This window comes from Streptomyces sp. NPDC000878, from assembly GCF_053599695.1.
Genome location: NZ_JBSFMT010000007.1, coordinates 1 through 56,011, shown reverse-complemented (window position 1 = coordinate 56,011; position 56,011 = coordinate 1). Strand labels below are relative to the sequence as shown.

The window sequence follows — 56,011 nt, the reverse complement described above, 5'->3', positions numbered from 1 at the left end:
CTGCGGACGCAGTTCCCGGAGACACTCGTCGGCGGTCGGCAGCAGAGCCGACCACGCCGCTCCGGATGCCTGGCCGGTGTTGTCCCACCGGGGCGAGCAAGCTGCCCGCCGCAACCCGGTCAAGCCGCGGGTCACCACACCGCGTCGCGTGTCAGAGCGACGGGCCGTGGGTCCAGGTGCCGGCGAGCAGGGTGGCGTGCACCGGCATCTCGCGCAGTGTCCGGGCGTCGACGGTGAGCGGGTCGGCGTCGGTCACCACCAGGTCCGCCCGGTCGCCGACCCGGATCAGCCGCTGCCCCTGGGACGAACCGGCGAGGGCGTCCGCCACCGGTATCCGCTGCTCCGGGTGCCATGGCGGGCGCTCGTCGCCGGTCCGGGTCACGGCGGACGTCATGGTCAGCCAGGGGTCGAGCGGCGCGACCGGAGCGTCGGAGCCCAGCTTCAGGACGGCCCCGGCGGCGAGCAGGTCGGCGAAGGCGTACGCCCGGTCGGTCCGGCCCGCCCAGTGCCGGTCGGCGACATCCCGGTCGTCCACCGCGTGGGTGGGCTGGACGCTCACGGTGACGCCCAGTTCGGCGAAGCGCGGGATGTCCTTGCGGGCGAGCAACTGGCCGTGCTCGATCCGGCCGTGGCAGCGCACCGCCTCGAAGGCGTCGAGGGCCATCTCGTTGGCGCGGTCCCCGATCGCGTGGACGGCCGGTTCGATCCCGTGCGAGGAGGCGCGGCGCAGCAGGGACACCAGCTCCGACGGGGGCAGGTTCTCCAGTCCGTGGGAGCCGGGGGCACCGGGGGCAGCGCCCGGGTACGCCTCGTGGCACAGCGCGGTACGGGTGTTGAGCGAGCCGTCGGTGAACAGCTTGAACGGCCCGACTTCCAGCAGCCCGCCGGGGCTCTCCAGGGTCTGGCCGGTGCGGAGCCCTCGGCTGATCGCCGCCTCCAGATGTGGGGGCCAGACGGCGGCTGCCACCCGGAGTGGCACTGACACGCCGTTCATGCGGCGGGTCCAGTCCGCGATGTTGTCGGCGAACTCGAAGTCGACGATGCCGGTGATTCCGCGCGCGGCGGCGGCGACGCAGGCTTCCTGTACCCATTGGTCCGTCAACTCCACCGAGGCGGTGGGGAGTTCGGCCATGGCCCGCATGCACTCGTCCTCGCGCAGCAGGCCGGTGGGGTGGTCGCCGAGCTCCACCAGGGCGAGTCCGGCCGAGTTGAGCCAGGCGGAGTGCAGATCCGTGCTGATCAACAGGGCGGGACGGTCCGGGACAAGGGCGTCAAGGAGGTCCTTGTGGGGCACGTCCGGCCACAGTCCGTCGCGGAAGCCATGGCCGATCACCGGCTCACCGGGTGGCAGCGCGGCTGCCCGCCTGCCGACCGCGTCCGCGGTCTCCCGCGCCGAACCGGCGCCGGACACATCGAGCCGGCGGCGCAGCCCCGCCCACTGGACCATGTGGACGTGCGAGTCCCACAGCCCGGGCAGCAGGGTGCGGCCGTCGAGGTCGAGGCTTTGCCCGTCGGCGCGCGGTGCTTCGCCCGCCGGGAAGACGGTCGAGACGAGACCGCTTTCGATATGAACATCGCTCAGCGGTCCGCCCGCGCCGAGGTGGACCCGGCGCAGGGTGAGCGGCTCGGCGGTGGCGGTGTTCGTGTGGGTCACGGCTTCCTCCGGATGTCGCGCATGGCGCGGGCGAGTTCGGGACCGGCGTACGGCCGGCCGGATTCGAGGGCCCTGGCAAGGCGGAGGACGACCTCCTCGCGCTCGTCCTGGCTGAGTTTCGCCTTGGCCGTCACTCGCGTGGCGGGCAACCGGAATCCGGTGACCCCGGCGGCGATCCGCTGGGCGTAGGTCTCCACCAGGGCCAGCCGCCACGGTTCGGGAAACCGGTCCTCGAAGTGGTCGACGGTGGAGGACAGCACGTCGTAGGTGTCCGCCGGGTCGAGAACCTCGGGACGCCCATGGATGTGCAGGACCATGAAGTTCCAGGTCGGGACGTGGGGTGTCTCCTCATACCAGCTCGGCGAGATATAGCCGTGCGGCCCCTGGAGCACGACAACGACCTCGTGGGAGCCGAGTTCGTGCTTCTCCGCGTCGGTCCTGGCGAGGTGGCTCAGCAGCGTGGGGTCCTGCCGTGAGGCGTCCACCAGCACCGGCAGATGGGAGACGACCAGTCCGCGGTCGGGAGTGTGACTGATCAGGGTTGCCCAGGGGTGGGCCCTCGCGAGATCACGGATCCACCCAGGGTCGTTCACCCGGAAGATCTCCTGTTCCAACATGTGCGCCAATCCGTCCTGTCAGTTCTCGGGGAAGTGGCAGGCGACCTGCCGTCGTCCGACGGTCAACGGCTCGGCCGGCACCGGCCGTTGACCTTCGCAGATCTCCTGGCTCTTCCAGCAGCGGGTGTGGAAGGCGCACCCGGCGGGCGGCCGGGTCGGGCTGGGAGGGTCGCCCTGCAGCACGATCCGGCCGGTGGCGCCCCGACGGCGCGGGTCCGGATCGGGTACGGCCGAGAGCAGGGCCCGGGTGTACGGATGCGCGGGGCGGGAGTAGACGGTCTCGCGGTCGCCGTGCTCGACGATCCGCCCCAGGTACATGACGGCGACCTCGTCGGCGACGTGCCGGACCACGGCCAGGTCGTGCGCGATGAAGACGTACGACAGCCCGAACTCCCGTTGCAGCTCCTTGAGCAGGTTGATGACCTGCGCCTGCACGGACACGTCGAGTGCCGACACCGGCTCGTCGCAGACCAGGATCTTCGGGTGCAGCGCGAGTGCCCGGGCGATGCCGAGGCGCTGGCGCTGCCCACCGGAGAACTGGTGGGGGTGCCGGTTCGCGTGCCCCGGGTCGAGCCCGACCATCTCCAGCAGCTCGCGGGCCCGGGACGCCCGGTCCTGCCTCGGTATCAGGTCGCGGTGGATGTCCAGCGGTTCACGGACGATCTCCAGCGCCGTCATCCGGGGATTGAGCGAGGTGTACGGGTCCTGCATGACCAGCTGGATGTCGCGCCTGCGGCGGCGCAGCTCGGCCGACGGCAGCGCGAGCAGGTTCCGGCCCTCGACGCGCACGGTGCCGGAGGTCGGGCGGTCCAGGGCCATCAGGAGGCGGGCCAGGGTCGACTTGCCGCATCCGGACTCCCCCACGAGGCCGAGGGTCGAGCCCCTGCGCAGGGTCAGGTCGACGCCGTCGACAGCCTTGACCGGGGCCCGGTGCCTGCGGCCGGCCAACAGCCCGCCGGCCGGGTAGTGCTTGACGAGGCCGCGGACCTCCAGCAGCGGGACGTCATCGTGCACCGGAGACCTCCAGCGGATAGTGGCAGGCCGCGAGCCGTGCGGGCGAGGCCGGAAGCAGGGTGGGCGATTCCGTCGCGCAGCGCTCCCGGGCGCCGGGGCAGCGGACGTGGAAGGGGCAGCCGGAGGGCAGCGGGCCGGGTCCTGGCGGGCTCCCCGGGATCGGGGTGAGGTCGTCGGTGTCCCCGTCGAGGCGGGGCACGGCGGCGAGCAGCCCTCGGGTGTAGGGGTGGGCGGGGCGGTCGTAGAGGTCCTCGACCGGTGCCTGCTCCACGATGCGCCCGGCGTACATGATGGCGACCCTGTCGGCGGTGCCCGCGGCGAGTCCCAGGTCGTGGGTGATCAGCAGCAGTGCGGAGCCGGTCTCCTCGCGGAGTTCGGCGAGGAGTTCCATGATCTGCGCCTGCACGGTGACGTCCAGGGCGGTCGTGGGTTCGTCGGCGATGAGGACGTCGGGGCTGAGCGCCACCGCCATCGCGATCATGATCCGCTGACGCATACCGCCGGAGAACTGGTGCGGGTAGTCGCGGTAGCGGCGGGCCGGGTCGGGGATGCGGACCCGGGCCATCAGGTCGACGGCCCGGGCGCGGGCCTCGCGGCGGCCGACCCTCTCGTGGGCCCGTATGGTCTCGGCGATCTGGAAGCCCACGGAGAAGGTGGGGTTGAGGGCGGACAGGGCGTCCTGGAAGACCATCGCGATGTGCTTGCCACGCCGGGCACGGAGCTGGTCGGGGGGCAGCGTCAGCAGGTCCGTGCCCCGGTGGCGGGCGCTGCCGCCGACGCGGGCGGTGGTGGCCGGGAGCAGGCCCATCACGGCCATCGCGGAGATGCTCTTGCCGGACCCGGACTCGCCGATGAGCGCGACGGTCTCCTCCTTGCGGAGGGTGAACGAGACTCCGTGGACGATGCGTTGGGCGGCCCGCCCGGCGCCGCCCCGGGACAGCAGGTCGACGGTCAGGTCCTCGACTTCCAGGAGTGGCACGGCGTCCAACGGCGGTGCCGGATCAAGGGTGTTCGCGTCCATGGTGGTCACCGGCCTCTCGGATCCAGGGCGTCGCGGACGGTGTCGCCGAAGGTGATGAGTACGAAGACGGTGAAGCACAGGAACAGCCCGGGGAAGATGAGCAGGTGTGGGTGGGTCTGGAAGGAGTTCTGGGCCCCGGCCAGCTGAAGTCCCCAGGAAATGGAGGGAGGTTGCAGTCCGACTCCCAGGAAGGTCAACGCGGACTCGGCGACGATCACACCGCCGACGGTGATCGTGGCGAGGACGAGGACCGGCGTGAGCGCGTTGGGCAGGACGTGCCTGACGACGATGTGCCACTGGCCGGCGCCGAGGCTGCGGGCCATCACCACGTAGTCGGCCTCGCGCACCGAGCGGACAGACGCCCGGACCACCCGGGTCATGGTCGGCCAGCCGAACAGCGCCAGTACCCCGGCCACCGTCGGTACGTCGCGGGTGGTGACGCTGTTGAGTACGACGATCGCCCCGAGCAGGAACGGGAAGCCGAGGAAGACATCGGTGACCCGGGCGATCACGCTGTCCACGACGCGCCCGGCCATCCCGGCCAGGCAGCCCAGGACCAGCGCGACGGCCAGACCGCAACCAGTGGCGAGCAGGCCGACGCCGAGCGAGGCACCGGCTCCGTGGATGACGTTGGCGTACAGGTCGCAGCCCTGGACGTCGTACCCGAAGGGGTGGCCCGCGGCCGGTCCTTCGGCGCTGTGGCCGAGGTCGCAGACGGTCGGGTCGCCGTGGCCGAACCAGCCCGCGAAGAGCCCCGGCGCGGCGGCGAGCAGGAGGAGCAGCAGTGCGCAGCCGCCGGTGAGGAGGAACACCGGCCTGCGGCGCAGCTCGTGCCACGCGCCCTGTGGGGCATGGTGCGAAGCCTGGGGCGAAGTCCCGTGCTTCACAGGGGAGAGAGCGGTGTCAGTCATGGCGGATCCTCGGGTCGAGGAGGCTGTTGAGGAGGTCGACCAGGACGCTCGCAGCCAGGAAGATCAGGATCAGGGCGGTCGACACCCCGACCACCGTCGGCCCGGCGTGGGTGCGGATGGCCTGGAAGAGCAGCTGGCCGATGCCGGGGAGGTTGAAGACGCCCTCGATGATCACGGTGCCGCCGAGCAGGTAGCCGAGGTCGATGGCGAGGTAAGTGACGGCCGGGACAAGGGAGTTGCGCAGGACATGGATCCCGACCACCCGGCGCCGGCTGAGTCCCTTGGCGACGGCGGTGCGGGCGTAGTCGGCCCGTAGGTTCTCGATCACCTCGGCCCGGACCAGCCGGGACACCGACGCAAGACCGAAGGCCGCGACGCACAGCGCCGGCAGCAGATAACTGGTCGGCCAGCCCTCTGAGTTCCCGGCGACCGGGAACAGCCCCAGCTTCACACCGAGGACGACCTGTGCGGTGTACGCGAGCACGAACACAGGCACCGAGGTGGCACCGATGGTGAAGGCGAGGACCGTGCGGTCCGTCCAGGTGCCCCGGCGCAGCCCGGCGAGCACGCCGAGCCCGATGCCGACGACCGCCTCGATCCCCCAGGCGGTGAGCGCCAGTTGCAGGGTGACCGGCCATCGGTCGGCCATCTGCTCGGCGACGGGACGCCCGTTGAAGTCGGTGCCGAGGTCGCCGTGGAACAGCCCGGCCAGGTAGTGGCCGTACTGGGTCAGCAACGGCTCGTCGAGGTGGTGCTGTTCGCGCAGCGCCCGCACCACGCTGGGCGCCAGTGGCCGGTCGCCCGCGAGCGCGGCGACGGGGTCGCCGGGCAGCACGTACGTCATCGCGTAGACGACCAGGCTGATGCCGAAGAAGACAACCAGCGCCTCCAGCAGACGGCGTATCAGATACGTCATCCGGGGTCCCCCGCGATGTCACGGGCGCGGGCGTGGTCCGCGGCGGCCAGCAGTGCCCCGTACTGGATCCCGGCCAGCGTCGAGATCGCGATCGGCTCGCCCGTGGCCGGGCCGGCCTCGCGCTCCCACGTCTCGTACGTCTCCAGCAGCTCCCGGTGGCACCTGCGCACTTCGGGGGTGGCGGTGCCCGCGACCACTTCCGCGTTCAGGGCGCGCAGCAGCATGCCCCCGAAGCGGACACGGAGGATGTGCACTCCGGCTTCGCAGTCGAAGCGTTCGGACACCGTGGCGGCCCGGTCGGGCAGTCCGTCGGCTCGGGCCGACTCCATGGTGGCGAGTTCGGCCAGCGACGGTACGAAGTCGCGGACCGCCCGCAGGAAAGGGGACGCGATGGTCAGGTGCGGGTTCGCCGCGTGGAGGATGCCGCCGAGGAACGTCCCGGCCTCTCCCAGTGCCCGCGCCCGGCTGCGGACCACGTCGGCGTGACGCTCCTCGGTGGGCGTGTTGTCGTCGGCGTCCGGATGGCTCCAGTGCGGGACCTCGGTGACGAAGTAGAAGGTGCCGTAGCGCTCGGCGTACGCGGCGCTCGACGAGCCCGCGATCTTGGCGGCGGCGTCGACGCCGAGCCCTTCGAGATAGTCGTACGCGTCCTTCATGTCGATGCAGCCGTAGACGGCAGGGGAGTAGACCGGGGCGTGAGCGGCCTCGGGTTCGCCGGTCGCCAGCGGCATGCCGAGGGAGGTCGGGATCTCGGCCAGGACTCCGTACAGCTCGGGAGCCGGACGGTTCATGTAGTAATAGACACCGCCCGCCTCGCAGTTGTGCAGGGTGGTCAGAAAGCGCGGCCGGGTGGCGTCCAACAGCCGCATCAGCGCCAGGGTTTCGGGCAGTACGCGATCGAACCACGCCTTCTTGTAGGCGAACGGAAAGGTCCACTCGACCTGTTGGTCGCCGGCCGGCCGGTAGAAGTGGCGTCCGTAGTTCCGCTTGTCGGCGGGGGTGGCGAACCAGCCCTCGTTGAGCCGGGCCCCGTCCGGGTCGATGCAGGGCACGATGTGCCAGGCTCCGCCGAAGTGCGCCCGCAGTGCCGGGTCCTCGCACAGCGCGGTGGCGAGGTGCAGGGCGGTCACCGCGCCGACCGGCTCGTTGGGGTGCACCCCGCCGACGACGACGTATCCGCCCCCGCCGTCGTCGGCCGCGGCGGCGGGGCCGTCGCGCACGGTGAAGCAGTACAGGGGTTCACCGAGGGTGGAGGTGCCGATCCGCCGTTCGGTCACCAGGCCGGGATGGGTGTCGGCCAACTCCCTGAAGGAGGACAGCAGTTCGTCCACGGCCGGGTAGGCGTGGGTCTCGGGGACGGTCCCGGCGTGCCCTACCCAGCTGTCGGAGAGGGCGGAGGAGGCGGAGGAGGCGGTCTGCTCGGACGTCGCGGCTGTCATACGGGTGCGCATCTCCGGAGTGTGCGGACAGAGGGGTACGGGCGTACAGTGCGGCCTCAGCCGACGACGGATATCCCGCTGAGATCGACGTCGGCCGGGCCCACGCTCACCCCGGTCACCCGGTCGGTGGAGGCGTAGATGTAGCTGCCGTAGAAGAGCGGGATCACCGGGGAGTCCTGGAGGATCCGCTTCTGGGCGTCGTTGTAGAGCCGCTGGGCCGAGGCGGCTCCGGTCGCGCTGTCGGCCTGCTGGAGCAGCTGGTCGACGTCACCGTCGCTGTAGTTGCTGCACACACAGCCGCCCGCCTCGGTGAAGATGCCGCGCAGGGTGTTCTGCATGCTCGGGTACAGGGCGCCCCAGTGGGCGTGCGACAGCCCGGTGATCTTCTTGCCGATCACCTTCTCGCTGAACTCCGCCCAGTCGGCGGTGGGTTCGGCCCTGACGTCGCTGATGCCCAGGTTCTGCCTGATCTGGTTGGCGACGGCCTTGTAGAGCTCGTCGAGGCCGAGCCCTCCGGGGTACGTGATCGTCAGCTCTCCGGACCAGCCGCCCGCCTCCGCGAGCAGCTTCTTCGCGGCGGCCGGGTCGTATGCGCAGGCATCGCAGACCTCGGTCTCCGCGCCGACCTCCGAGGGCGGGGTGAGGGAGGTGGCCGGGGTGTAAAGGCCGCCGTAGATGGCCTTGTTGACGGCGGACCGGTCGATGGCCATGGACAGCGCCCTGCGCAGCCGGACGTCCTCGAACCGTTTGTCGTACAGGGGCAGGCCCATGAACTCCAGCGACGGCGCCTCGTAGGTGTACAGCCGGTCTCCGAAGTCGGCTTCGGCCTGGCCGTACTTGCTGACCGGTACGTAGGCCAGGTCGGTGTTGCCTGCCTGCACGTCGGTGTACGCGGTGTTGAGATCGGTGTAGCTCTTGAAGGTGATCGCGGACGCCTTCGGCTTGGTGCCCTGGTACGCGGCGTAGCCGCTGACGGTGGTGCCCTTGTCGGTCGTCCAGGCGGAGGTCATCTTGAAGGGGCCGTTGCCGATCGGCTTCTTGTCGTAGGCGCCGGGGTCCGTGAACGCCGCCTTCGGCATCGGGTAGAAGCCGGTCTGGTTGGGGGTGAGCTGGAGCGGGAACTGGCTGTCCGGACTGGAGAGGGTGACTTTCAGCGTCGTGGCGTCCACGACCTTCACACCGGAGAGGGTCTTGGTCTTCGGTGTGCCCTTGGCCGGGTTCAGCGCCGCGTAGCCGTCGATGCCCGCCAGCTGGCCGTTGGCGGCCCAGCCATTGGGGCCGTAGGCGGTCGTGTTCCAGGCGTCGGCGTAGCTCTGGGCTGTCACCGCCTCCCCGTTGTGGAACTTCCAGCCCGAACGGAGCTTGATGGTCCAGTGCCGGGCGTCGGTCGAGGTCACCGACTCCGCCTGGACGTAACTGACCTTGCCCTGCTGATCGACTGTGACCAGGGGGGCGAAGAGCACGCGCAGTTCGTCCCAGCCGACGGTGCTGCGGCCCGGAGTGAGATGGTCGGGCTCACCGACGGCGACCGAGAATCCGCCGGCCTTCGCCGAACCGCTGCCGCTTTGGGTGCCGCCGGAGCAGCCCGCGAGGGCGAGAGCGAGGGTCAGCGATAGGCTCGCCGTGGCTGTGAACATGGGTGATCTGGGCAAGACGACTCCATGGGAGAGCAGGGCGCGCCACGGTCCGGCCCGGGATGGGGGCTGGGCGGCCAGGTGCTCACCCGGGGCGCGTAACCGGGATACTGGTCGTCGCTGAGATGCCATGTCAATGCAAAGCCGCGAAACGTTTAGCATGAGATGAATGTTTACCTGGAGGAATCAATGTCCGGCGACGCTCCAGCCAGCACCGCACGCGGCACACACGGCACCGCCGGGCCTCACGAGAGTGGCGGCGGTTGGAGCCGGGAGTCGTTCGTCGAGGAGATCGGGCTGGTTTGGGAAGCGGCCGGGAGCAGCCGGATGGACGGCCGCATCATCGCCTACCTGCTCATCACGGATGTCCCGTACGTCTCCTCGGCGGAACTGGCCCGTGCCCTGCAGGTCAGTGCCGGCTCCGTCTCGCTGGCGACCCGCCGCCTGGTCGAGGCGGGGTTCATCAGGCGGCACGCCGTACCGGGCGAGCGCAGCCACTACTTCCGCGTCGACGATGACGTGTGGGGCAGCTTCCTGGCCGGTGAACGCCGCTATCTGGACCGGCAGGAGCAACTCGCCGCGCAGGCCATCGCACTGCTCGGCCCGGAGGAGGAAGCACCGCGCCGCCGCCTGGCCAACATGCGTGACTACATGCGCTGGGTCCGCGACAGCCACCACGACCTGCTGACGCAGTGGCGGAACTACCGGTCCCAGGGTGTCGGCCGGACGACGGACCAGGCGGCAGGGCCCGAGGCAGCGGAAGGGGAAGGGGAGGAGGACGGCACGGCAGCCGGGGAGTCGGCGGTGCCGACGCCGGCGGGTGACGAGGAACTGCGCAACCGCCTCTCCGCCACGCTGAGTCCGGTACTGGCACGCCATCTCGTACCGGACGCGCTGTGGGCCGCCGCCGAACCGCTACTGCCCTCGGGTTCCGCGAACGAACGAGCGGCATTCACCGCCGTCGTCTACGTCCTTGCCTCTGGCTGCGGCTGGCAGCAGCTCCCCACGCAGTTCGGGATCTCGCACTCCACCGCGCACCGGCGCTTCACGGCATGGAGCAAGGCGGACCTCTGGCAGCGCTGGCTCGACGCCGTGACCGAGGCGCCCGGCGACGGCGCGGACCTCGCGTGGTGCTCGGCCATCGCCGAGACGGCCGCAAGCCGTCAGCCCGGCAGCGCGGGCTGACCGGCAGCGGCCGGTGTCCTCGTCCGACAGACCTGCGCCTTCAGGCCGCCAGGTCCGTCACATGCGCGTCATCAAGGTGGGGCGGGGCCGTTCCCGGACTACTGGCCTTCGCCCTGCGCCGTCAGGGCGAAGGCCAGCAGTGCCGTCGTCGTGAAGTCCAGTGCGGGTTCCACGGTCTGCCAGGCGCCCACGTCGTCGACGTACCGCGCGCCCTTGCCGTCGAAGTCGGTCCAGGCACCTGTCGGCGGGGCGGCCGTGCACTTCTTCATGGTCGGGAAGCCGTTCAACTCCTCCAGTTTCTCAGCGGCGTTGGGGCCGTTGACCACGGCGCCCCGCAGGATGGTGCCCTTGCCGTCGAGGCTGCCTCTGAGATTGGCCAGCTGGTGTTCCGGGCAGTGCGGGTAGACCTCGCCCGCACCGATCACGAAGCTGGTTCCCCAGGGGTTGGCGCCCAGCGCCCAGCCCCGCTGCCGGCCGGCGAAGGCCGCGTAGTCGGTGTCCCCGGTGGCCCTGGCGTAGAGGCGGGCGGTGGCCACCAGGCCGAAGGTGTGCGGTACGGCGTCGAAGTCGTCGTAGACGGCGCCCGCCCGGAAAGGGTCGTGCCCGGCGCGGGCCACACCGTCGTCCAACTGGCGGCGCAGGTCCTCGTACAACTCCTCGGCCCCGACGCCGTTCGTGCGGGTGCCGTCCAGGACGGTGGCCAGGTCGACGTGGGCCAGGGCGCTGACATCGGCGACATTGAGGGTGCCCTGGACGTCCGAGTCCAGATAGGCCCGGGCCCATCCGGCCGCGTCGTCGGCCCAGTCGCCCTCCCGGTCGTCCCCCAACTCCCGTGAGGCCAGGGCCAGTTCGGCACCGGCGAACTCCATGTCGTCCTGCCACGAGTCCTCGGGGTAGAAGGCTTCCGGGAACGCGGTGAGGAGCGGCTCGTCGGGGTCGGTGTCGGCCGACTCGTAGACAGTGGCGGCCTTGTCCAGCCAGGCCCGGGCCGCCTCCGGGTCCGTGTCGGCGGCGCGCTGTGCGGCGAGGGCGAACACCGCGGCCACCCGGCCCGCCAGATTGGGGCTGACCGGCTCGCCCGGGTCGGCGGCGCGGAAGACCGGCCGGTGCTTGATCGTGTAGTCCGGGTCACCGGGGGACACGTCGAGGCGGTCGTCGGCCTCGGGCAGCCGCCACACGTCGTGATCCGTCCGTACGGCGTCGTTGCCCGCGCCGATGCCGACCTGGACGTAGAGGGTCTCGCTGTCCTCGTCCCACATCCTGTCCAGCCAGGCCAGCCCGTGCGAGGCCTCGTCGGACAGTTCCGCCATGCCCGGCAAGTCCCGCTGGGCGAGCAGGAGTTCGGCGACCGAGTAGGAGGTGGTGCCGGTGAACTTGAGGAAGTCACCGGCGTCGAACCAGCCGCCCGAGACGTCGACCCGGTCACCGGTCGGGGTCAGCTCGCCGAGGAGTTCGGTGCCCTCCTCGTCGTACTCCGGGTGGGCGTAGACGGTCGCGTCCTCGTCGGCCAGATGCGAAGGCCCGTGCCGCAGGGCGCCGGGAAGCACGTCGGCTCCGTCGCGCTGCGCCTGGAGGAAGCGGACGTTGTCCCGGACGAGCGGGGTCATCAACTCGTCGGCCTCGGCTACCCGGAAGGCGGGGGAGCGGCCGGACGCGGTCCCCGTCAGGACGAGGCGATAGGTACCCGGGGTCTTCAGCGCGGAGAGGTCGACGGTGCGCACCGAGGGGTACTCGGCGTTCCAGCGACCGGTGACGGCTCCGAGGCGCCCCGCCGCGACCACCTTGTTCTCGGCGTCGACGACCTTGAAGCGCGCTCCCGCGAGGGCCGACGTGGGCCCCATGACATAGGCCTGCTTGGCCTCGCCGAGTAGATAGCCGACCTGGTCGACCCGGATGGCGACCTCGGTCGGGGCAAGCGTGGCGCCGCCGCCGTAGGGCAGGCCGTGGAGGCCCACGGCGAGGAGCAGGGTGCCGAGTCCCGCGGCGGTGCCGACCAGCAGCCGGGGAGTGAGCGATGAGTTCATGCGCCCACGGTGCCGGGGCCTTCATGAGATGAGGATGAGGATGCGGGGGCCGCAATGTCGTTGTTTTGCCGCAGCGCCGTCGTGGCTGGTCGCGCAGTTCCCCGCGCCCCTTAGGGCGCTGCCGAACCGCACGCCCTAAGCAGGACCGGTGAAGTCCGGTGCGGTGCAACGCGCCGTAAGGGGCGCGGGGAACTGCGCGACCAGCTCCCACCGGGCCCGCGGGTTCGTCATCGCAATTCCAGCAGTCGCAGCTCGGCGATCAGGCCGCCGCCGGGCGCGTCCGTGAGCTGAGCCGTGCCGTGATGCAGTTCGGCGACCCAGCGGACGATAGCGAGCCCGGCCCCGGTTCCCGACGCGGTGGCTCCTGACCCCCCGGTGACACCCCGGTCGAAGACCCGCTCCCGGTCCGCGAGCGGCACGCCCGCCCCATGGTCGCGGACCGTGACAAGCCCGGGCGCGACGGTGACCTCCACCGGCGACCCGGCCGGGCCACCGTGCCGCTGAGCGTTCTCCACCAGGTTCCGCACCGCCTGCGCCAGCAGATCCGGGTCCCCGAGCACCACCACCGGCTCGGCGCTCACCGTGACGCTCTCGTGGTCCGGCAGCTCCTCGACCGTGGTCTCCACCAGCTGGTCGAGGCGCAGGGGCACCAGCTCGACCCGCTGCACACCGGCCTCCAGACGGGCCCTGGCGAGCAGCCCGGTGACCAGCCGGCTCAGCCGATCCACCAGCCGTAGCGCCTCGTCGGAGGAGGACGCGGAGTCACCCCGTTCCACCACGAGCCGCAACGTCGCCAGCGGCGTACGCAGTTCATGTGCCGCTTCGGCCAGGAACTGCTCCTGCTGCGCCAGCCCGCGCAGTGCGGGACGCATGGCCCGGCCGGACAGCAGGTGGCCGACGGCCGCCGCGCAGCAGACCAGAGCCGTGCAGCCGAGCGCCAGCCAGCGCACGAGGACGTCGTGGTCGCGTTCGCTGCGCGCCAGCTCCGTGCCGACCAGCACGGCCGCACCGATCCGGTCGCCGTCCCAGACCGGAGCCGCCGCCCACCTCAGCCGCCCGCCGCCCGCGGAGGGGGCGCTGACGACGACGGTCTCCTGTTCCTCCAGGACGCTCCGCCAGACCTGATCGATCCCCTCCTGACCGGGCAGCGCCGAACGCGAGGGAACGACGTTCCGAACCGACGGCGACCCTCCCGATGACGGCTCGGCCTGGAGGACGGCCAACACCTGTGCGCCCTGCGCGAGTTCGTCCTCACGCAGCGGTTCCAGATGCAGCACCCCCGCCTCGAACCAGACCGCCCGCGACAGACCGGCGGCGCGGCTGCCGACCTCGTGATCGAGGCCGGAGCGGCGGGATTCGGCGTCGATCCGGATGGCGACGGTGGCGAGTACGACGAGACAGGCGCCGGTCGTCGACGCGAACAGGAGGGTCATCCACCGGCGGGTACGCCGCAGCCGGGCCACGGCGGGTGAGAGAGGGGGCGCTGTGCCCCGGCGGATCACGACTGCGCCCCGTCACCCAGCCGGTAACCGACACCGCGCACCGTCCCGATCGGGTCGGGCGGCCCGAGCCGCCGCCGCAGCTGCCCGATCAGGACGTCCACCACGTTGGACATCGGTTCGCTCGCCTCGTCCCAGCAGCTCTCGATCAGCTCGGTGCGTGTCACCACCTCGCCCGCGCGCAGCATCAGCAGCTCAAGCACCGCGAACTCCTTGGCCGACAGGCTGAGCAGGACCCCGGCCCTGGACACGCGGCGCCGTGGCAGATCGACCTCCAGGTCACCCGCCCGCAGCACCGGCAGCCGCGCGGGCTGCTCCCTGCGGCACAACGCCCTTACCCGTACGACCAGTTCGGCGAAGGCGAAGGGCTTGACCAGATAGTCGTCCGCCCCGTGTTCGAAGCCGGCGACCCGGTCGCTCACCGCGTCCAGCGCCGTCAGCAGCAGGAAGGGCAGCGCCGATCCCCGCCGCCGGTGTGCGGCGACAAGCGTGAGCGAGTCGCCGTCCGGGACGGAGCGGTCGGCCACGACACAGTCGTAGCCGTTGACGGAGAGCTTGAGGTCCGCTTCGGCGAGGGTCGACGCCAGGTCCACCGCGAATCCCGCACCCCGCAGCTGAGCTGCGACGACGGGACCCAGCTCAAGATCGTCCTCCAGGACCAGTACACGCATGGCCCGGAGCTTAGACGGTGCGCGCCGGGCCCCGGTGGTCCACCGGGCCCCGGCGCCGAGCACGGGGATCAGCTGCTGGGGACGGTGTCCTGGAACGTGGTGCCCGCGCCGCGGTACGCCGTCACCTTGGCGGCGACCTGTGCCGGCGTGAGGACCTGGTCCTTGACGTGCAGGACGTAGTCGACCTGCTGGTCGTACGCGCGTGCGGTGGTGCTGGTCTGGCCGTCCAGGTCGATCAGCCACTGGTTGAAGTTGATCGACATCGGCCGCTCCGGCAGGTACGCGGAGCTGTGGGAGGCGAAGAGCTGACCGTCGATGTAGTAGTTGATGCCGCTGCTGTCCAGGGTCAGCACCAGGTCGTGCCAGCCGGCGTAGCTCTGCCGGACCTCGGTGTGCTGGGTGACCGCCACCCACGGGTCGGGCTGGTACGTCTCCCAGGATGTCGTGTAGAGGATGTTCGAGGGCTCGCCCCAGCCGCCGTTGGGCAGGTACTCGAAGTCGTGCTCGCCGTAGTCGTCCGCCAGCGGGGCGGTGAGGTCGTTGATGGTGAAGAACGTCTGGACGATACGGTCGCCGTCCGGGCCGTACTTGGGCGCGTCGCTGAACTTCACCCGGGCCGCGTAGGTGCCGTACTGGAACTTCCTCGCGTTGGTGAAGACCTCGGTCTGCTCGGTGCTCGCCGCGGTGCCGGCGCTGGAGGTCTCCATGGTCATGATGGAGTTGCCGCTCGTGCTGGCGAACGTGACGTTCTCGGGTGCCCAGGTGGCGCCGGACACGCCGGGGCCGCCGGCGTAGGAGCGCACGTTCCAGCCGTGCGCCGAGATGGTCGGGTCGGTGTGGCTGCCGTAGTTGAAGTCGTCGAACAGGGCGGCTTCGGCGGCGGCGCTCACCTCTTGGGGGGCCGCGCTCGCCGTGGCCGGGAGTGCGGTGAGTGCCGCCGCGCTCATGGCCACGGCCACGGCGGAGGTCAGTGCGGTGTGCAGCCGGTTCTTCGCGAGTCTCATCGTTGTTCCTTTCGTGGAAGGGTGCGGAGGTTTCTCCGTGGTTCTTGCGGGAGTTCGTGCGGGGGCTCGTGCGGGGTTCCTGCGGGACAGGGTCAGGGGTGGTACTGGACGCCGAGCGCGTCGAGTCGGGCCGTGTGCCCGTCGAGGCGGGAGCGGAAGTCCGCCCAGTCGGCCGCGCCGCTCCAGCCGCGGTCGGCGAGGGCGCACAGCCGCGGATAGGTGAGGTAGTCGATGTGGGCGGGCGTGGTGACGAACTCGGTCCACAGCTGGGCCTGGGTGCCCAACACCCGCCCGGACACGTCCGGTTCCGCGTCCTCGGGCACGGGGTCGTGGGCATGGACCGCGCGCAGATCGACGACGGTCCCGGGCTGGGCCGGCGGCTCGTGCGGGTCGTCGGACTGGGCGTAGTCGAGGTAGGTGGCCCGGTGGTACGCGCTGACCACGGGGTGGCCTCGGCGGGCCGCCGTCAGGGTGTGGGCGGGGTCGCGCCAGGTCATCACCGTGAAATCCAGGGGCAGTTCGGCGCCGGTCTCGGCCCAGCCGACCGGACGGCGTCCGTTCCGGACGAGGTGATCGCCGATCTGTCCGAGGAACCAGCCGTGCAGGGCCTCGGGGTTCGGCAGACCCTCTGCCACCGCTCGTTCGCGTGCGGCGGCGCTCCACGTCCACTCGGCGGTGGGGCACTCCTCGCCGCCGACGTGGATGTACGGCGAGGGGAAGACGTCCATGACCTCGTCGAGGACGGTTCGGCAGAAGTCGAGGACCTCGTCGTGGACGCCGAGGACGGTGTCGCACACGCCCCAGCGCGTCCAGACGTCGAGGGTGCGTTCCGGGTGGTTGCCCAGCCCGGGGTAGGCGGCGAGGGCGGCCCGTACGTGCCCGGGCATCTCGATCTCCGGTACGACGGTGACGCCGCGAGCCGCCGCGTACCGGACCAGGCCGGCGAGTTCGGCCCGCGTGTACGACCCACCGTGCGGGATACCGTCGTACAAGTCGCTTCCGGCCGGGCCCAGTTGGGACTCGGCGCGGTGGCCGCCGATCTCGGTGAGCTTGGGGAAGGCGGCGACCGGCATGCGCCAGCCCTGGTCGTCGGTGAGATGCAGATGGAACACGCTGATCTTGTGCAGGGCCAGCAGGTCGACGTACCGGCGTAGGTAGGAGACGGGTTGGAAGTGGCGGGCCACGTCCAACATCGCGCCGCGCCAGGGGTGTTGTGGGACGTCGGTGATGTCGGCGCACGGCAGAAGCCACGGCGTACCGGGCTGCGGGACCGCCGACAGGGCTTGCGGGGGCAGGAGTTGACGGATCGTCTGGATACCGCGCAGCAGGCCGGTGGGGTGCGCGGCGCGCAGCAGTACGGCGTGCGGGTCGATGGCGAGGGTGTAGCCCTCCTCGCCCAGGTCGCCGAGGCCGGGGTCGAGCGCCAGGGTGAACCGGCCGTCCGGGGACGGTCGTAGGGGCAGTCCGGTGGCGGGGGAGAGGAGGGTGCGCAGCAACTCCGCGGCCGGTTCGGAGCCTTCGCCGATGTGCAGCGCGGTGTCGTCGTCGAGGGTGAAGTGGCCGGGCCGGAACGCGGTTTCGGTGGGACGGGGTACGAGTGCGGGCATGCGTCGCCTCCGGAACGGGGCCGCGGGGTGGGTGGGGTCAGCCTTTGACCGCTCCGGCCGCGAAGCCGGAGGTGACGTGGCGCTGGAGCAGCAGGAACACCACGAGTGCCGGGGCGGCGAAGAGCGTCGAGGCGGCCATGGTGGCGCCCCAGTCGGTGCCGAAGACGTTCTGGAACGAGGACAGCCACACGGGCAGGGTGCGGTTGTCCTGCTGCTTGATGATCAGGAAGTTGGCGTAGGTGAACTCGTTCCAGGCGGTGATGTAGCCGAACAGCGAGGTGGCCATCAGACCCGGTGCGAGGAGCGGGAACGCGATGCGCCGGAACGCGCCGAGCCGGGTGCAGCCGTCGACCTGGGCGGACTCCTCCAGCTCCGGCGGGATCGTACCGATGAAGCCGCGCAGGACGATGACGGTGAACGGCAGCGTCATCATGAAGTAGACGAGGGTCAGGGTCGGCAGCCGGTCGAGCATGTCGGTGTCCCGGGAGATGATGTAGACCGGGATGATCAGCGACTCCCAGGGCGCCATCTGGGCGACGAAGACCATGAGCATGAACTGCCGGCGCCCCCTCCACCTCATCCGGGCCACCGCGTAGGCGGCGCCGAGCGCGATGACGAGGGCGAGCAGGACGGCGCTCAGCGTGACGAGGACGCTGTTGCGCCAGAACAGGCCGAAGCCGTCGGCACCGACGGCGGTACGGAAGTGGTCGAGCGTCCAACTCCCTGGAATGAACCGGGGGTTGTCGGACTGGATGTCGCGGGTCGGGGTGAACGCGGTGGCCACCATCCAGTAGACCGGGAACAGACAGACGACGACCGTGACGACGGCGGCGACGTTGAGGGGCAGACGGCGGACACGGTGGATGCGGGGCCGGGCGGTGACCGGGCGAGTCGTACTCATGCGAGCTCGTCCTCCTGGCGGAACATCTGGCGGAAGTAGAAGACCAGCACGCCCGACATCAGCACGACGGTGACCATCGAGGCCGCCGAGCCGAGGTCGTAGCGCTGGCTCGACAGGGCGGTCTGCACCGCGTACACGGGCAGGATCGTGGTCGCGTCGCCGGGCCCGCCGTTGGTCATCACCCAGATCTGGACGAACGCCTTGAACGTCCAGATCACTTCGAGCGAGAAGACGAGCATGAAGATCGGCCGGACCATCGGGAAGGTGATGGAGCGGAAGATCCGCGGCCCCGACGCCCCGTCGAGCCGCGCCGACTCGTACAGCTCGGTGGGGACGGTGGTGAGGGCCGAGTACAGGGTGATCGCCGCGAAGGGCACGGACTGCCACACCACGAGGGCGACCACGATGGCGAAGGCGGCCGGGCCGTGCGCGAACCAGGGGTAGCGCTCGAAGGACTCGAAGCCCATCCCCGTCAGTGCCGCGTTGACGATGCCGAACTCCGAGTGGAACAGCCACTGGAAGACGGTGGTCGCCGAGACGACGGGCATCGCCCAGGTCAGCACGAGCGCGCTGAGGACCGCGATCCGCCCGAACCGGCCGAGCCGCTCGACCATGAGCGCGACCAGCGTGGACAGCGCCATGATCAGTACGACGTTGATCCCCATGAAGAGGAAGGTGCGGCGCACGACCTCCCAGAAGTGGCCGTCGCCCAGCAGCGTCGCGTAGTTCTCGAACCCGACGAACCGTGCGCCGCCCACGATGAGTTGGCGCAGTCCGAAGTCCTGGAGCGAGATCACCACGGCGCGGACCAGGGGATACACGAGCAGGTAGAGCGTCCCGAGGACAGCGGGAGCGATCAGCGCGTACGGCCAGATCCCACCGCCGGCGGTCTTCGACGGGCTGCGCGGGCTTGGGCGCGCGGAGCGCCGGGGCGGTCCGGTGTCGATCGGTGGACGGGAGGCGGTCTGTTCTCGTAAGGCGGCCGACACGGCGCTCCTCCTTCCGGTGCGTGGACGGTTCGTTCGTGGCGGGTCAGGAGCCGGAGTTCAGCGCCGTGGTGATGGCGTCGGACGCGGTGGCGGCTGCCTTCCGGGGGTCGCCTCCGGTGAGTACGGCCGTCATGTAGTCCTTGATCGGGTTCTTGGCCTCCACGGCGGCCCAGCCCGGGGTGTTGGGCGTGGCGTGGCCCTCGGCGGCGCCGACCGCCATGGCCGCGGCACCCGGGTCGGAGGCGACCGCGGAGGCCAGGGTGGTCTTGTTCGGGACGTAGCTCATGGCGAGGGCGAGCTTCTTCTGCCAGGTGTCGCCGGTGAGTTCCCTGATGAAGGTGTAGGCCGCGTCCGGTTTGGCGGAGGCCGTGGGGATGACGAGGTCGGAGCCGCCGGTGAAGACCGCGCCGGGGGTGTCTGCGGTCTTTCCCGGGATCGGGAAGAAGGCGAGCTTGCCCTTCAGTTCGGGGTTGTTCTCGATGACGACGTTGGCGCGGCCGGGTGTCGCGACGGTCTGGGCGATCCTTCCCTTGGCCATGACGTCCGCCTGCGGAGGGTTGGCCTCGTCGGCGTCCTTGGGGCCCTTGCCGAGGGCCTGGAGCCTCTCGTAGAAGTCCATGCCGCGGATCGCCTCGGGCGTGTCCAGCGCGCCCTTCCACTCGCCGCCGGACTCGGTGGCGAGGTCGCCGCCCTCGTCCCAGACGAAGCCCGCGAGGATGTACCAGCTCTGGCCGGGCAGGTAAATGCCCTGCGTGTCACCGGAGTTGAGCTTCTCGGTGGCGGCGATCCACTGGTCGCGGGTCTTGATGGCGGCCGGGTCGATGCCCGCCTCCTCGAAGAGGTCGGTGCGGTAGATGACGACCCGGTTGGCGGCGTAGTACGGGATGCCGTACTGCTTGCCCTCGTAGGCGCCCGGCTCGGCGAGACCCTTGAGCCAGTCCTTCCCGCCGAGTTCGTCGACCTTGTCGCTGAGGTCGAGCAGGCCCCCGCTCTGCGCGAACTGGGCGACCTGGGTGTTGCCGGTCTCGATGACGTCCGGAGCGTCGTTGCTGGCGAGGGCGGCCGTGACCTTCTCGCCGATCCCGTCCCACTCCTGGATCTGCACCTTGACCTCGATGTCCGGGTGGGCGGCCTCGAAGCCCTTGACGAAGTCCTTCTGGAACGCGGCCGAGACGCTGTCGCGCATCAGCCAGACGTCGATGACGGTCCTCCCGCCGGAGCTTTCGCCCGAGGCGTCGGAGGAGCTGTTGCAGGCACTCAGCCCGGCGGTCACCACGAGCACGGACACACCGGCGAACAAGCGGAGCTTCACGGTTCACCTCTGGAGGACATGACCTGACCACCTGACCAGTGAAGTCCACTGGACAGCTCACCTGTTGATGTGAGGACGAAGGTGGCATAGACCATTCGAAGGCGTCAACCCCCTGTGTGGTGCGGGGAAGTTGGCGGTTACACTTCCCTGGTCAAGAGAGCAGCTGCGGGTGACCACTGGTCAACTGGTCAAGTGGTTAACTGGGGATTCCGCACATGAGGGAGTGCAACATGAAGGCCGACGAACCGGGTGCGGTGCTCAAACGGGAGCGAGTCCGCGACTTCATCCTCGACCTCGTCGAGTCACACCACCCGGGGGACGCGATCCCCTCCGAGCGCGCCCTGTGCGCCCAACTCGGCGTGTCCCGCCCGACCCTGCGCGCGGCGGTCGACGAACTGGTCGCCGCCGGTCTGCTGGTACGGGAACACGGCCGCGGCATGTTCGTGGCACCCGAGAAGATCACCCAGGAACTCGTCTCCGGCCAGCAGGCCATGACGGTGCCCCAGTCCTCCGGGGCCTGGTCGAGCCGTCTGCTGGAGTTCACCACCATCCCGGCGGGCGCCCGCGTGGGCCGCAAGCTGCGCCTCTCGCCCGCCGCCGAGATCGTGTACGTGGCACGGCTGCGCCTGGTCGACGGCTCCCCGATGGCCATCGAGCATCTGCACATCAGGGCCGACCTCGTACCGACCCTGTCCGCCCAGGAGTTGGAGGCCGGCGACCTGTACGAGCACCTGCGCGAACAGCACGGCGTACAGGTCCAGGAGGCCGTCCAGGCGATCGAGCCGACCGTCGTCACCCGGGCCGAGGCCGAACTGCTCGATGTGCCCGAGCTGTCCCCGGCGCTGCTCTTCGAGCGGCTCACCTCGGACACCACGGGCCGGCCCGTCGAGTACGTCCACTCGATCTACCGAGGCGACCGCTACCGCATCGTCTCCAGGCTCACCCTCGGCCCCTCGGCCGCGGCACCGCCGGCCACGCCCGGACACCACCCTGGCATCCCCCCGGGCGACTTCGCGGACCGCGACACCACCGCGTCCTCCACCCGCGGGGACATCCAGTCGACGCCGTGAGCCACCGCGGTCCGTCCGGGTCCGCCGACGCGACAGGGCGGGGGAGGAACAGCTCCTGGCTGTTCCTCCCCCGCCCTGACGGGACGGGCCTCAGATGGCCTGGGCGGTGGGCAGGACGGTGATCTCGGTGAGGTTGACATGGCGCGGGACGGCGGCCATGAAGGCGACGGTCTCCGCGATGTCGGCGGACTGCAGACAGTCGATGTCGTGGATGAGGTCGGCCATCAGCTTGGAGGCGTCCGGGTCGGTGACGTGGTCGGGGAGTTCGGTCTCGACCATGCCGGGCTCGATGGTGGCCACGCGGACCATCTTGGGGCCGAGTTCGACGCGGAGCAGCCGGGTGAGATGGCTGATGTACGCCTTGGTGCCGGAGTAGATGGAGAACTTCGCCAGGATGCGGGTGGCCGCGATGGACGAGGTGTTGATCAGGTCGGCGGGCCTGCCCTGGGCGGCGGCGTCCGTCAGATGGGGGAGGAACGCGGCGATGACGTTCATCAGGCCGCCGATGTTGAGGTCGATCTGGCGCTGCCAGTCGTCGACCTTCAACTCCTCTATCCCGGAGATGAGTTGGACTCCGGCGTTGTTGAACACCAGGTCGGCCTTGCCGAAGCGCGCGGCTACCTGGTCGGCGGCGCTCTGGACGGCGGCACGGTCGGTGACGTCGACGGCCAGGGCGAGCGCGGTGCCCCCGGCGGCCTCGATCTCCTTGACCAGACTGTCGAGACGCTCCTTGCGCCGGGCCAGTACGACCACGGTGGCGCCGAGTTCGGCGAGGCGCCGGGCGGTCACGGCACCCATACCGCTGGAGGCACCGGAGACGACGGCGACACGGCCGGCCAGGGGGGTACCGGTGAGCAGGGCAGCAGACATCACAAAACCTCAGTCTCTTGGACGGGAAGATCCGGGAAATCCGGAGGGTGGGTGAGCCGGTGGGGCGCGGGCGCCCGGCGGTGTGTGTCAGGCGACGTCGTCGTGGGCGGTGGCGGCGGACTTCTCGCGCCACGCGGCGAGATCGTCCTGCACCTGCTGGTACTTGACGTCCAGCCGCTCCAAGGTGTCCCGCCCGAGGTAGAGATGCGTGGGCGGCTTCTCGGCGGAGGCGGCCTCGACGATGAGCGCGGCACCCTTGACGGGGTCGCCGAGCTGGGCGTGGTTGGCCCGGTCGATCCAGTCCAGCGTCACGTGCGCCGGGGTGTCGTCGTAGTCGGCGATACGGTCCGCGGCCACCGACAGGGAACTGGCGTCGAGGAAGTCCGTACGGAACACGCCCGGTTCGACGACCATCGACTGGATCCCGAACGGGGCCATCTCGACGGAGAGCGCCTCGCTGATGCCGGCGACGGCGAACTTCGACGCGCAGTACAGGCTGACACCGGGCTCGCCCTCGAAACCGGAGCGGGAACCGATGTGCACCAGCCGGCCCGAGTCCTGCTTGCGCATCACGGGCAGCACGGCGCGGGTGACGTTGATCAGGCCGAAGACATTGAGGTCGAACAGCGACCGGGCCTCCGCGTCGGTGATCTCCTCCAGCGCGCCGAGCAGACCGCGACCGGCGTTGTTGACCAGGACGTCGATGCCGCCGAACCGCTCCACGGCGGCCTCGACCGCCTGCGGGATGCTGTCGTTGTCCGTGACGTCCAGGGCGACCGCGAAGACCTTGTCGGAGTTCTTCAGATCGTCCGGCACGCGCTCCGGGTTCCGTACGGCGACCACGACATCGTTACCTGCCGCAAGAGCGGCACGGGCGATTTCCGCACCGATTCCACGGGAGGCGCCGGTGACGAACCACGTAGCCATGGGAAAACCTCTTTCGTCTTTTCTCGGATCCCCTTTTCGGGGATTTCCTGTTGACGAATTCGAGTCTGCCCGTCGGCCGCGGTGCCATGAAGGCCGCGCTTTTCCTGGGAGTCCCACACCTAGGAAAGGCGCGGCATTTCGGGTGCGCTGAGGGAACCCAGCAGGGCCAGTCCGTCGGCGGAGGGGGACCCCGGCTCGGCCTGGAGGACGACGAGCTGCTGTCCCGGGACGCTGCGGATGGTGAGGGCCTCGTGCCGCAGCTCCAGGTCGCCCACGACGGAGTGGCGCACATGCTTGACGTCGTAGGGCGGGACCCGGGTGTACTCGCGGGCCCACAGGGCGCGGAACTCGCCGCTGCGCACCGACAGCTCGCCGACCAGCTCCAGGATGCGGGGATCCTCGGGAGTGCTCGCGGCGGTCCGCTGGAGGTCGGCGACCGCACGGTGCCTGGCCCGCTCCGGGTTCCGGTAGAAGGTCTTCGCCGTGGGGTCCAGGAAGAGCATGCGCAGGACGTTGTCGTGCTGGGCGAAGTCGCCGTAGAGGGCGTCGGCCAGCGCGTTCGTGGCCAGCAGGTCCTGGGCGTGGCCGATGATGAAGGCAGGCGTCCCGGTCCAGCTCCCGATCAGCTGCCGCAGGTGCGGGCGGACCCGCTCGACCCGGACCGGGGACTTCGTACGGCGGCCCGCCGGCCGGGCCAGCCGGAAGAGTTCCGCCTTGTCCTCGTCCCCGAGTCGCAGTGCGCGGGCGAGGGCCTCCAGCACCCGGAGCGAGGGGCTGAGTTCACGGCCCTGCTCAAGTCGGCCGTAGTAGCTCGGGCTGACACCGGCGAGCGTCGCGACCTCGTCACGCCGCAGACCGGGCACCCTTCGCCGGCCCGCACCGGACAGTCCCGCCGCGTCAGGGCCGATGCGTTCTCTGCGGGAGCGGAGGAACCGACCCAGCCCTCCCACCGGGTCAGGGTGAATGTCGTTGTCCATGCCGTCAAGGCTAGGCGGCGAAGGGCGGGCGGAGTTCTGCCGACGGTGGGTGTATTACACCCAGGATCGCCGGGTCCCCACCGGGACGAAGGTTTGTAGTCTGGCCCCATGAGCAACGGGACACCCCTGGGTGATTTCCTCAGAGCCCGCCGAGAAGCCCTGAAGCCGCACGAGGTGGGTCTGCCCGAACACGGGCGGCGCCGGGTGCCGGGCCTGCGCAGGGAGGAGGTCGCGCTGCTCGCCGGAGTCAGCTCCGACTACTACATCAGGCTCGAACAGGGGCGCGAGAACAGCCCGTCCCCGCAGGTCCTCGACGCCGTGGCGCAGGCGCTGAAACTGGACGCGGAGGCCACCGACCATCTCAACCGGCTCTGCCTCACCGCCTCGCAGCGCCCGCGCGACCGGGGCGAGACGGCCGTCAGCCGGCAGTTGCTGCAGCTGATGGACGGATGGGAGCACACCCCGGCCTTCGTCGTCGGCCCCGCCCTCGACATCATGGCGGGCAACTCCCTCGCCACGGCCCTCCACAGCGGGTTCGACGCGTTCGACAACCTCGCCCGCATGGTGTTCGTCGATCCGGCGGGGCGCGAGTTCTACCAGGAATGGGAGCGAGCCGCGCATTCCTGCGCCGCCGAAATCCGGGCCGCCTATGGCCACGACCCCGAATCGGCCCGTATCGCCGAAGTCGTGGCGGAACTGTCCGCCCAGAGCGAGGAATTCGCCGCGCTCTGGCAGCTGCACGACGTGAAAGGCAAGTCCCAAGAGGGAAAGCACCTCAAACACCCCCAGGTCGGGGACCTGCACATCGCATTCGCGGCTTTCACGGTCAACGGCGCCCCGCACCAGCAACTGGTGGTCTACCAGGCCGAACCGGCCAGCCCGACGGCGACCGCCTTCGAGACACTGAGGGCCATGGCCACCCGGCCGAAGCAGGCCGAGGCAGTCCAGAGGTAGCGCCACGGAGGCAGGCCCACACACCCGCAAGAGGGGTGCAGGGGACACAGTTCCCGCCGGGGTGCAGGGGCTGTGCCCCGCCGGGGGGCCGGGGGTGTGCTCCGCCGGGGTGCAGGGGCAGCGCCCCGCTGGGGGTCCGGGGGCTGTGCCCCTGGTGGGGTCGAAGGGGCGGAGCCCCTGGGGACGGGACGGGTAGGGACGGCGGGGGCGAGGAAAACAGCCCTGCGCTGATCCCGCGCGGGCTTTCGGCTCCACCCATACCGACGGCCCGCACCCGGCCGATGGGATCGGATACGGCGACTTCTACCCGGTGACCCTGTGGGGCCGGATCGTCGGCGCCGTGGTGATGGTCGTCGGCATCACCACGTACGGCATGGTCACCGCGGCCCTGGCCACCTGGTTCGTCGGCAGGGAGGAGAGGCGCCGGCACCGTCTCAGGCGTTGGGGTCGCCGGCAGCCGTCGGCTCCTGCTGGAGGAAGGCCGTGAGCCACTTCTCGGTGTGGGCCACGTGGGCCGAGGCCGCGCCCGCGGCGGCGACGGGGTCGCGGTTGGCGAGCGCGGTGGCGATCGCGCGGTGGTCCTCGTCGCTGGCGCGCTTGATGTGCGGGCCGTCGGGCAGCGTGAACACCTGGTAGGCGCGGGACCGGGCCCGGAACACCCCGAGCAGGGAGCCGAGCGTGGGGTTGCCGCCGACGCGGGCGATCTCCGCGTGGAAGCTCTGGTCGAGGGCGGAGACCCGCTCCGGGTCCTCGGTCGCCTCCATCGCCTCGATGTGCTCGAAGACCGACTTCAGCGTCTCGGGGGTCATCCGGGCCGCCGCCTGCGCCGCGGCATGGGACTCCAGGATCCGCCGGATCTCGTACATCTCCAGCAGCCCGGCGAGCGGCAGCAGGTCGACCGTGAGCGACAGGCTGCCCACGATGTCCTCCGGCCGCAGTTGCGAGACATACGTGCCCGAGCCGTGCCGGGGCTCTATGACCCGCAGGGCCGCGAGCATCCGTACGGCCTCGCGCAAAGAGCCCCGGGAGACGCCCAGTTCCTCGCACAGTTCGCCCTCGGGCGGAATGCGCTGCCCGGCCACCAGGCGGCCGGTGGAGATCATGTGCCGTAGCCCGTGGAACGCCTGGTCAACTGCGGACATTCTTCCCCTCCTGAGGACTTGGCCGCTTCGCTCGGCCTTCGGCAGCCTACAGAGTCATCTGATGAGTTACGGCATCTCCCCTCAAGTCATCCAATGACTTATTTCGCGGACGTAATCGGTCGGTCACGACGCCGTCAAGTCGCATGCCGCCTCGCCGGGGTGCGCCCTCGAATCCACCTCATCGGCATATTCGCAGGTAGAGTGGCATGTGTCAGGTGTTCAAGGGTGCCATGCGGCGGTGGATCGCCCCTCCCGGTCGCGTGACCGTCTGATGTCGACGACCCCGAACCCTTGCCTGCCCCAGGGTGTCAATGCCACGATGCGCCGCAAGTCATCAGACCTATTTTGGCAACCGTCCGATGTGTGGGCCCGCCGTCGTGGGGCCGGGGAGATCGTGAGTCATACGTGAGCGAGCTGGACGTCAGCACTGTCACCACCGCGCCGAGCCCCCTGCTGCTCGCCGATGGAAGACCGGCGGCCGAGGCCTGGTCGCTGGACCCCGCGCACAGGCACCTCAACCACGGGTCGTTCGGGGCGGTTCCGGTCGTCGCGCAGCAGGAGCAGAACCGGCTGCGCGCGGACATGGACCGCTCGCCCGGCGTGTGGTTCCCGGGCCTTCCGGCCCGGGTCGCGGCAGCCCGGGCCGAGGTCGCCGCGTTCCTGCGGGTCGCCGTGGACGACCTCGCCCTGGTGCCGAACGCCAGCGGCGGCGCGAGCGTCGTCTACACGAACGTACCGGCCAGACCGGGCGGCGAAGTCCTCGTGACGGACCACGGCTACGGCGCCGTGACCATGGGAGCGCAGCGCCTGGCCCGGCGCTGGGGCGGCACCGTCCGCACCGCGCACGTCCCCCTCGACGCGGACGAGGACCGGGCGTACGAGGCCGTCCTCGCCGGGATCACCGACGCGACGGGCCTGATCGTCCTCGACCACATCACCTCGGCGACCGCCCGCTGGATGCCGGTCGAGCGGATCGGACGCGTCGCGCGTGAACGCGGCATCCCGCTCCTTGTGGACGGCGCACACGTGCCCGGCCTGGCCGAGGACCCGCTCGCGGGCCTCGACTGCGACGTGTGGATCGGCAACCTCCACAAGTTCGGCTGCTCACCCCGCGGTACGGCCGCCCTGGTCGCCCGCGGCCCGCTCCGCGACGACCTCCACCCCCTGATCGACTCGTGGGGCGCCCCGGAGCCGTACCCCGCCCGCTTCGACACCCAGGGCACCGTCGACGTCACGAGCTACCTCGCCGCGCCGGCCGCCCTCGACTTCGTCGAGAACACCTGGGGCTGGGACACGGCACGCGCCTACATGGGGACGCTGGCCGACTACGCCGAACGGATCGTCTGCGACGCCTTCGCCGAACTCACCGGTGAGAACAGCGCAGTTGATGTCGGCATGCCGGTCAACGCGCTGCGCCTGGTCCGGCTTCCCGACGGTCTCGGCACCACCCGTGACACCGCCGACGCCCTGCGCGACCGTGTCGCCGCGGAACTGGGCGTCGAGGCCGCCTTCACCAGCTTCGGAGGCATCGGTTACCTCCGGCTGTCGACGCACGTGTACAACACGGCCGCCGACTTCGAGTACTTCGCCGAGCACTGCGTTCCGGTGCTCGGCGCATGGGCCCGCACCCAGCACGGCGCACACCTCACATCGCAGTGATCCATCAGATCCATCAGATCCATCACAGACCCCCCGGAACACAGACCCCCGGAACTGGGAGAGCACAGTGTTGAGCAGAAGAAAGGCAGCGGCGGTCGCCCTCGGGCTCGCCACCGCGTTGACGGTGTCGGGCTGTGCCGTCGGCGGCGGCTCCGGTACGAGTGACGGAACCGTCACGCTCCACATGGTCGAGAGCCTCACCAACCCGGCCCGGACGGCCGTACTCAAGACCCTCATCGGCCAGTTCGAGAAGCAGAACCCCAAGATCAAGGTCGATCTGATCTCCCCGCCCACCGAACAGGCGGACCAGAAGATCCAGCAGATGCTCCAGTCCGGCAGCGGCATCGACACCATGGAGGTCCGGGACATCACGGCTGGGCCGTGGTCGACCAACGGCTGGATCTACGACATGAGCAAGGAGCTCAAGGGCTGGAGCGGCTGGGACGCGCTCACCGACAACGCTGTCAAGTACGCCAAGGACGCCAAGGGCCGCACGTACTACATCCCGTACGGCTTCTACGGCCTCAGCCTCTACTACCGCACCGACCTGGTCTCCGAGGCCGGCTTCAGCGCCCCGCCCGCGAGCTGGGACGACCTGCTGAAGCAGGCCACCGCCATCCAGGACCCCGACAAGCGCCGGTACGGCTACGCCTTCCGCGGCGGAACGAACGCCAACAGCAACGCCGTCGCGGTCATCGAGGCGTACGTCGCCGACAGGATCGACCGTGACAACGGCTTCAAGCTGACCGACGGGAAGACGATCTTCTCGGCACCGGAGGCGCTCACCGCCCTGGAGACGTACTTCAAGCTCTTCAAGAAGGCGTCGCCGCCGTCGTCCGTCGCCTGGGGCTACCCGGAGATGGTCGAGGGCTTCTCCAACGGTTCGACGGCCTTCCTCCTCCAGGACCCCGAAGTGATCGCCACGGTGGGGGAGTCGAAGTCGATCACCACGAAGCAGTGGACCACGGCCCCGCTGCTGACCGGCCCCAGCGGCAAGGCCGTTCAGCCGGTGGCGACCGCGGGCTGGGGCATCGCGTCCGGCAGCAAGCACAAGGCGGAGGCGGTCAAGCTGGTCGAGTTCCTCTCCGAGGGCGACGCGGCCACCACCTTCGACAAGAAGAACAGCCTGGTGCCCATTCTCAAGAGCTCCGCCGACGACACCTTCTACAAGACCGGTGCCTGGGCGAGCTACGTGAAGATGACCGAGAACCCGGACACCTACATCACGGTCACCCAGCCGCGTAACTCCTCCTGGTGGACCGAGTGGATCCAGAAGTCCGACTCGGAGATCCAGAAGGTGCTGCTGGGCAAGATGACGCCCAAGGAGCTGCTGGCGGGCTGGGACACCTACTGGACCGAGAAGTGGAAGAGCCAGTAGGGCTGGCAGGAAGGCCGGACGTGAATCCCTCAACGACCGACGCGAAGGCCCGGCAGGCCGCGCCGCCGCCCACGGACACCCCGGGGCGGGCGGCGGCCCGGCCGCCGGCCCCGCGCCCGCGCAGGCCGGTCTTCACCGGCCGCCGGGGCCTGAGCATCGCGGCGTTCATGGCCCCGGCCGCCCTGTTCGTCGCGGTGTTCGTCTACTACCCGATGATCGCGGGCGGCCAGATGGCCTTCCGCAACTGGAACCTCAACGACCTCACGGACACCTCCTGGGTCGGCCTCAAGAACTTCAAGGGCATCCTGGACGACCCGGTCTTCTACACCGTCCTCGGCAACACCGCGGTCTGGGTGGTCGGTTCGATCGTGCCGCAGTTCGTCATCGGCTTCGCCATCGCGCTGTGGCTGCGCCGCAAGTTCCGCTTCCGCGGGCTCTACCAGGCGTTGATCTTCTTCCCGTGGGCGATCTCCGGATTCCTCATCGGCATCCTGTTCCGCTGGATGTTCAACAGCGAGTTCGGCGTCGTCAACGACCTGCTGGAGAAGGCCCACCTGATCGACACCCCGATCCCGTGGCTGGCCGACCCGAAGACCGCGATGACCGCCGTCGTCATCGCCAACATCTGGTACGGGGTCACCTTCTTCACCATCATGATCCTGGCCGCGCTGCAGTCGATCCCCGACGAGATCTACGAGGCCGCCGCGCTCGACGGCGCCGGCAAGGTCCGTACGCTCTTCCAGATCACCATCCCCTCCATCCGCGCGACGCTGGCGCTGACGGTCCTGCTCCGGGTCATCTGGATCTTCAACTTCCCCGACATCATCTTCGGCATGACGGGCGGCGGCCCGTCCAACGAGACGCACATCGTCACCACGTGGATGATCTCCATCACCCAGCAGGGCGACTACGGGAAGGCCTCGGCGGTCGGTCTGATCGTCGTCGCCATGCTGATGGTCTTCTCGGTCTTCTACCTCACGGCCACCCGGGAGCGGAACGGAAAGACGTCATGATCAACAAAGAGTCCACCGCCGGACGCGCCGTACGCGTCACGTTCCTGACGGGCTGGCTGATCGTCACCGTCTTCCCGCTCTACTGGATCACCATCACCTCGCTCAAGAGCCCCGGGACGATCTTCAGCCCCTCGATCGCCTACTGGCCCGAGCACTTCTCGCTCGCCAACTACACCGGCCTGTTCAGCAAGGCCCAGTTCGGCGTCTACCTCACCAACAGCCTCGTCATCGCGACCGTCGCCGGCGCGGTGGCGACCCTCATCTCACTCCTGTCGGCGTACGTGCTGGCGCGCTTCGAGTTCCGCAGCAAGACCGCACTCCTGATGGCGGCCCTGGTCACCCAGATGATCCCGTCCTTCATCGCACTCGGGCCGCTGTACATGCTGATGACAGAACTCCAACTCGTCGACAACCGGCTCGGGTTGACCCTCGTCTACATCGCGGTCTGCATCCCCTTCTGCACGGTGATGCTCCGCGGCTTCTTCGAGAACGTGCCGGACGCGCTGGAGGAGGCCGCCATGATCGACGGCTGCTCACGGCTCGGGGCACTCTTCCGGGTACTGCTGCCGGTCATGCAGCCGGGCATCATCGCGGCGTTCATCTTCAACTTCGTCAACTGCTGGAACGAGCTGTTCCTGTCGGTCACCCTGATGAACAGCGACGCCAACAAGACCGTCCCCACGGCACTGAACGGCTTCATCTCCAGCTTCAACATCGACTGGGGCTCGATGTCGGCGGCGGCGGTCCTCACGATCGCCCCGACGATGGTGCTCTTCGCCTTCGCCAGCCGATACATCGTCCAGGGACTCACTTCCGGCGCGGTGAAGGGATGACCGGCGCTCCCCGGGCTTCTAGAGCCAGTCCCGCCGCTTGAAGATCACGTACAGACTGACGCAGACGACCCCCATCAGGCCGATCGCGAACGGATACCCGAGGCTCCAGCCCAACTCCGGCATGTCCTCGAAGTTCACGCCGTAGACGGTCCCGACGAGCGTGGGCGCGAACAGGATCGCCGCCCAGCTGGAGATCTTCTTGAAGTTGTCTACCGAGCCGCTCTGACCTGCGGCGATGCGGTAGTCATCGACTCTGACCTGAGCGGACAATGCTTTCGGACCCTTTCGGGATCGTGCCGCGTTGCGCAGTCGATTCTCCCCACGCGCTCCCCAGGACGGCTCGTACTCCCCAGATTCCCCCCGGATGGCTGTCGGTTGGCAGCCGTTGAGCGTGATCTCGAGTGCTCCCGGGACGGATGTGCCGGTCGCGCTTCGTGAGTGATGCCCGTCCTGTCCACCGGGTGACCGGACGGCGCGTGCTGTCCTTGGAGTGGGCCACGCTGTGGTCCCCGCGCTCGACGTGGATCACCCTGGGCCTCGGCCTGATGGGCATGCGGGAACGAGCCGCCCTCTATGGCGGGAGCGTCAGCGCGGGGCCGGCGGGCGGCGGCGGACGGAGCGTCGAGGCCGTCCTCGACTTCACGCCCCGGGCGGTGCCCGATGACCACCGTGCTCATCGTGGACGACCAGCCGCTGCAACGCTACGGCTTCCACCTGCTCCTGGACTCCGTCCCCGGGACCGACGCCGTCGGTGAGGCCGCCCACGGCGCCGAGGCTGTCCGCAAGGCCGCCGAACTGCGCCCGGACGTCGTCCTGATGGACGTGCGCATGCCCGGCATGGACGGCATCGAGGCCACCCGCCGCATCGTCGCCGCCGGTGGCCGTTCGCGCGTCCTCGTGCTCACCACCTTCGACCCCGACGAGTACGTCCACGCCGCCATCCGCGCCGGTGCCAGCTGCTTCCTCCTCAAGGACGCGCACCCCGAGGAACTCCTCGCCGGCATCCGGGCCGTCGCCGTCGGCGACGCGGTCATCGCCCCCGCTCTCACCCGCCGCCTTCTGGACGAGTACGCCCAGTACGCCCCCTCCCACAGAAGCGACTCCGCCGAGGACCCGCGACCTGGCTCCCTCACCGACCGCGAGCGCGAGATCCTCGTCGCCATCGGCAAGGGGTGGACCAACGGCGAGATCGCCGCCCGCTTCGTCCTGTCCGAGTCCACCGTCAAGGCCCACGTCGGCCGCGTCCTGGCCAAGATCGGCGCCCGCGACCGTATCCGGGCAGTGATCTTCGCCTGCGACCGCGGCCTCGCTCGGCCCAACGCGGGCTGAGCCGAGGAACAGTCGGCCGGACACCCTGAGTTCCCGGCCGCGAGAACACCGCCGGGAGGCCCCCGGTACCACCGCTCGCACGCCGCTGACCAGTCCGCCGACCTCGGCGTTCAGACTGTGTTCAGGTCCGGACGGGCCGTGGGCAACTCGAGCACCAGAAGCGCCAAAACTCTGGCAAAGGGGTCTGGGGCAACGGCCGAGCGCCATGTCATCGTGCCTGCCATGCCGACTGATCACCTCACCCACACCAGGCCCGCGGGCCACCTGCGTCACACGGCGAGCAAGGTGCCGGAGGTGACCGTCTACTTCTGGATCATCAAAGTGCTGACCACCGGGATGGGCGAGACGGCCTCCGACTTCCTGGCCCACCTCCTCGGCCCGATCCCGGCGGTCGCCCTCGGCGGTGTGGCCCTGGTGGCCGCGCTGGCGGTGCAGTTCGCGGCCCGCCGGTACACAGCCTGGATCTACTGGACGGCGATCGTCGTGGTCAGCGTGTTCGGCACGATGGCCGCCGACGTGCTGCATGTCGGCCTCCGCGTGCCCTACATGCTCTCGACCCCGTTCTTCATGGCCGCGCTGGCCGCAGTCTTCGCGCTCTGGTACCGCAGCGAACGCACCCTGTCGATCCACAGCATCCACACCCGCCGCCGTGAGACCTTCTACTGGGCCGCCGTCCTGGCCACGTTCGCACTGGGCACCGCCGCGGGCGACCTCACCGCCACAATCGGACTCGGCTACCTGGGCTCCGCCGTCCTGTACGCCACCGCGATCGCCGTCCCGGCCGTCGCCCACCGATGGGGCGGCCTGAACGCGGTGACGGCCTTCTGGTCCACGTACGTGATCACCCGTCCCCTCGGCGCCTCGATCGCCGACTGGATGGCAGTCGGCCACAGCCGGGGCGGGCTGAACCTGGGTCTCGGACCGGTCACCCTGTCCTGGACCGTGGCCATCCTGGGCTTCGTCGGCTACCTGGCCGCCTCCCGGACGGATGTCCGGAGCGCCCCAACGCCCTAGTGCCGTAGGGCTGCTGAGGTGTGCTGCGAGACCTGTCGGAGTTCCAGACGGCAGCCGTGGCCGCGCAGTGTGGTGATGCGGGGCGGGTGGCTGGTGTGGGTGGTCGTCGTGGCGGCTTCGGGGAGGCGGCGGCGCAGGCCGGCCATGGTGACGTCGAGGGTCTTGATGGAGCCGAACCAGTTCTCGTCCCGGACTTCGGCCATCAGGGTCTCGCGGGACACGGCCTCCCACGTGCCGGGTGAGTACGGCGAGCAGTTCGAACTCCTCGGGCCGGAGCCCGACTTCACGGCCGTGGAGCGTGCACCGGCGGGCCGTGATGTCGATGACGAGGTCGCTGAGCGGGATCGGCTGCTGCGGCGGGGCGGCGATGCCCCGGCGGCGCAGATGGGCGCGGAGCCGGGCGAGCACGGTCAGGCTGAAGGGCTTGACCAGGTAGTCGTCGGCTCCGGCGTCGATGTCGTCCGTGCGGGCGGTGAGGATGATGATCAACAGGTCGGGGAGGCGGGGCGCGCAGGGCGTGGGCGACGTCGAGGCCGTCCATGTCGGGCAGGCCCCGTACGGGGCCTGCGCGGCCTCGCTGAGGGCGCCCGCGCCGGTTCGGCTCCACGCCGGGGTGCAGCCGTTGCTGCGCCGCCCCGTTTCCGTATGGCGGCCGATGGTGTCGCCGTCCTCGACGACGAGGACGTGATAGCGGCTGCGGCCCGGTGCGGCAGGCGTTCGCATGCTGGGCAACGTGGAGCGGGGCCGGGCCTTCACAGATCCCGGAGTTCTTCGACGGCGGGTCGGGCGGCGCGGCGCACCCCGTTCAGTGCGGCGGCCAGTACGGCCGTGGTCGCGGCGAACGCGGTGCGTGTCAGACAGGTGCCCGGGACGGCGCGGGCGGCGGGTCGAACACGCCTGTCAGGATTTTGAGGAGCATCTCGGAGAGGGCCCAGCCGATGGGCGCGCCGCCGGTCAGTGCGCCCGCGGTCAGCAGGATCGCCTCGGTGAGGACCATCCTGCGCCGCTGCCGTCGCGTTGCGCCGAGCACGGTGGCGACGGCAAAGGTACGGCGGCGTTCGGCGAGGCCGAGCGCGAGGACCAGTCCGCCTGCCCCGGCGGCCAGGAGCACCGCGAAGGCCAGCTCGACAGGGGTAAGTCCCGCCAGGTCGACGGCAGTCAGGCTGGTACCGACGGTGCCGCGGGTCTGCGTGAGGTCGGTGACGGTGGCCTGGGCCACGTACGAGGGGTTGGTGACGAAGAAGCTGTCTTTCGGCGCGGTGGGGAACTCCTCGGAGATTCGGCAGACGCCTGGAGTGCGACACGGGCGAGGCGCCGGACGACGTACGCGTCCCGGACATCGCCGACGAGGGCACGGCCAGACGGCGACTCCGCGCGGCTGTTCGAGCGCGGGCATGCCGAGGGTGGTGCGGGCCCGGCCCCAGTCCGTCGCGTGTTTCGGCATAAGCGCGGCCGTGGGAGTGGGGCATGGTCATGGCGGCACGTTTCCGTCGTGGGGGCTGGACTGGGGCGGAGTGCCGGTATGACCGCGTCGGCCGTGTCGCTGTGCATGGCGGTCACGTTCCCCGCGGGCCGGCGGGGAACGGTCTTGCAGCGCGACAGTCAGGATGCGTTCAGGTTCCCGGTGGCACGGTCGGGCCTCATGACATCTGAGACTTCTGAGACAGCGGCGGTCCGCAGGTCCGCCCCGACCGCCCCCGGCCACCGTCTGTGCTGGAACAAGGTGCCCGAAGTCACCGTGTACTTCTGGGTGATCAAGGTGCTGTGCACGACGGTCGGCGAGACCGCGGCCGACCTGCTGAACGAGAAGGCCGGGCTGGGCCTGACCGGTGTGTCGCTGCTGATGAGCGTGCTGCTGGCGGTGGTCCTCATCGCCCAGTTCCGTACCACCGCCTACCGGCCCGGTGTGTACTGGACGGCCGTGGCCCTGATCAGCGTCGTGGGCACCCTGATCAGCGACAACCTCACCGACAACATGGGCGTACCGCTCACGACCAGCACCACGGTGTTCGCCGTCGCCCTCGCGATCGTGTTCGCCGCCTGGTACCGCAGCGAGCGGACGCTGTCCATCCACAGCATCGACACCATGCGCCGGGAGTCCTTCTACTGGCTGGCGGTGCTGTTCACCTTCGCGCTGGGCACCGCGGCGGGTGACCTGGTCGCCGAGCGCATGGCGCTGGGCTACTGGGTCTCCGCAGTCCTGTTCGCCCTCGCCATCGCCGCGGTCGCGGTGGCGCGCTTCGCGCTCGGCGCGAACGCGGTGTGGAGCTTCTGGATCGCCTACGTCCTGACCCGCCCGCTCGGCGCCTCGATGGGCGACTACCTGTCCCAGCCGACCGGCGACGGCGGCCTGGGCCTGGGCACCGTGGTGACCAGCGCGCTGTTCCTCACGGTCATCCTCGGCCTGGTCGTGTTCCTCGCGGTGACCCGCAAGGACGTCACCGAGCCGGAACGCCTCGCCCGTACGGCGTAAGCGCCCCGCACGAACAGGAGCGCTCCCTCCTGGAGAAGTCGGAACTTCTCACCGACCTGGATGTCGCCAGTACGACCAGGTCGGTGATGAAGAAGCTGCCCGAGGTCACCCTGGCCACTGGACCGTCATCCTGTCCACCAGCCTGGCCGGTACGACGATGTCCGACTTCATGAACCGCGACGCCACCGCCATGTTCCTCTCGAACGGTGCCACGTCGCTCGGCCGGGGCCCGCAGTGCCTGGGCCTCGGCCACCCCACCGGCGCCGCGATCCTCGTCTCCAACACTCTCGGCACGTCCATGGGCGACTTCCTCTCTGACAGCTCCGGCCTCGGCTGCGCGGGCGGCGCACTGCTCGTCTCCGGGACGCTCGCGGTGCTTCTCGTCCTGATGAAGGTGCCCGCGGTGCCGAACGTGCTGCTGTTCTGGTTCGCCTTCGTGCTGACCCGCCCGCTGGGCGCCACCGCGGGGGACTTCCTCACCAAGCCGGTCGCCAAGGGTGGCCTCGACCTCGGTACGGCGGGTTCGTCGGCGGTGCTGCTGGCGATCCTGGTGGGCCTGATGGCGTATGCCCAGGTGCAGAAGCGCCGGACCGCCGCCTCGTGGCAGGAGGCGATCGAGCAGGAGGCAGTCACCCGGCGGGCAGTCTGACGGCGAACCGCGCCCCGGGCCTGTGCCCGGGGTCGTACGTCACCTCACCGCCGACGGAGCGGGCCAGGCGTCGCGCGAGCGGCAGCCCGAGGCCCGCTCCGCCGTGTCCGTCGCCGGGGTCGGCTCGTCGGCCGGGCTGGAAAAGCTGCGCCGCGAATGGCTCGGGTACCCCGGGACCGTCGTCGGCGACGTCGATGCGTACGCCGCCTGACTCCCGGCGCGCGGTGACTGTGACCTGCGAGGTGGCGTAGCGGACGGCGTTGGCGAGCAGCGGGCTGACGATGCGTTCGAGGGGGGCGGCCTGGATGCCGGCCTTCAGCGGGGCTCCCTCGACGCGTACGTTGACCGTCACATGGACCGGTGCCTCTGTGTGTGCGGCGAGCCGGTGCAGTGTCGGCAGGATCTCGGCCGTTCCGGGGGCGGTGGTCGTGCCCTCGCGGGCGTCGTCGAGCAGGGTGTCGCAGATGGCGCGCATGGACCGGGCGGCGTCGGCGATCACCTGGTGGGTGGCTTCGGTGTCGGCGGCCGAGCGTGGGCGGGCTCGCCACCAGTCGAGTTCGGCGATGATCCGGCTGAGCGGGGTGCGGAGTTCGTGCGACAGCTCGCCGGTCAGCTGCTGCTCACGGCGCAGGACGGCGCGGATGCGGTCCAGCAGGGCGTCCAACGACGCACCCAGACGGGCGAGTTCGGCCGGGCGTCGCGCGGCGCCGAAGCGTTCCTCGGAGGCGACGGCACTCCACTGGGTGGCCTGGTCGGTCATGGTGCCCACGGGCCGCAGCGCGCGTCCGACCGCGAGTCGCGTCAGCAGGTAGGTGCAGGCGAGCATGACGGCGTCGAGACACAGCGATGCCAGGAGCAGGGTGTTGGCCGAACCCCGGAACGGGGAGAGGTCCAGCGCGGTGACGACGGTCGCCGTGCTCCGACTGCCGGATACGGGCAGGTTGCACAGCCGGGCGGGGTCCGGTCCGCCGGCGGTCAGGCAGAGTGTCCCGCTCTGCCGCGCGAGTCTGTCGGCGGCGCGGGCGAGGGCGGTGTGGGCGGTGGTGGACGGCGGCTGTTCGAGCAGCCGTGGCCCCGTGTAGATCCACACGTTGGTGTCGAGGAGCCGGTCGTTGGAGCTCTCCAGGACGCGCACCGCGGGGCCGCTCGTGTCGATGGTGGTGGCGACGGCGGCGGCCCGGGTGCGCAGCTCGTCGTCCGCCTGGTGCTGAAGTCGGTGGCGGATGACGGTGTTGAAGGCGACGGTCAGGATCACCATCAGGAGCGTGGCGGTGGTGAGGGCCACCAGGGAGAGGCGGCCTCGCAGAGTGCGCGGCACCAGCCGGGAGAACACGGAGCTCATGACAGGCGGTGGCCGACACCGCGGGCGGTGGTGACCGTCAGACCGCTGCCCGCCTCGCGCAGCTTGCGGCGCAGCCGGGTCAGATACTGGTCGAGGGTGTTGTCGCTGACCTGGGCCCCCTCGGGCCACCCTGCTCTGAGCAGTTCTCGTCGGCGCACGATACCTCCGGCGCCGGTCATGAGCGTCGCCAGGAGGCGGAATTCCGTCGGTGTGAGGTCGACCCGGGTGCCGTGCACGCTGACGCTGTGCCGGACGGCGTCCAGGACCAGGTCACCGGCCGTGGCCGCGGGGATGGGAGCGGCTCGTTTGACGGCCGCTCGCAGTCTGGCGGCGAGTTCGGCGAGGTGGAACGGCTTGGGCAGATAGTCGTCACCTCCGGCGGAGAACCCGGACAGCCGGTCGGTGAGCCGGTGACGGGCGGTCAGGAAGATGACGGGGGAGAGGAAACCGTTTGCGCGCATCGCCTGGCACACGTCCCGCCCGTCCGCGTCGGGCAGTCCGACGTCCAGGACGGCCGCGGCGATGTCACCGGTGGCCAGCCGCAGGGCGGATGCCCCGTCCGGGGCGGGCACGGGGTCGAAGTCCTCCTCGCGCAGGCCGCGCAGCAGGACGTCACGCAGGGCGTGATCGTCCTCGGCGACCAGGATCTTGGGGCGCATGGTCCTCCTCAGCCTCTTGGTCTGTGTCCGTCGTACCTGAGATGAACCTTTCGGGCAGCCACCAGGTGGCGGCGCACAGGCACAGTCCCAGCCAGCCGATGGCGAGGAGCCAGCCGCCGACGACATCCGTGAACCAGTGCACCCCGAGGTAGACGCGGGTCAGCCCGACCAGCGCGCCCCAGCAGCCGGTGGCGAGGGCGAGCGGGGTTCTGCCGGGCGGGGAGCGTGTGTACACGGCGATGACGAGCAGTCCGGCGGTGAGGGCGGCCGTGGTGGTGTGGCCGGAGGGGAACGCCCACCCCGAGGCGTGTGTGGCCCAGTCCACTTGGGCGGGGCGGGGCCGGGCGACGAGCGCCATCACTCCGTACCGCGCGGCCTGCCCCGCCCCGAGGCAGACGAGGCAGAGCGCGGCGGCGACGGCCCGCCGGCACAGGGTGCGCCCGGCGATGATCCCCGCCAGTGCGGCGAGGACGTACGGGATGGCGCCGGTTCCGGTGGCGGTCAGGCCGCGGGCCAGCGCCACCGCCACTTCCGGGCGGTGGGCGACGGACCAGGACAGCAGGTCCTCGTCCCCGTACAGCGGCCGGCCGTCGCCGATCACGATCATGGTCAGTACGCCGAACGCCGTCCACGCGCCGAGACCGATGCTGCCCGCCAGGTCGCGCAGGTCGCCGCGCTTCATGACGTCGCCAGCAGTGGACGCAGCCGCGTGCCGGCGATCCACCGGACCAGGGAATCGGGCCGACGGCGCAGCGCGACCATCGCGAGCGCCGCGACGAGGGCGCCGACGACCACTCCTGCGGCGACGTCGTGCGGATAGTGCGCGCCGACCCAGACCCGGGAGGCCGCCATCGCGCAGGCGGCCACGACCGCGACAGCACCGAGCCGACGGGACACGAAGAGCAGGGCCACCGCGGCCGCGGCGGCGATGGCCGCGTGGTTGCTGGGGAAGGACCAGTCGCCCGGCGCCGGACACGCCTCCAGGGTGGCCACGTGCAGGCTCTGACAGGGCCTGTCCTCGCGCACCACCAGCTTCAGGGCGGCATCCACCCCGTACCCCGCGACCACGACCACCGGCGCCGCCAGCGCGATCACCGCAGCCGCGGCGCTCACCCGCCGGGCCCGCCACCAGGCCACGGCCATCAGCACGGCGAACACCGCCAGTCCGTACGTCGACCAGGCCGACACAAGGTCGTCCAGCCAGCCGGGGGAGCGGCGAGCGAGGTCCACCACATCGGTGTAGGCGGAGCCGTCGATCGACGAGCCGTCGAAGGCGAGGATCATCCGCACGCCTCCTTGGCCTTCGCGGCGCGGCGGGAGAGGTACAGCTCGGCGGCGAGCGGAATCAGTGACACGGCCACGATCACGGCGATCATGGGCAGCAGATAGCGATCCGCATTCGGGATGGAGGAGCCAAGCACGTATCCGCCCAGCGTCAGCCCCAGACTCCATAGGAGCCCGCCGGCGATCTGCCACAGGGTGAAGGTCCGCGCCGGAACACCCAGGGCGCCCGCCATCGGGTTGAGCACCGTGCGCACCACCGGCACGAACCGGGCCAGCACGATGGCCTTCGCGTGCCCATAGCGTTGCAGCAACTCCTCGGCCCGCTGGGCCCCTTCGCGCAGGCGGACCGAACGGCTGCGTGTCAGCAGGGCCCCGCCGGCCTTCCGGCCGAGCAGATAGCCGCACTGGGCGCCGGCGAGTGCGCCCACGGCCGCGCCCACCAGCAGCGCGGCGAGCGACAGCTTCATGCCGTGCCGGCCGTTCCCCGTGCACAGCAGACCGGCGGTGAACAGCAGGGAGTCGCCGGGCAGGAAGAAGCCGATCAGCAGTCCCGTCTCGGCGAACATCACCACGCCGACCCCCAGCACACCGAAGGCGGCCAGCAGGGACTGCGCGCTCAGGACATTCACCGCGAACTGTGAGCCTGCGAACAAGGGTGCGGTCATCGACGCCGGCCCTCTCATAATGGATATGCGGGGGCATGCGAAAGCAGCACCCGGGTGACTACAATTCTGTAGACGGTCTACTGAACTGTAGACGAAGATGGGGTGAGGATCGTTCCCATGACCGACGCGAAGGACGAACGCCGACCGGCCGGCGAGCTCGAAGCCGCCGTCATGGCCGCACTGTGGGCCGCCGGCACGCCCCTCACTCCGGGGCAGGTACAGGCCGAACTCGCCTCCGGACTGGCCCGCACGACTGTGACGACGATCCTGTCCCGCCTGCACGACAAGGGTGTCGTCGACCGCCGTCCGCAGGGGCGCGGCTATGCCTACCACCCCATGCAGGACGCCCAGGGTCTCACCGCCCGGCGCATGCACACCGAGCTCGACCGCGACCACGACCGCGAGACCGTCCTGGCCCGCTTCGTCGCCCAGCTCAGCCCAGACGACGAACAGCTCCTGCGCCAGCTGCTGGAAGCCGACGAGCGATGACCGCCCTGCTGCTGATTCCGCTCCTGCTGCCCTTCGTGATGCCGCTGCTCACCCGGCGAGCCCTCGACCGGCTGGCCCCCGTCACGGCTCTGTGCGGGATCACCGCAGCTGCCCTGGTACTGGCGGGTGCCTGTGTGGCCGCCCTCGGCGACCTCGTCCTCACCGGACTGCTCAGACTGCCGGCGTTCGCGGCGCTCGGCGAACTCGTCCACCCCCTGCGCACGCCGTCGGGCTACCTGGTCCTTCCCGCGGGGGCCATCGCCACCGGCCTGCTCACCATCGGCGTCTGGACCCTCGCCCGCTCGGCCCTGCGCCAGACGCGTGCCTTCCGCACCGCCCGCGCCGAGGCCGGCCGACGGCCTCCTGCGGGCGACCTGTGCGTGGTCGACTCACCGCACCCGGACGCGTACGCCCTGCCCGGCCGCCCGCACCGCATCGTCGTTACCACCGCCATGCTGCGCAGCCTCGGCCCGGACGAACGCGAGGCGCTCTTCGCGCACGAGCGCGCCCACAACCGGGGCGGCCACCACTACTTCCTGGCCGCCGCCGAACTCGCCGCCCACTGTCACCCCGCACTGCGCCCGGTCCGCGCCGACATCCGGCTGGCCGCGGAACGCGTCGCCGACGAGGCCGCGGCCACCGCCTTGGGTGACCGCCGCCTGCTGGCCCGTGCCATCGCCCGCGCCGCTCTCGCCGTGCAGGCCGCCTGCTCCACCCGCCCGGACTTCGCCCCTGGCGCGACCACAGGCCCTGTTCCCCAGCGCGTCGCGGCGCTTCTCGCCACTCCTGTGGGACGCCCGCGCGGCATGTGCTGGATCGCCCTCCTCCTCGCCGCCTGCGCGGCCCTGTCCGCCACGGCCGCGACGACCGGGGTGGTCGCTTTTCACCATGAGGTCGAGGTCGCTCAGGGCGAAGAGCCCCGCTGATCGCTTCCCGTGCCCCGCGGGCCCTGGAGCCGAGCGAGACCGATCTGCAGGGGTCGTTGCGCACGGTGCCGATCATGGCGAGCACGTCCTCGTTGGGGTGCCCGGCATCTGGCGAAGCAGCTCGCCCGGGACGATCTCCTCGTCCCGCTCATTGCCGAGCGCATCCCCGAGGGCCCCTACGGCCGGAAGATGGCCGCCCGCGACGGCACCAAACCCCTGCCCGACCTCCTCGACCCCGCGTCACCGCCCTCCACCCCCGCACCCACCAACGGCACCGCGGTTGACGTGACCGGGCGCCTTCGCCGTCCGTGCTCGCGGCCTCGACATGTGAAGTGTCTGTACGGCAGGCGGTCCGTCGAACGGCCGGCGCATCGAGCTGGGGGGCCTCGCGTCTCTCGGACGGTGTCCGCCGCAAGGCGTGGGCTGTCATTCGTTTCTCCCCGGATTCTCCCCAGGGACTTCCCAGGGGCCGTCATGGCTCTGTTTCCGGGAGGTGCGAGAGCGAACAGTGCAAGTGGCTTGAGGAGTCGTCGCCTGACCTAGAGCCAGTCCCGCCGTTTGAAAATCACGTACAAACTGACGCAAACAATCCCCATCAGGCTGATCGCAAAGGGGTATCCAAAGCCCCAGCCAAGCTCAGGCATGTGCTCGAAGTTCATGCCATAAATAGTTCCTACGAGTGTAGGAGCAAAGAGGATCGCCGCCCAGGACGAAATCTTCTTGATCTCCTCGTTCTGCTCGAACCCCGCCTCCGCCAACGCCCGCATCTCCGCGTTCTGTTGCTGTGTCACCAGGGTGGCGTTGACCGTCAGGATGTCCGCCAGGGCCTGGCGGAAGCCGTCGACGCGTTCGCTGGTGTGGGTGACGTGGTCGGCCACGTCCCTCAGGTAGCGCTGGAGTTCCTCGTCCGTGCCGTACTTCGCGAAGCCCGCCATCAGGCTGTGCAGCATGCCGACCAGGGGGCGGGTCGCGCGCTGGAACTCGACCATCTCGCGGGAGAGTTCGTAGATACGGCGGGAGACCTCCGGGTCGCCGCGGAAGACCTCCGTCTCGATCTCGTCGATGTCGATCTGGACGCCCTCGACGACCGGCGCGTAGCCGTCGACCACCGCGTCCAGGATCGCGTACAGCACCGCCTCCGGGCCCAGCTTCAGCAGCTCCGGGGTCTCCTCCATACGGCGGCGTACGGCCGACAGGTCCGGGGCCGCGCCATGGCGGACCGTGATCAGGAAGTCGGCGCCGACGAACACGTGCAGCTCGCCGAAGTCGACCTCCTCGACCGCGTCCAGATAGCGGGCGGCGCTCAGGACGACGAAGAGCGTGTCGCCGTAGCGCTCCAGCTTCGGGCGCTGGTGTGCCTCCATCGCGTCCTCGACGGCGAGTGGATGCAGGTCGAACTCGTCGGCCAGGGAGAGGAGTTCGGCCTCCGTGGGGCGGGCCAGGCCGATCCACGCCATGCCGTCCGGCTCGTCGCGCAGCTCGCGGAAGGTCTCCGCGAGGGTGCCGGGCGTCGAGACGCGTACGCCGTCGCGGTAGAGGGCCGCGTGCACGATGCTGGCGACCGGTTCGGCCGGTGCCGGGGGCGGTGCGTCGCTCCGAGGGGAGGCGGGCTTCGCGGGCGGTGCGGAGGGCGGCGTCAGGGCGCGCCGCCAGGCCGGCTTCCGTCCGTTCTTCGAGGCTTGGCGGGCACGTCGCTCGGACATCGCGGCTGGCTCCCGTCTCGACGGTGCTCGAACATGCGTTCAGGTGCGGCTGAGTCGATCACGGAGCAGGATATACGGGTCAAATGACATGGACCCCTGGGCCGGGCAAGCGTCCGGTCCGTATTCGGGCAAAGATTGCGGACCGAAGCTGTCCGCAAGCAGGGCTAGCGTGCGGAACATGCGGAACATGACGAAGACGAACTCGACAACAGGCACCGGCACAGGTGCAGGCACTGCCGCCGGCACCGGCTCCACGGCGAGCCCCACGTTGGCCTCGCCAGCCACGCCCGCCGCGGCCCCCGTCCTCGGCGCCCGCGCCCTCAACCGCGCCACCCTCGCCCGGCAGCTGCTCCTCACCAGGTCGCCGATGTCCGCCAAGGACGCCCTCACGCACCTCCTCGGTCTCCAGGCGCAGAACGTGAAGCCCCCGTACTACGCGCTCGCCGCCCGCCTCGACGGCTTCGGCCCCGAGGAACTCTCCCGGCTCATGGCCGACCGCGAGACTGTCCGCATCGTCACCATGCGCTCGACCATCCACACCCACACCGCCGACGACTGCCTCACCCTGCGCCCGCTCGTCCAGCCCGCCCGGGACCGCGAACTCACCTACTTCCGCAAGGGACTTGTGGGCGTCGACCTCGACCGGCTCACCGCCCTCGCCCGCGACCTCGTCGAGGAGGAACCGCGCACGATGAAGCAGCTGCGCGAGGCGCTCCTCGTCGAGTGGCCTGACGCCGACCCGCAGTCTCTGAGCGTCGCCGCCCGCTGCCGCCTCCCACTCGTCCAGGTCACCCCACGCGGCCTGTGGGGCCACAGCGGCCAGGTCGCCCTCACCACCGCCGAACACTGGCTGGGTCGCCAGGCCGAGGAAGCACCGGCCAAGGGAGCACCGGCTCAGGGCGCACTCGCGCAGGGCGCACCAGCCAAGGTTGCACCGGCCCAAGGGGCTCTCGCCAAGGGCACGCTTGCCCAGGGCGTACCGGCCAACGTCGCCCCGGCCCAAGAAACACTCGCCCAGGACACCCAGACCCTGGACGCGACCGTCCTCCGCTACCTCGCCGCCTTCGGCCCCGCCTCCGTGAAGGACATGCAGACCTGGGCCGGTCTGACCCGGCTGCGCGACGCCTTCGAGCGTCTCCGCCCGCGGCTCCTCACCTTCCGGGACGAGCACGGCACCGAGCTGTTCGACCTCCCCGACGCTCCCCGCCCCGACCCGGACACCCCGGCCCCGCCGCGCTTCCTGCCCGAGTTCGACAACCTGCTCCTCTCCCACGCCGACCGCACCCGGCTCGTCCCCGCCGACCTCAAGGGCCGTACCTGGACGGGCAATCAGGCCCACTGCGTCCTGCTCCTCGACGGCCTCGTCGCGGGCCTGTGGCGCCTCGCGGACGGCACGCTCACCGTCGAGCCGTTCGGCAGGCTCACAAAGGGCATGCGGGCAGCGGTGGTTGAGGAGGGTGAGCGGATGATCTCGACGCTGCACACGGGGGCGGCGTACGACATCCGGTTCGGGACCGTCGTACGAGGATGAAGGCGGCCCGCCGTGGGCAACCGCTGCGGAAAAGTGGTCCGGAAACGTGGATAGGGGGCGCTGCGGACCGCTCGTGGCCGGTCCGCAACGCCCCCTGGCATTCACCTGAGGGGTACTCAGGAGACTGTGGTGGCTGTACCTCTGGTGGTTACGACGCGACCTGCGTCGCCACCAGGCTGGAGAAGGTGGTCAGCCGGGTGTAGACCCCGGGGTAGCCGGCCGCCGCGCAGCCCTCGCCCCAGGAGGTGATGCCTGCCAGGACGCCGCCGATCATGAGCGGGCCGCCGCTGTCGCCCTGGCAGGTGTCGACGCCACCGGCGGTGTAGCCGGCGCAGACCATGTCGCTCGCGATGTAGCTGGAGCCGTACGAGCTGGTGCAGCTGGCGTTGGAGACGGTCGGGACCGTCGCCGTGCGCAGCTGGTTGGAGGAGCTGCCGTTCGAGGAGGTGGTGCCCCAGCCGATGATGCGGGCGGTGGTGCCGGCCGCGTACACGCTGGTCTGGGACGAGGTGACGTACGACGCCGCGGTGTACGGCATCGAGGTGGCGAGGGTCAGCACGGCCACGTCGTCGCCTTCGGTGGCGTCGACGTAGCTCGGGTGGATCCAGATGTTGGTGACCCGGCTGACGGTGCCGTTGGTGCCGTTGCGGTAGGTACGGCCGCCGACGACTCTCACGCTGCTCGTGGTCTCGTCGACCATACAGTGGGCCGCGGTCACGACCTTGGTGGCCGAGACGAGGGTGCCACCGCAGAACTGGTTCTGCGAGGAGTCCGTGATCTGCATGACGTAGGGGTACGTCGCGGCAGTGGTCGTGGTACCGCCCACAATGGGCTGGGGCGCGGCGACGGCGCCGGGGGCGGCGATCAGCGCGGTCGCTGCTGCGGCGGCGACGGCCGTCAGGACGGCGGCGGCCTTCTTGGCACGGGCGAGCCCGAACATGGGTTCTCCTCTTGGGGAATTGCCGGTGGGGGGACGCGCGGGTGTGGGGGTGAGGCACGGGGCGGTGGTGCTGCCCCGTGTGCCCGGCGTTGCGGCACATCCATAAGGTAGGAGCCGGATAAGGGCCTCCCCAATGAGGGAACCCCCTAGGGGAGTTGGGGGAGGGAAAACCCTCGGTCGTACGGGGTCGGCAGCGCGGTACGGTGAGAGCGCAAGGATGGATCCCGCGCAGGAGCGGCCGTACCTGGTATGTGTGCCTTACTTGGTGTGGCGGCCCGCCGCCAGCCTGACGATGTCCACCCGAGACCGGATCCCCAGCTTCCGGTACACCCGGGTGAGCGTCGCCTCGACCGTCTTGACGCTGATGAACAGGCGTCCGGCGATCTCGCGGTTGGTCGCACCCTCCATCACGAGCGCCGCGACCTGACGTTCCATCGCGGCGAGCCCGTCCAGCGCGGCGACGGCCTGCGGCTGCTGTACGAGGGGCTGCGGCGCGGGGTTGGGCACGGTGGCCGCGTCCACCCGGCGCAGCCAGGGCAGCGCGCGGGAGCGCCTGAACAGCCGTGCGGCCTCGTCGTACGACGTCGGGGCGGGCGTCGGACCCGGCGGTCCGGTGCGCAGCTCGGCCAGGGCGAGTGCGGCGCGCGCCTCCTCAAGTCCATAGCCCAGCTTGGCCAGTCGGTCCTGCGCGGACGTCAACTGGGCGAGCGCCGCGTCGTGTTCGCCGCGCGCGGCACGCACCAGCGCCTCGGCCCGGTCGAGCACCGCGAGCACGCTCTCGCGGCCCAGCCGCAGCGCGTGGGCCCGCGACACGTCGATGACCTCCTGCGCCTCGTCGATCTCGCCGACGTGTACGAGCGCCTCCGCGAGGTCGCCCTGCCAGCGCCCGCGCGCCGGGTCGTCGACGCCGAGGTCGTGCTCCAACTCCCGTGCCCGGCGCAGCGACTGGACCGCGCCCGGCGCGTCCCCGGCCACCAACCGGGCGTATCCCAGGGCGGCTTGGGCCCGGGACAGATAGATGAGGTCGCCGTTCTCCTCGGCCTGCTCGACCGACTCCCGGGCCAGTGCCAGCGCCCGGTCCACGTCGCCGCCGGACGCCTCCGCCAGCGCGGCGAGCATCGCGGAGGCGACCTCGCCGATGCCGGTGTCCCGGGCCAGCCGCAGGCTCTCCCGGGCCAGGTCGAGCGCCCGGCCGCAGTGCCCGCAGCGCAGTTCGGTCTCGGCGAGGCCGCGCAGGAAGTGGACCTCGCTCTCGACCGATCCGCGCCGGCGCACCTCGCGCAGCAGGGTGGTGATGGTGGCCCGCGCCTCGGGCAGCTGGTCGCTCATGATCAGCCAGCGGAACCGGGTCGAGCCGATGCCGTTGTGATGGACCGTCACCTCCGGGTCCTGGGGCTCCTTCAGCGCGCGTTTGATGGTCGCGGGCGCGTCCGGGTGGCCCATCAGGGTCTCGGTCTGGGCCTGGAAGGAGAGCGCCATCAGCTCCGTGTGCCGGTCGCCGCCCCGCGCGGCCAGCTCCGCCGCGCGCGCGGCCTCCGCACGGCACTCGGCGAAGTCGCCCTCCACGAGCACCGCCCGCCAGGCCAGTTGGTAGTGGACCAGGGCGAGCAGCCGTGGGTCGTCGCCCGCGTCGGCCAGCGCCTGCGGGAAGACGGAGTCGACCTCCGTCATGGCGTGGCCCGCCGTGTCGATCACGATCATCCAGGCCCGCACCCGTTCCTCGGGCACCGCGGTCCGGTCGAGCACCTGGCGGGCGATGTCCCGCGCGAGGTCCAGGTCACCGGAGGTGATCGCGTCCTCGGCGGCCCGCAGCCGGTGCTCGTCGGGGCTCGGCACGCTGTCGGCCGGGGTGTGCCGGACGGCGAGCTGCCCGAGCGAGGCCGCCACCGACGGCGCCCCGCGGTCCCGGGCGAGCGCGGCGGCCTCGGCGAGCCGGGCGGCCACCTCCGGATCCGTGCCCTCGGTGGCCAGGGCGAGGTGCCGGGCCCGTTCGATGGGGTCGGAGGCGGCCGTGGACAGCGCGGCGTGCGCGGCCCGGCGCTCCTGGGCGCTCGCCTCCGCGTACAGCGCGGCCGAGACGAGCGGATGCGCGAACCGTACGGCCGGACCCTCGGGCTCGGTGGCCAGCAGCCCGAGGGCGGCGGCCTGGGCGGTCTCGGCCTCGGCGTTCGCCCGGCCCGCCTCGTGCAGCAGGGCCAGGGTGGGACGGGCGCCGGCGCTCACCACGAGGAGGGTGCGACGGGCGTCGTCCGAGAGCATCTCCAGTCGGCTGAGGACCAGCGCGCGCAGTGAGGTCGGCACCGGCAGGGGCTCGCCCGGGCGCGGGGGAGTGGGGCTCTCGGCCAGGGCCCGGCCCAGTTCGAGGGCGTACAGCGGGTTGCCGGCGCTGGTGCGGTGGATCTCCCGCACGGTCGAACGCGGGAGGCCGCCGTAGCCCCGGTGGTCGAGGAGCGCGGCCACCTGGGAGTGGGTCAGCGGGTTGACCCGGACCGCGAGGGTGTCGGGTGTGGACGCGCGTAGATAGCGGTCGTACTCCTGGCCGTCCGACCGGCCGGCGAACACCATCAGGACGGGGGCGTCTCCCAGGCGGCGGGCGGCGAAACCGAGCAGTTCGGTGCTGGCGGTGTCCAGCCACTGGAGGTCGTCGGCGACGACGAGGACGGGGCCCTTGGTGGCCAGCGCGCGCAGCGCGGACAGCACGGCCAGCCGCAGTGCGAGGCCGTCGCGCTGGAGCGTGGACTCGCCACGGCCGGTGAGCGCCGCCTCCAGGGCGACACGCTGGGCGACGGGCAGCTGGGCGGACACCTCGTCGAGTGCGAGGCCGAGAAGGTCGGCGAGTGCGAGGAAGGGGAGATGCGATTCGGACTCGGTGGCGGAGCAGCGCAGCACGGTACGTGCCGATTCGCCGTATTCCGCGGCCAATGTCCGCAGGACGGTGGACTTTCCTATTCCGGCGGGTCCGTGCAGCAGCACGCTGCCGCCGCGCGAAAGCTGCTCGCGGGCCCCGATGAGTGCCTCGTCCCGGCCTATGAGCAGGTCAGAGCGGCATCGGCCAGACTCCTGGAAGTCCCGTCGCACGGTCACCGCTCCCCTCCTGTGTCGTGTGGGCCCCAATATTAGGCAACAGATCTTTGAATTTCGGACCGGCGGTGTGGTGAGCCGAATAACAGGACGGTAGCGGCATGGGGAAATTCAAGTCACTTGTGAATGAATACGCCGTATGCGTGCGCGGAGCGTGACGAAAGATCCCCGGGAAGCCAGGAGCGACGGGGAGGCCGGCCGTCGCACGATCGAGTCGAACCGCCTCCGCGCACGCTCCCGGCGAGCAGTTGACGACCTCGTTCAGGGGTAGTGAGACCTGCGACACGGACTGCACGATGTCAGAGTCGCCCGGAAACGGTCCGGGACCGAGGAGGACTGATGACGACGGTGACCGAGCGCTTCCGCGAGGCACGGGACTTCCTGCTGGCCCACCGCGAGGACTACGCCACCGCCTACGAGGGTTTCAGCTGGCCCCGCCCCGAGCGCTTCAACTGGGCCCTGGACTGGTTCGACGTCATCGCGGACGGGAACGACCGCACCGCCCTGCACATCGTCGAGGAGGACGGCTCCGAGGCCAAGCTGTCCTTCGCCGAGCTGTCCGCCCGCTCCGACCGGGTCGCGGGCTGGCTGCGCGGGCGCGGGGTCCGTCCCGAGGACCGCCTCCTCGTCATGCTCGGCAACCAGACCGAGCTGTGGGAGACGGCTCTGGCCGCGATGAAGCTCGGCGCCGTCGTCATCCCCGCCACGCCCCTCCTCGGCCCCGCCGACCTGCGCGACCGCGTGGACCGCGGCCGGGTCGCCCATGTCCTGGTCCGCGCGGAGGACACCGCCAAGTTCGACGAGGTGCCCGGCAGTTACACCCGGATCGCGGTGGGCGGCGCGCCCGAGGGCTGGCTGCCGTACGAGGACGCGTACGACGCCCCCGCGGAGTTCACGCCGGACGGGCCGACCCACTGCGACGACCCCCTGATGCTCTACTTCACCTCGGGCACGACGGCTCGCCCCAAACTGGTCGAGCACACCCACGCGTCGTACCCCGTCGGGCACTTGGCGACCATGTACTGGATCGGCCTCAAGCCCGGCGACGTGCATCTGAACATCTCCTCGCCCGGCTGGGCCAAGCACGCCTGGTCCAACCTCTTCGCGCCCTGGAACGCCGAGGCGACCGTCTTCATCCACAACTACACACGCTTCGACGCCACTCGGCTGATGGCGGAGATGGACCGTGCGGGCGTCACCTCCTTCTGTGCCCCGCCGACCGTCTGGCGCATGCTCATCCAGGCCGACCTGACCCAGCTGCGCACCCCGCCGCGCGAGGCCGTGGCCGCCGGGGAGCCGCTCAACCCCGAGGTCATCGAACAGGTGCGCCGCTCGTGGGGCGTCACGATCCGGGACGGCTTCGGTCAGACGGAGACCGCCGTCCAGGTCTCCAACAGCCCCGGCCAGCCCCTGAAGACGGGCTCGATGGGCCGCCCGAGCCCCGGCTACAAGGTCGTCCTCCTCGACCCGGTCTCGGGCGAACCGGGCGCGGACGAGGGCGAGATCGCGCTCGACCTCGCCACCCGTCCGGTCGGCGTCATGACCGGCTACCACGGCGACGCCGACCTCACGGCGGAGGCGATGGCCGGCGGCTTCTACCGCACCGGGGACATCGGTTCGCGCGACGAGGACGGCTACATCACGTACGTGGGGCGCGCGGACGACGTGTTCAAGGCAAGTGACTACAAAATCTCCCCATTTGAGCTGGAAAGCGCCCTGCTGGAGCACGAGGCGGTGGCGGAGGCCGCCGTGGTCCCCGCGCCGGACGAACTGCGCCTGGCCGTACCGAAGGCGTACGTCGTGCTCGCGGCGGGCTGGGAGCCGGGACCCGACACCGCGAAGGTGCTGTTCGAGCACAGCCGAGAGGTCCTCGCCCCCTACAAGCGCCTGCGCCGACTGGAGTTCGCCGATCTGCCCAAGACCGTCTCCGGCAAGATCCGCCGGATCGAACTGCGCGAGGCGACGGCGGCGGGCTCGGCGGACGAGTACCGCGAGGAGGACTTCCGGTGAGTTCGATGAGTTCGGTGACTTCCCACACCCACGGGATCAGCGACACTCCGCTGCTGGGGGACACGATCGGCGCCAACCTGGACCGGGCGGTGGCGAGGTGGCCGGATCGCGAGGCGCTCGTCGACGTACCGTCCGGGCGCCGCTGGACGTACGCCCAATTCGCCGCCGGCGTCGACGAGTTGGCGTACGCGCTGATCGCGAGCGGGATCGCGGTGGGCGACCGTGTAGGCATCTGGGCGATCAACTGCCCCGAGTGGGTGCTGGTCCAGTACGCCACCGCGCGGATCGGTGCGGTCATGGTGAACATCAACCCGGCCTACCGCACCCATGAGGTCGAGTACGTCCTCAACCAGGCCGGGATCTCACTGCTCTTCGCCTCCCTCCGCCACAAGGCGAGCGACTACCGGGCGATGGTCGATGAAGTGCGGGGCGGATGCCCGCAGTTGCGGGAGACGGTGTACATCGGCGACCCGAGCTGGGACGCGCTGATCGCACGCGGCACCCCGGTACCGTTCCCCGAGCTGTCCTGCGACGACCCGATCAACATCCAGTACACCTCGGGCACGACGGGCTTCCCCAAGGGGGCCACGCTCTCCCACCACAACATCCTCAACAACGGTTATTTCGTCGGGGAGTTGATCGCCTACACGGAGCGGGACAGGGTGTGCGTCCCGGTCCCGTTCTACCACTGCTTCGGCATGGTGATGGGCAACCTCGCGGCCACCTCGCACGGCGCGTGCATCGTGATCCCGGCCCCGTCCTTCGAACCGGCGGCGACCCTGCGGGCGGTCGCACAGGAGCGCTGCACCTCGCTGTACGGCGTACCGACCATGTTCATCGCGGAGTTGGCCCTCCCGGACTTCCCGTCGTACGACCTCTCCTCGCTCCGCACCGGCATCATGGCGGGCTCGCCCTGCCCGGTCGAGGTGATGAAACGGGTGGTCGCCGAGATGCACATGGCCGAGGTGTCCATCGCCTACGGCATGACGGAGACCTCCCCGGTGTCGCTCCAGACCCGCCGGGACGACGACCTGGAACACCGCACCGGCACGGTCGGCCGGGTCCTCCCGCACATCGAGGTCAAGGTCGTCGAACCGGCGACCGGAGCGACCCAACCGCGAGGAGGCGCGGGGGAGTTGTGCACCCGTGGCTACAGCGTGATGCTCGGCTACTGGCAGCAGCCCGAGAAGACGGCCGAGTCGGTCGACGCCGACTGCTGGATGCACACCGGCGACCTCGCGGTGATGCGCGAGGACGGCTACGTCGAGATCGTCGGCCGCATCAAGGACATGATCATCAGGGGCGGCGAGAACATCTACCCGCGCGAGATCGAGGAGTTCCTGTACGGCCATCCGAAGATCGCCGACGTCCAGGTGGTCGGAGTGCCGCACGAGCGGTACGGCGAGGAGGTGCTCGCGTGTGTCATCCCGCGCGCGTCGACGGAACCGCTCACGCTGGCGGAGCTACGGGCGTTCTGCGAGGGGCGGTTGGCCCACTACAAGATCCCGAGCCGGTTGCAGGTGCTGGACGCCTTTCCGATGACGGTGTCGGGGAAGGTGCGGAAGGTGGAGCTGCGGGAGAGGTACGCCCACCGGGCCCCCGGTGACGGTCGCTGATCAGGGCCTGCGCATGCAGACGCGCGGCCGGCGGTCGAGAACGTGCAGCCCGCTCTCCGGTACTGGTCCAGTACGGCGAGGGTGCCTGTGCGCTCTGCTGGAGGTGCCGTGCGGGGGTGTCGGTCTGGTGCTGCGCCGTCGTGGCTGGTCGCGCAGTTCCCCGCGCCCCTTTGGGGCTCGGGCACGTGGATATTCGGGGTCAGGCTCCCGTGGCGTTCAGGTCGTCGGCCGGGGTGTTGACCGGCTGGGGGGTGCCGGTGAGGTCGAGGACGAAGAGGGGGATGCCGAGGGTGTCGGCTCGGGCGCGGGCGTCGCTGTCGTACCCGGCGAGGGAGAAGTAGACGCAGTCCGAGGACTCCGTCATGGCTGTCAGCCACAGGCACTCGATGTCCCGCAGTGACGCCGGGCTGACCGTCGGGTCGACCTGGGCCAGGACGCCGCGCGCGGCGAGCCCGACGCCGGACGGGGGCCGCTGGTCCGCGCGGCGGATGTCCTGGTAGCCGAGCCAGCGCAGATAGAGGGCGGCGGCGGTGACGGCGTCGCGTGCGGTGCGGATGGTGACGGGCTGGAAGGCGCGCCGGGGGCGGGCGGAGGAGTGGGGTCGCGGGGCGCGGAGGACGCCCGGGAGTTTTGCGGTGCCGCCCGGCGGGGTCGGGGCGTCCGTCGGCCGGGTGTCCGGGGTGGGGGCCTCAGGGGGGTCCTGGACGGCCCGTGTCACCGGGATGCGCAGGACCGTGCCGCAGGGGCAGCCCAGTTCGGGGTGCGGCCACTGGTCTCCCCGGCCGCAGGCCGAGCAGCGCACGGTGACCCACTCCTCGTCCCAGACACGGTGGGTGACGGCCGTCGCGTGCGCCCGTTCGTCGAGCGACGGGCTGACGGGCGTACCGCACGCGCACGGATAGGAGGGCGCCGCGTACAGATGCTCGCGCAGGCAGGCCGGACAACGCACCGGCATGCTCTCGGCCATGGCCCACTCCACTACGTGATGTCGGGGTCAGAGCCCCATCGTGCTCCACGGAACCCCCGCTTGTCCGTCTCTTGACGGCCTTTCCGGCCCCACTTACATTGTTTCCAGATAGCAGAAAATAAATTCCGCAATACGGAAAACAGTCACGGAAGACTCAACTCTCCGCGGGGCGCGACGGGAGTACGAATCCGAGGAGTTGCTCCATGGCACGTATGACCGCTGCCCGCGCGGCAGTCGAGATCCTCAAGCGGGAGGGCGTCACGCACGCGTTCGGTGTGCCCGGCGCGGCGATCAACCCCTTCTACGCGGCGCTCCAGGCCTCCGGCGGGATCAGCCACACCCTCGCCCGGCACGTCGAGGGCGCCTCGCACATGGCCGAGGGCTACACCCGCACCCACCCCGGCAACATCGGTGTCTGCGTGGGCACTTCGGGCCCGGCCGGCACCGACATGATCACGGGGCTGTACTCCGCGACCGGCGACTCGATCCCGATCCTCTGCATCACCGGGCAGGCGCCCACCGCCGTGATCCACAAGGAGGACTTCCAGGCCGTCGACATCGCCTCCATCGCCCGGCCGGTCACGAAGATGGCCGTCACCGTGCTGGAGGCGGCCCAGGTGCCTGGTGTCCTCCAGCAGGCTTTTCATCTCATGCGGTCGGGCCGCCCCGGGCCCGTGCTGGTCGACCTGCCGGTCGACGTCCAGCAGACGGAGATCGAGTTCGACCCCGAGACCTACGAACCGCTGCCCGTCTACAAGCCGCTCGCTACCCGCGCCCAGATCGAGAAGGCGCTCGCGATGCTCAACGCCTCGCACCGGCCGCTGATCGTGGCGGGCGGCGGCGTCATCAACGCCGACGCGGCCGAACTCTTCGTCGAGTTCGCCGAGTTGACGGGCGTCCCGGTCGTCCCGACGCTGATGGGCTGGGGCGCGCTGCCGGACGACCACGATCTGAACGCCGGCATGGTCGGCCTCCAGACCTCGCACCGCCACGGCAACGCCACCTTCCTGGAGTCCGACTTCGTCCTCGGCATCGGCAACCGCTGGGCCAACCGCCACACCGGCCGGCTCGACGTCTACACCGCCGGCCGCACCTTCGTGCACGTCGACATCGAGCCCACCCAGATCGGCCGTATCTTCGCCCCCGACTACGGCATCGCCTCCGACGCGAAGGCCGCGCTGGAGCTTTTCGTCACGGTGGCAAGGGAGTTGAGGGATGCGGGCGGCCTCCCGGACCGTTCCGACTGGGCGGCGGCCACGCAGGAGCGCAGGGCCCGCCTCCAGCGCCGTACACACTTCGACGACATCCCGATCAAGCCGCAGCGCGTGTACGAGGAGATGAACAAGGCCTTCGGCCCCGAGACGCGGTACGTGACGACGATCGGCCTCTCGCAGATCGCCGGCGCCCAGATGCTGCACGTCTACCGGCCCCGCCACTGGATCAACTGCGGCCAGGCCGGCCCCCTCGGCTGGACGATCCCGGCCGCGCTGGGCGTCGCCGTCGCCGACCCGGAGGCGTCCGTGGTCGCCCTCTCCGGGGACTACGACTTCCAGTTCATGATCGAGGAGTTGGCGGTGGGCGCCCAGCACCGCATCCCGTACGTCCACGTCCTGGTGAACAACTCCTACCTCGGCCTGATCCGGCAGGCGCAGCGGGCCTTCGACATCGACTTCCAGGTCAACCTGGAGTTCGAGAACCTCAACTCGCCCGAGCTGGGCGCCTACGGTGTCGACCACGTGAAGGTCGCCGAGGGCCTCGGTTGCAAGGCGATTCGGGTGACGGACCCCGCCGAACTGGCCACGGCCTTCGAGCAGGCGAAGAAGCTCGCGGCCGAACACCGGGTCCCGGTGGTCGTCGAGGCGATCCTGGAACGCGTCACGAACATCTCCATGTCGACGACCAACGACATAGGAAACGTGGTGGAGTTCGAGGACATCGCGACCGAACCGGGGCACGCGCCGACGTCGATCAGGCCGCTGAAGGTCTGACACGGAGACCCGAGTAGGGGAGGTGCCCACAAGCGTCGATCGGGACTTCATGAGGGTGCACCTCGACAGACAGGGAACGTCACAGGCGGGCCGAAGCCGCTTCGGCGCCAAGGCCAAGGATGGC

General features: G+C 70.5%; 48 protein-coding genes and 3 pseudogenes. 19 read left to right on the top strand and 32 right to left on the bottom strand.

Annotated elements, in window-relative coordinates; genetic code table 11:
- Positions 1-151: 151 nt before the first annotated feature.
- Genes ACWDR4_RS09070 through ACWDR4_RS09035 form a run of 8 tightly spaced genes read right to left on the bottom strand, consistent with a single transcriptional unit; the run spans position 152 to position 9,224 of the window.
- Positions 152-1,654 carry an amidohydrolase family protein gene (locus ACWDR4_RS09070; RefSeq protein ID WP_450405868.1) on the bottom strand — a complete coding sequence of 501 codons (1,503 nt, stop codon included), beginning with the start codon at positions 1,652-1,654 and terminating at the stop codon, positions 152-154.
- Complete coding sequence (locus ACWDR4_RS09065; protein WP_450405865.1) at positions 1,651-2,271, bottom strand: FMN-binding negative transcriptional regulator; 621 nt, start codon at positions 2,269-2,271, stop codon at positions 1,651-1,653. Before ACWDR4_RS09065 ends, ACWDR4_RS09070 begins: the two co-directional genes overlap by 4 nt.
- Positions 2,272-2,289: 18 nt before the next feature.
- The gene (locus ACWDR4_RS09060; RefSeq protein WP_450405862.1) at positions 2,290-3,285 is read right to left on the bottom strand and encodes an ABC transporter ATP-binding protein; all 996 of its coding nucleotides are present in this window, start codon (positions 3,283-3,285) and stop codon (positions 2,290-2,292) included.
- Positions 3,275-4,306 carry an ABC transporter ATP-binding protein gene (locus ACWDR4_RS09055; RefSeq protein ID WP_450405859.1) on the bottom strand — a complete coding sequence of 344 codons (1,032 nt, stop codon included), beginning with the start codon at positions 4,304-4,306 and terminating at the stop codon, positions 3,275-3,277. The genes ACWDR4_RS09060 and ACWDR4_RS09055 overlap by 11 nt, the downstream gene beginning before the upstream one ends.
- Positions 4,307-4,311: 5 nt before the next feature.
- On the bottom strand, positions 4,312-5,217 hold the full coding sequence (locus ACWDR4_RS09050; RefSeq protein WP_450405857.1) for an ABC transporter permease: 906 nt from the start codon (positions 5,215-5,217) through the stop codon (positions 4,312-4,314).
- Positions 5,210-6,133 (bottom strand): ABC transporter permease, encoded by a 924-nt coding sequence (locus tag ACWDR4_RS09045; RefSeq protein WP_450405854.1) that lies wholly within the window; start codon positions 6,131-6,133, stop codon positions 5,210-5,212. Before ACWDR4_RS09045 ends, ACWDR4_RS09050 begins: the two co-directional genes overlap by 8 nt.
- Positions 6,130-7,584, bottom strand: coding sequence for a M14 family zinc carboxypeptidase (locus ACWDR4_RS09040; RefSeq protein WP_450405851.1), 1,455 nt, complete (start codon positions 7,582-7,584; stop codon positions 6,130-6,132). Before ACWDR4_RS09040 ends, ACWDR4_RS09045 begins: the two co-directional genes overlap by 4 nt.
- A 44-nt stretch (positions 7,585-7,628) precedes the next feature.
- Positions 7,629-9,224 carry a peptide ABC transporter substrate-binding protein gene (locus ACWDR4_RS09035; protein WP_450405848.1) on the bottom strand — a complete coding sequence of 532 codons (1,596 nt, stop codon included), beginning with the start codon at positions 9,222-9,224 and terminating at the stop codon, positions 7,629-7,631.
- A gap of 171 nt (positions 9,225-9,395) precedes the next feature.
- Between ACWDR4_RS09035 and ACWDR4_RS09030 the strand changes: the two genes are divergently transcribed.
- Positions 9,396-10,391 (top strand): transposase, encoded by a 996-nt coding sequence (locus ACWDR4_RS09030; protein WP_450405845.1) that lies wholly within the window; start codon positions 9,396-9,398, stop codon positions 10,389-10,391.
- Between the two features lie 98 nt (positions 10,392-10,489).
- On the opposite strand, the gene ACWDR4_RS09025 is transcribed toward ACWDR4_RS09030, so the two are convergent.
- From ACWDR4_RS09025 to ACWDR4_RS08990, 8 genes and pseudogenes are all read right to left on the bottom strand, one after another.
- Complete coding sequence (locus ACWDR4_RS09025; RefSeq protein WP_450405843.1) at positions 10,490-12,415, bottom strand: glycoside hydrolase family 9 protein; 1,926 nt, start codon at positions 12,413-12,415, stop codon at positions 10,490-10,492.
- Positions 12,416-12,642: 227 nt separating this feature from the next.
- Positions 12,643-13,848, bottom strand: a complete 1,206-nt coding sequence (locus tag ACWDR4_RS09020; protein ID WP_450405841.1) for a sensor histidine kinase — start codon at positions 13,846-13,848, stop codon at positions 12,643-12,645.
- 65 nt (positions 13,849-13,913) lie between these two features.
- The gene (locus ACWDR4_RS09015) at positions 13,914-14,585 is read right to left on the bottom strand and encodes a winged helix-turn-helix domain-containing protein (RefSeq protein WP_450405839.1); all 672 of its coding nucleotides are present in this window, start codon (positions 14,583-14,585) and stop codon (positions 13,914-13,916) included.
- Between the two features lie 68 nt (positions 14,586-14,653).
- Positions 14,654-15,451, bottom strand: a pseudogene (locus tag ACWDR4_RS09010) (glycoside hydrolase family 16 protein); the annotation flags it as partial.
- A gap of 230 nt (positions 15,452-15,681) precedes the next feature.
- Positions 15,682-17,196 carry a beta-N-acetylhexosaminidase gene (locus ACWDR4_RS09005; RefSeq protein WP_450405836.1) on the bottom strand — a complete coding sequence of 505 codons (1,515 nt, stop codon included), beginning with the start codon at positions 17,194-17,196 and terminating at the stop codon, positions 15,682-15,684.
- Between the two features lie 37 nt (positions 17,197-17,233).
- Positions 17,234-18,097: a carbohydrate ABC transporter permease gene (locus ACWDR4_RS09000; RefSeq protein WP_450405833.1), complete on the bottom strand. Its 864-nt coding sequence runs from the start codon at positions 18,095-18,097 to the stop codon at positions 17,234-17,236.
- Complete coding sequence (locus ACWDR4_RS08995) at positions 18,094-19,086, bottom strand: carbohydrate ABC transporter permease (RefSeq protein WP_450405830.1); 993 nt, start codon at positions 19,084-19,086, stop codon at positions 18,094-18,096. Before ACWDR4_RS08995 ends, ACWDR4_RS09000 begins: the two co-directional genes overlap by 4 nt.
- 43 nt (positions 19,087-19,129) lie before the next feature.
- Positions 19,130-20,398, bottom strand: coding sequence for an extracellular solute-binding protein (locus tag ACWDR4_RS08990; RefSeq protein WP_450405827.1), 1,269 nt, complete (start codon positions 20,396-20,398; stop codon positions 19,130-19,132).
- A gap of 230 nt (positions 20,399-20,628) precedes the next feature.
- Between ACWDR4_RS08990 and ACWDR4_RS08985 the strand changes: the two genes are divergently transcribed.
- A complete protein-coding gene (locus tag ACWDR4_RS08985) occupies positions 20,629-21,468 on the top strand; it encodes a GntR family transcriptional regulator (RefSeq protein WP_450405824.1) in 840 nt (279 codons plus the stop codon).
- 90 nt (positions 21,469-21,558) lie between these two features.
- Here ACWDR4_RS08985 and ACWDR4_RS08980 read toward each other — a convergent pair whose 3' ends face one another.
- The 3 genes from ACWDR4_RS08980 to ACWDR4_RS08970 form a co-directional block, all read right to left on the bottom strand.
- A complete protein-coding gene (locus tag ACWDR4_RS08980; protein ID WP_450405821.1) occupies positions 21,559-22,341 on the bottom strand; it encodes an SDR family oxidoreductase in 783 nt (260 codons plus the stop codon).
- A gap of 84 nt (positions 22,342-22,425) precedes the next feature.
- Entirely contained in the window at positions 22,426-23,265 is an 840-nt protein-coding gene (locus tag ACWDR4_RS08975) for an SDR family NAD(P)-dependent oxidoreductase (RefSeq protein WP_450405818.1), read from the bottom strand.
- A gap of 119 nt (positions 23,266-23,384) precedes the next feature.
- The gene (locus ACWDR4_RS08970) at positions 23,385-24,242 is read right to left on the bottom strand and encodes a helix-turn-helix transcriptional regulator (protein ID WP_450405816.1); all 858 of its coding nucleotides are present in this window, start codon (positions 24,240-24,242) and stop codon (positions 23,385-23,387) included.
- Positions 24,243-24,350: 108 nt separating this feature from the next.
- Here ACWDR4_RS08970 and ACWDR4_RS08965 point away from each other — a divergent pair, with 108 nt between their 5' ends.
- Positions 24,351-25,196: a helix-turn-helix transcriptional regulator gene (locus ACWDR4_RS08965; RefSeq protein WP_450405814.1), complete on the top strand. Its 846-nt coding sequence runs from the start codon at positions 24,351-24,353 to the stop codon at positions 25,194-25,196.
- A 277-nt stretch (positions 25,197-25,473) separates the two neighbouring features.
- Positions 25,474-25,632 (top strand): annotated as a pseudogene (locus ACWDR4_RS08960) (ion channel); the annotation flags it as partial.
- Here ACWDR4_RS08960 and ACWDR4_RS08955 read toward each other — a convergent pair.
- Positions 25,631-26,338 (bottom strand): FadR/GntR family transcriptional regulator, encoded by a 708-nt coding sequence (locus tag ACWDR4_RS08955; RefSeq protein WP_450405812.1) that lies wholly within the window; start codon positions 26,336-26,338, stop codon positions 25,631-25,633. The pseudogene ACWDR4_RS08960 and the gene ACWDR4_RS08955 sit on opposite strands and share 2 nt — an antisense overlap.
- A 405-nt stretch (positions 26,339-26,743) precedes the next feature.
- Between ACWDR4_RS08955 and ACWDR4_RS08950 the strand changes: the two genes are divergently transcribed.
- The 4 genes from ACWDR4_RS08950 (at position 26,744) to ACWDR4_RS08935 (ending at position 31,221) form a co-directional block, all read left to right on the top strand.
- Positions 26,744-27,997 carry an aminotransferase class V-fold PLP-dependent enzyme gene (locus ACWDR4_RS08950; RefSeq protein ID WP_450405809.1) on the top strand — a complete coding sequence of 418 codons (1,254 nt, stop codon included), beginning with the start codon at positions 26,744-26,746 and terminating at the stop codon, positions 27,995-27,997.
- A gap of 70 nt (positions 27,998-28,067) precedes the next feature.
- Positions 28,068-29,375, top strand: coding sequence for an ABC transporter substrate-binding protein (locus tag ACWDR4_RS08945; protein ID WP_450405806.1), 1,308 nt, complete (start codon positions 28,068-28,070; stop codon positions 29,373-29,375).
- Positions 29,376-29,395: 20 nt separating this feature from the next.
- Positions 29,396-30,388, top strand: coding sequence for a carbohydrate ABC transporter permease (locus ACWDR4_RS08940; RefSeq protein WP_450405804.1), 993 nt, complete (start codon positions 29,396-29,398; stop codon positions 30,386-30,388).
- Positions 30,385-31,221 carry a carbohydrate ABC transporter permease gene (locus ACWDR4_RS08935; RefSeq protein ID WP_450405802.1) on the top strand — a complete coding sequence of 279 codons (837 nt, stop codon included), beginning with the start codon at positions 30,385-30,387 and terminating at the stop codon, positions 31,219-31,221. Before ACWDR4_RS08940 ends, ACWDR4_RS08935 begins: the two co-directional genes overlap by 4 nt.
- A gap of 18 nt (positions 31,222-31,239) precedes the next feature.
- Here the strand turns inward: ACWDR4_RS08935 and ACWDR4_RS08930 are convergent.
- Positions 31,240-31,431, bottom strand: a pseudogene (locus tag ACWDR4_RS08930) (CorA family divalent cation transporter); the annotation flags it as partial.
- 450 nt (positions 31,432-31,881) lie between these two features.
- Between ACWDR4_RS08930 and ACWDR4_RS08925 the strand changes: the two are divergent.
- Positions 31,882-32,550, top strand: a complete 669-nt coding sequence (locus ACWDR4_RS08925; RefSeq protein ID WP_450405799.1) for a response regulator — start codon at positions 31,882-31,884, stop codon at positions 32,548-32,550.
- A gap of 222 nt (positions 32,551-32,772) precedes the next feature.
- Positions 32,773-33,564, top strand: a complete 792-nt coding sequence (locus ACWDR4_RS08920) for a COG4705 family protein (RefSeq protein WP_450405797.1) — start codon at positions 32,773-32,775, stop codon at positions 33,562-33,564.
- On the opposite strand, the gene ACWDR4_RS08915 is transcribed toward ACWDR4_RS08920, so the two are convergent.
- On the bottom strand, positions 33,561-33,851 hold the full coding sequence (locus tag ACWDR4_RS08915) for a winged helix-turn-helix domain-containing protein (RefSeq protein WP_450405794.1): 291 nt from the start codon (positions 33,849-33,851) through the stop codon (positions 33,561-33,563). The genes ACWDR4_RS08920 and ACWDR4_RS08915 overlap by 4 nt on opposite strands.
- Positions 33,852-34,042: 191 nt before the next feature.
- On the opposite strand from ACWDR4_RS08915, the gene ACWDR4_RS08910 reads away from it, so the two are divergent.
- Positions 34,043-34,252: a hypothetical protein gene (locus ACWDR4_RS08910; protein ID WP_450405792.1), complete on the top strand. Its 210-nt coding sequence runs from the start codon at positions 34,043-34,045 to the stop codon at positions 34,250-34,252.
- A 165-nt stretch (positions 34,253-34,417) separates the two neighbouring features.
- Here ACWDR4_RS08910 and ACWDR4_RS08905 read toward each other — a convergent pair whose 3' ends face one another.
- Positions 34,418-34,783 (bottom strand): FtsX-like permease family protein, encoded by a 366-nt coding sequence (locus ACWDR4_RS08905; RefSeq protein WP_450405790.1) that lies wholly within the window; start codon positions 34,781-34,783, stop codon positions 34,418-34,420.
- Positions 34,784-35,206: 423 nt separating this feature from the next.
- Here ACWDR4_RS08905 and ACWDR4_RS08900 point away from each other — a divergent pair, with 423 nt between their 5' ends.
- Together ACWDR4_RS08900 and ACWDR4_RS08895 are read left to right on the top strand one after the other, a co-directional pair.
- Entirely contained in the window at positions 35,207-36,037 is an 831-nt protein-coding gene (locus tag ACWDR4_RS08900; protein ID WP_450405788.1) for a COG4705 family protein, read from the top strand.
- A gap of 157 nt (positions 36,038-36,194) precedes the next feature.
- Positions 36,195-36,686, top strand: coding sequence for a hypothetical protein (locus ACWDR4_RS08895; RefSeq protein WP_450405785.1), 492 nt, complete (start codon positions 36,195-36,197; stop codon positions 36,684-36,686).
- Here ACWDR4_RS08895 and ACWDR4_RS08890 read toward each other — a convergent pair.
- From ACWDR4_RS08890 to ACWDR4_RS08870, 5 genes are read right to left on the bottom strand one after another with little or no spacing between them, the layout of a single operon-like run.
- A complete protein-coding gene (locus tag ACWDR4_RS08890) occupies positions 36,667-38,028 on the bottom strand; it encodes a sensor histidine kinase (RefSeq protein ID WP_450405782.1) in 1,362 nt (453 codons plus the stop codon). The two genes, ACWDR4_RS08895 and ACWDR4_RS08890, sit on opposite strands and share 20 nt — an antisense overlap.
- Positions 38,025-38,687 carry a response regulator transcription factor gene (locus ACWDR4_RS08885; protein ID WP_450405779.1) on the bottom strand — a complete coding sequence of 221 codons (663 nt, stop codon included), beginning with the start codon at positions 38,685-38,687 and terminating at the stop codon, positions 38,025-38,027. The genes ACWDR4_RS08890 and ACWDR4_RS08885 overlap by 4 nt, the downstream gene beginning before the upstream one ends.
- On the bottom strand, positions 38,641-39,369 hold the full coding sequence (locus ACWDR4_RS08880; RefSeq protein WP_450405776.1) for a phosphatase PAP2 family protein: 729 nt from the start codon (positions 39,367-39,369) through the stop codon (positions 38,641-38,643). Before ACWDR4_RS08880 ends, ACWDR4_RS08885 begins: the two co-directional genes overlap by 47 nt.
- Positions 39,366-39,971 carry a phosphatase PAP2 family protein gene (locus ACWDR4_RS08875; RefSeq protein ID WP_450405773.1) on the bottom strand — a complete coding sequence of 202 codons (606 nt, stop codon included), beginning with the start codon at positions 39,969-39,971 and terminating at the stop codon, positions 39,366-39,368. Before ACWDR4_RS08875 ends, ACWDR4_RS08880 begins: the two co-directional genes overlap by 4 nt.
- The gene (locus tag ACWDR4_RS08870) at positions 39,968-40,636 is read right to left on the bottom strand and encodes a DedA family protein (RefSeq protein ID WP_450405770.1); all 669 of its coding nucleotides are present in this window, start codon (positions 40,634-40,636) and stop codon (positions 39,968-39,970) included. Before ACWDR4_RS08870 ends, ACWDR4_RS08875 begins: the two co-directional genes overlap by 4 nt.
- 117 nt (positions 40,637-40,753) lie before the next feature.
- On the opposite strand from ACWDR4_RS08870, the gene ACWDR4_RS08865 reads away from it, so the two are divergent.
- Positions 40,754-41,125 carry a BlaI/MecI/CopY family transcriptional regulator gene (locus ACWDR4_RS08865; RefSeq protein WP_450405767.1) on the top strand — a complete coding sequence of 124 codons (372 nt, stop codon included), beginning with the start codon at positions 40,754-40,756 and terminating at the stop codon, positions 41,123-41,125.
- Complete coding sequence (locus tag ACWDR4_RS08860; RefSeq protein WP_450405764.1) at positions 41,122-42,051, top strand: M56 family metallopeptidase; 930 nt, start codon at positions 41,122-41,124, stop codon at positions 42,049-42,051. Before ACWDR4_RS08865 ends, ACWDR4_RS08860 begins: the two co-directional genes overlap by 4 nt.
- Before the next feature lie 539 nt (positions 42,052-42,590).
- Here the strand turns inward: ACWDR4_RS08860 and ACWDR4_RS08855 are convergent.
- Positions 42,591-43,754: a magnesium and cobalt transport protein CorA gene (locus tag ACWDR4_RS08855; protein ID WP_450405761.1), complete on the bottom strand. Its 1,164-nt coding sequence runs from the start codon at positions 43,752-43,754 to the stop codon at positions 42,591-42,593.
- A gap of 178 nt (positions 43,755-43,932) precedes the next feature.
- Here ACWDR4_RS08855 and ACWDR4_RS08850 point away from each other — a divergent pair, with 178 nt between their 5' ends.
- Positions 43,933-45,285, top strand: coding sequence for a DNA glycosylase AlkZ-like family protein (locus ACWDR4_RS08850; protein ID WP_450405758.1), 1,353 nt, complete (start codon positions 43,933-43,935; stop codon positions 45,283-45,285).
- 148 nt (positions 45,286-45,433) lie between these two features.
- Here ACWDR4_RS08850 and ACWDR4_RS08845 read toward each other — a convergent pair whose 3' ends face one another.
- Both ACWDR4_RS08845 and ACWDR4_RS08840 read right to left on the bottom strand, forming a co-directional pair.
- Positions 45,434-46,225 carry a S1 family serine peptidase gene (locus tag ACWDR4_RS08845; protein ID WP_450405755.1) on the bottom strand — a complete coding sequence of 264 codons (792 nt, stop codon included), beginning with the start codon at positions 46,223-46,225 and terminating at the stop codon, positions 45,434-45,436.
- A gap of 258 nt (positions 46,226-46,483) precedes the next feature.
- Positions 46,484-49,309 carry an AAA family ATPase gene (locus ACWDR4_RS08840; RefSeq protein ID WP_450405752.1) on the bottom strand — a complete coding sequence of 942 codons (2,826 nt, stop codon included), beginning with the start codon at positions 49,307-49,309 and terminating at the stop codon, positions 46,484-46,486.
- Between the two features lie 336 nt (positions 49,310-49,645).
- Here ACWDR4_RS08840 and ACWDR4_RS08835 point away from each other — a divergent pair, with 336 nt between their 5' ends.
- Positions 49,646-51,316, top strand: a complete 1,671-nt coding sequence (locus ACWDR4_RS08835; RefSeq protein ID WP_450405749.1) for an AMP-binding protein — start codon at positions 49,646-49,648, stop codon at positions 51,314-51,316.
- A 5-nt stretch (positions 51,317-51,321) separates the two neighbouring features.
- Positions 51,322-52,932, top strand: a complete 1,611-nt coding sequence (locus ACWDR4_RS08830; RefSeq protein WP_450406205.1) for an AMP-binding protein — start codon at positions 51,322-51,324, stop codon at positions 52,930-52,932.
- A 199-nt stretch (positions 52,933-53,131) separates the two neighbouring features.
- Here the strand turns inward: ACWDR4_RS08830 and ACWDR4_RS08825 are convergent, their stop codons facing one another.
- Complete coding sequence (locus ACWDR4_RS08825; protein ID WP_450405746.1) at positions 53,132-53,899, bottom strand: hypothetical protein; 768 nt, start codon at positions 53,897-53,899, stop codon at positions 53,132-53,134.
- Positions 53,900-54,102: 203 nt separating this feature from the next.
- Here ACWDR4_RS08825 and gcl point away from each other — a divergent pair, with 203 nt between their 5' ends.
- The gene (gcl, locus tag ACWDR4_RS08820) at positions 54,103-55,887 is read left to right on the top strand and encodes a glyoxylate carboligase (protein ID WP_450405743.1); all 1,785 of its coding nucleotides are present in this window, start codon (positions 54,103-54,105) and stop codon (positions 55,885-55,887) included.
- Positions 55,888-56,011 lie beyond the last annotated feature (124 nt).

Coding starts and splice junctions, on each gene's coding strand:
- ACWDR4_RS09065 (WP_450405865.1), bottom strand. CDS start 2,271: ATGTTGGAACAGGAGATCTTCCGGGTGAACGACCCTGGGTGGATCCGT.
- ACWDR4_RS09055 (WP_450405859.1), bottom strand. CDS start 4,306: ATGGACGCGAACACCCTTGATCCGGCACCGCCGTTGGACGCCGTGCCA.
- ACWDR4_RS09050 (WP_450405857.1), bottom strand. CDS start 5,217: ATGACTGACACCGCTCTCTCCCCTGTGAAGCACGGGACTTCGCCCCAG.
- ACWDR4_RS09045 (WP_450405854.1), bottom strand. CDS start 6,133: ATGACGTATCTGATACGCCGTCTGCTGGAGGCGCTGGTTGTCTTCTTC.
- ACWDR4_RS09040 (WP_450405851.1), bottom strand. CDS start 7,584: ATGCGCACCCGTATGACAGCCGCGACGTCCGAGCAGACCGCCTCCTCC.
- ACWDR4_RS09030 (WP_450405845.1), top strand. CDS start 9,396: ATGTCCGGCGACGCTCCAGCCAGCACCGCACGCGGCACACACGGCACC.
- ACWDR4_RS09025 (WP_450405843.1), bottom strand. CDS start 12,415: ATGAACTCATCGCTCACTCCCCGGCTGCTGGTCGGCACCGCCGCGGGA.
- ACWDR4_RS09020 (WP_450405841.1), bottom strand. CDS start 13,848: ATGACCCTCCTGTTCGCGTCGACGACCGGCGCCTGTCTCGTCGTACTC.
- ACWDR4_RS09015 (WP_450405839.1), bottom strand. CDS start 14,585: ATGCGTGTACTGGTCCTGGAGGACGATCTTGAGCTGGGTCCCGTCGTC.
- ACWDR4_RS09005 (WP_450405836.1), bottom strand. CDS start 17,196: ATGCCCGCACTCGTACCCCGTCCCACCGAAACCGCGTTCCGGCCCGGC.
- ACWDR4_RS09000 (WP_450405833.1), bottom strand. CDS start 18,097: ATGAGTACGACTCGCCCGGTCACCGCCCGGCCCCGCATCCACCGTGTC.
- ACWDR4_RS08985 (WP_450405824.1), top strand. CDS start 20,629: ATGAAGGCCGACGAACCGGGTGCGGTGCTCAAACGGGAGCGAGTCCGC.
- ACWDR4_RS08975 (WP_450405818.1), bottom strand. CDS start 23,265: ATGGCTACGTGGTTCGTCACCGGCGCCTCCCGTGGAATCGGTGCGGAA.
- ACWDR4_RS08970 (WP_450405816.1), bottom strand. CDS start 24,242: ATGGACAACGACATTCACCCTGACCCGGTGGGAGGGCTGGGTCGGTTC.
- ACWDR4_RS08965 (WP_450405814.1), top strand. CDS start 24,351: ATGAGCAACGGGACACCCCTGGGTGATTTCCTCAGAGCCCGCCGAGAA.
- ACWDR4_RS08955 (WP_450405812.1), bottom strand. CDS start 26,338: ATGTCCGCAGTTGACCAGGCGTTCCACGGGCTACGGCACATGATCTCC.
- ACWDR4_RS08935 (WP_450405802.1), top strand. CDS start 30,385: ATGATCAACAAAGAGTCCACCGCCGGACGCGCCGTACGCGTCACGTTC.
- ACWDR4_RS08925 (WP_450405799.1), top strand. CDS start 31,882: ATGACCACCGTGCTCATCGTGGACGACCAGCCGCTGCAACGCTACGGC.
- ACWDR4_RS08920 (WP_450405797.1), top strand. CDS start 32,773: ATGCCGACTGATCACCTCACCCACACCAGGCCCGCGGGCCACCTGCGT.
- ACWDR4_RS08910 (WP_450405792.1), top strand. CDS start 34,043: ATGATGATCAACAGGTCGGGGAGGCGGGGCGCGCAGGGCGTGGGCGAC.
- ACWDR4_RS08900 (WP_450405788.1), top strand. CDS start 35,207: ATGACATCTGAGACTTCTGAGACAGCGGCGGTCCGCAGGTCCGCCCCG.
- ACWDR4_RS08895 (WP_450405785.1), top strand. CDS start 36,195: ATGTCCGACTTCATGAACCGCGACGCCACCGCCATGTTCCTCTCGAAC.
- ACWDR4_RS08890 (WP_450405782.1), bottom strand. CDS start 38,028: ATGAGCTCCGTGTTCTCCCGGCTGGTGCCGCGCACTCTGCGAGGCCGC.
- ACWDR4_RS08885 (WP_450405779.1), bottom strand. CDS start 38,687: ATGCGCCCCAAGATCCTGGTCGCCGAGGACGATCACGCCCTGCGTGAC.
- ACWDR4_RS08880 (WP_450405776.1), bottom strand. CDS start 39,369: ATGAAGCGCGGCGACCTGCGCGACCTGGCGGGCAGCATCGGTCTCGGC.
- ACWDR4_RS08875 (WP_450405773.1), bottom strand. CDS start 39,971: ATGATCCTCGCCTTCGACGGCTCGTCGATCGACGGCTCCGCCTACACC.
- ACWDR4_RS08870 (WP_450405770.1), bottom strand. CDS start 40,636: ATGACCGCACCCTTGTTCGCAGGCTCACAGTTCGCGGTGAATGTCCTG.
- ACWDR4_RS08865 (WP_450405767.1), top strand. CDS start 40,754: ATGACCGACGCGAAGGACGAACGCCGACCGGCCGGCGAGCTCGAAGCC.
- ACWDR4_RS08860 (WP_450405764.1), top strand. CDS start 41,122: ATGACCGCCCTGCTGCTGATTCCGCTCCTGCTGCCCTTCGTGATGCCG.
- ACWDR4_RS08855 (WP_450405761.1), bottom strand. CDS start 43,754: ATGTCCGAGCGACGTGCCCGCCAAGCCTCGAAGAACGGACGGAAGCCG.
- ACWDR4_RS08850 (WP_450405758.1), top strand. CDS start 43,933: ATGCGGAACATGACGAAGACGAACTCGACAACAGGCACCGGCACAGGT.
- ACWDR4_RS08845 (WP_450405755.1), bottom strand. CDS start 46,225: ATGTTCGGGCTCGCCCGTGCCAAGAAGGCCGCCGCCGTCCTGACGGCC.
- ACWDR4_RS08835 (WP_450405749.1), top strand. CDS start 49,646: ATGACGACGGTGACCGAGCGCTTCCGCGAGGCACGGGACTTCCTGCTG.
- ACWDR4_RS08830 (WP_450406205.1), top strand. CDS start 51,322: ATGAGTTCGGTGACTTCCCACACCCACGGGATCAGCGACACTCCGCTG.
- ACWDR4_RS08825 (WP_450405746.1), bottom strand. CDS start 53,899: ATGGCCGAGAGCATGCCGGTGCGTTGTCCGGCCTGCCTGCGCGAGCAT.
- gcl (WP_450405743.1), top strand. CDS start 54,103: ATGGCACGTATGACCGCTGCCCGCGCGGCAGTCGAGATCCTCAAGCGG.